We start from the raw sequence: 50,812 nt of genomic DNA on the forward strand, positions 1-50,812 counted from the left end.
GAGTTAGTGAGAGGCCCATTTACTGCCCTATATTTCATTAATATAGAATGACTATATCAATAAAATCTATGTTGCAAATGAACCTCGGCTCTAACTCTGAGTTGTGCACAAACTTAGTGGGGTTGTTATCATTATTGAAATTGTAGCTTAATATAGTCAATCGCCTGACTGAAAATGCCACCTTCATTAATTTCCTGCAACGTCACCAAAGGATACTCAGCCACGGTTTCCCCGTCTAGTTCCAACGTCACGGTACCAACCACTTCACCTTTGCTCAACGGTGCTTCTAACTGGCGATCAAGGACGAAATTTGCTTCTATATTTTTGCGTTGCCCACGTGGAATGGTGATATTGGCATCGGTGATGATACCGAGGTCGACTTGTTCCTGGTCACCCATCCATACCCGGTTGGTGGCAAACGTTTCACCGGCTTTAAACGCGGTGTATGATTCGAAAAAACGGAATCCATAGTTAAGCAGCTTTTTGCTTTCTATTTTACGTGCCTGTTCGCTTTTTGCGCCCATCACGACAGAAATCAAACGCATATTGCCTTTGGTGGCTGATGTCACCAGGTTATAGCCCGCTTTTGAGTGGTGACCGGTTTTTAAACCATCCACATTCATACTCTTATCCCATAACAATGAGTTACGGTTGTACTGCTTAATATTGTTGTATGTGAAGGATTTCTGTTTATACAACGCATACTCTTCCGGCACATCACGGATCAGTGCAGCGGCCAGCGTTGCCATATCACGAGGCGTGGTATAGTGCTCGTTACCGCTCAAGCCGTGACTGTTCTGAAAGTTACTGCCAAGCATATTTAATTGTTGAGCGTGGGCATTCATCAAATCCGCAAATGCGCTCTCGCTGCCGGCGATATATTCCGCCATAGCAACACAGGCATCATTACCTGAGGCAACGATGATCCCTTGATTAAGCAAATCGACAGGTACTTCAGTGCCGACTTCGATAAACATTTTTGACGAATCCGGGAAGTTTTTTGCCCAGGCATTTTCACTGATAGGAACCTGATCGGTTTTTTTGATATTACCAGCTTCAATTTCCTTACCGATAATATAACTGGTCATCATTTTCGTTAAACTGGCGGGTTCCAACTGTACGTCTGCATTTCCTTCGCTGATGACTTTCCCTGTGTCGTAATCAAGTAAAATGTAACCTTCGGCATTAATTTTTGGTGCATCGGGAATAATAGTGGCAGCAGTGGCTGTCATTGACGACATTGCCAGGACTATGCCACCAATAAATGATGTCAATTTTTGAGCAGACTTAGTCATTGTTTTCCTGTGATTTTTTTATGTGATGCCCACAGACAGCGCGCTGCAGGCTAATTATTAGCGCGAAATTTGCCCTACAGTATATCAGTTTCGAGGCAAAGGTATAGAGGCACAGAGGCTGTTTTGACAACAATTGTGGCTGTAATTTCCCAAAGGTGAAACAATGCCTGACCCGAAATCCAAAACTGACACCGTATGCCGTTATTTAAGCACTGCAGTAGGGTAGGCCTCAGGGTAGCCTTGCTGGTGGAGGTTACTTAATAGGCTATCTACTTCAGAACGCTTACTAATTGGTCCTATCTGAACCCGATAAAGTTCATTTTTTTCGGTTAAATTTACCGGTACCTGTAATAGGAACTTCAATCCTTTGGCGGTATTTTGCGCCAGCGCTTTTTCACGCGTGACTAACACATGGATGTATTGGTTTATCACCGCGGCCGCTGACTTGCTGGTAACCGGTGCCAAAGGCACGGGCTGACGGGCAATTTGTGTCGCCACAGGGCTCTGATTTTTTTGATATTGAGCAATGTTACTGGCGGTAATGGCTTCGACTTTTACCCGGGCGGTTCCTTGCTTGAGCATATCCAGTTTAAAGGCGGCACTGTAAGACAGATCAATAATACGGTTATGGTGGAAAGGTCCACGGTCATTGATTCGAACAATTACGGACTTGTTATTGGCCAGGTTTGTTACCTTTGCGTAGGTAGGCAATGGCAGAGTTTTATGGGCGGCGCTAAAACCGTACATATCATATATCTCACCATTGGAGGTCTTATGGCCATGAAACTTCTTACCGTACCAACTTGCCAAACCTTCTTTTACGTAATTATCAGCACTGGGTAATACCTGATAAGACTTGCCAAAAACTTTATAGTTCTTATTGCCACCGCGACTTTTCGCGACAACCTGAGGAGCAGGTTCAAGTAATTCATTTGCCGCTGGCGTTCGAGTCGGAATCGAATCGTGCTTTTGTTGATAACGGGTGCGCTGATATTCATCACCGCCTGTTGGCTTAGGTGCAGAAGAACAGGCCGTCAATATACTGAACACGGCTAAAATTATGATGGTTTGAGAGTGCTTCATAGTCTTTATCATTGTTATTATTGCCGCTGCTTTACTGGTTATGCAAAATTCTACGACGTTATTTAACTGTAAATTTTATCGTCGAATCTGGCAAGCCTAAATGGGCGTTAGTTTAAGAGATTAGCCGGCGATGGGTACTGATCCCCATTAATACGCCAAATGCCATCATTAAGGTCACCATCGACGTACCGCCATAGCTGATTAACGGCAATGGCACGCCTACCACGGGTAAAATCCCGGATACCATGCCGATGTTGACGAATACATAGACGAAAAAGGTTAATGTGATACTGCCAGCCAATAATTTTGTAAATGCATCCTGAGCCATCACGGCTATCCATAGGCCCCGCATCACAATCAATAGATACAAGGCAAGTAATGCTATAACACCAATCAATCCGAATTCTTCGCTAAATACCGCAAAAATAAAATCCGTATGGCGTTCCGGTAAAAATTCCAGTTGTGATTGTGTTCCCTGCAACCAGCCTTTGCCGGTGAGACCACCGGAACCGATAGCAATCTTAGACTGAATAATATGATAGCCAGCGCCAAGAGGATCCTGCTCGGGATCAAGAAACGTCAAAACCCGTTGCTTTTGATAGTCCCGCATCAGGTAGAACCACAAAATGGGTAAAAATGCCAGGACACCGGCAAGACATATACCGATGAGACGCCAACTGGCACCAGCGAGAAATATCACAAATATACCGGAACAGGCGATCAGTAACGATGTGCCTAAATCCGGTTGTTTGGCGATCAATAACGTCGGGACAATTACCAAGGCAAAGGCTAGTAAAATATGGCGAATTTTTACCGGCAGATTATATTGACTGATGAACCAGGCGACGGTCATCGGTACCACCAGTTTCATGATTTCTGAAGGTTGAAATTTTATCACACCAAGATCGAGCCAACGTTGCGCTCCTTTGCCCACATGACCTACCAGCAACACCGCTACCAGCATCGCTAGGCCAAAGACAAACACAACCACCGCCCAGCGCTGAAATACCACGGGTGGGATTTGCGCGACGATAAACATCGCCACCAGAGCGATACCTAAGCGGGTGACCTGGCGGATCACCAGACCCGAGTCCTGGCCTCCGGCACTGTATATCACAGCCAGGCCCACAGCCATTAATACCAGTAGCAGTGCCAGTAATGGAAAATCGATATGAATTCGCTCAAAAAACGATTTCTTTTTAGGTTCGTCGGTTACCGCATGCATAATAACTGGTGATGATCTCTTCGTATGTCTTATGACGTTATTGTTTAGTTTCGGTGATCAGTTTACGGTTCGAAAAATACTGATCCATGATCTGTCTTGCTACTGGGCCGGCATTGGAACCACCGCCGCCGGTGGCTACGTTTTCGATGGCAACAGCGACCACAATTTCCGGACTCTTATAAGGCGCAAATGCGATAAACATAGCGTTATCTCGCCGGTCTTCGGCAATCTTGCTGGCGTCGTATTTCACATCTTCACCTAAACCGACAATCTCACCCGTACCGGATTTACCCGCCGCATCATAATCGGTATTTAAAAAGGCATTGTAACCAGTACCGATAGGTTTTTGTACGGTATCGCGCATGGATTTAAGAATCGTGTCCCAATGCTCAGGATTGGCAAGCTCAATCGGAGGCTTTTCATTGACCTCAAAGGGGATCAGTAATTGTGCCTGCTCACTATTTCCTTCAAGGTCTTGGTCGTCTTCAAGCAGTATTTCAGCCGCTGCGGTGACATTTGGTGCTGATAATTGGGTGGCAGCCAGCAAGTGGGGTTCTTTTACCAAGCCTTTGTTAACCAAAATCGATGTTGCCTGCGCCAATTGTAATGGTGTTACCGTCCAAAAGCCCTGGCCAATTCCAATATTAACCGTATCGCCGTGATACCAAGGCTGATTATATCGGGCTCGTTTCCAGCCCCTGCTGGGTAAAATCGCCTGGCTTTCTTCATGAATATCTAATCCACTACTTTCACCGAATCCAAATTTGGCCATGGTATCGGAAATCCGATCAATCCCGAGTTTATAGGCCAAATCATAGAAGAAGGTATTACAAGAGCGCATAATCGCTTCGTCGAGCGTTACCCAACCATGGCCCCAACGCAAATGATCGCGATATTTGCGGGTACCATTTTTCAGTTGATAAAAACCGGGATCCCAAATTTTTGAGCCGGTATGGATAAGGTTTGCATCCAGCCCTAATAGCCCCAGAAAAGGTTTGATTGTCGATGCTGGGGGGTAGGTGCCTTTGGTCGCTCGGTTAATTAGCGGGCGATTGCGATTTTGCAGTTTTTTGTAATCTTTACTGGAGATACCGTGAACAAACAAATTACCGTCATAACTGGGGTTAGAATACAGCGCCAGAACACCGCCATCACGCGGATCAATCGCTACCACAGCACCGCGTTTACCATCCAGGGCGCGTTTGGCGATCATCTGTAGTTCGATATCCAGAGTCAGATGTAAATCGTTTCCAGGCACCGGCGGTGTATAATTTAAGGTTCTTAGGATGCGCCCTTGGTTGTTTACTTCGACTTCCTGGTGGCCTATTGTGCCATGCAACTGATCTTCATAGAATTTTTCAAGACCAAGTTTGCCGATATCCCGTGTCGCTTTGTAGTTTTCACCTTTGCCTTCTAACTCGAGATTGGTTAAATCCTTACGGTTAATGCGTGCAACATAGCCCAGGCTATGGGTGGTTAGATCGGCAAATGGATAATATCGTTTAAGACGGGCATCGACGATAACCCCGGGAAATAAATGCTGGTTTACTGACAGTTTTGCCACGTCGACTTCATCAAGGCGGGAGATAAGTTCAACCGGTTTAAATCGACGGTTTGAGCGAATACTTTCTCGAAATTTTTCCAGTTGCTCGTCGCTGATGTCGATCAATTTGGCAAGTTCCGTGAGGGTATATTCCATATCTTCGACTTGCTCGGGGATCAGCGATAATGAAAAAACCGGAACATTTTCCGCTAACAATACCCCGTTTCTGTCGTAAATCAGGCCGCGATTCGGCGCTACAGGCATTAGCTTAATTCGGTTCTCATTAGAACGTGTCTTATATTGTTGGTAGGCATTTATTTCCAGTTGATAGACATTGCTTAACAACACCATCAATAGCGCAATAACCCCGATAAATGTGATCAAGGCACGGCGCGCAAAGAGATTTGCCTCGGCCGTATGATTTCGGATCGTTACGCGCTTTCTAACCACATCTTACTCCCGGTGATATGGATGATTATTGTTTATGCTCCAGGCTCGATAGAGGCTTTCTGCGATCATGATGCGAACCATTGGGTGCGGTAGCGTTAATGGCGATAACGACCACTTTTGCTCTGACGCCTGAATGCACTGAGGTGCAAGTCCTTCGGGGCCACCAACCAGCAGGGCGACATCTCTGCCATCCATTTGCCAACGTTCAAGTTGCTGGGCAAGCTGTGGCGTTGTCCATGGTTTACCCTCGACTTCCAATGTTACAATACGACTGCCTTTGGGCACCGCCGCCATCGTTTGCTCGCCTTCTTTTTCTAAAATTCGAGCAATGTCAGCGTTTTTACCACGCTTGCCTGGGGTGATCTCAATCAAGTCAAAACTGAGATCCCGTGGAAATCGTCTGGCGTATTCGCTAAAACCCTGGGCAATCCAGGCTGGCATTTTATTGCCAACGGCAATCAGGGTAATTCGCATGCTGAGTTACTCGACAGCCCACAGTTTTTCGAGTTGATACAAGTCTCGGATTTCGTCGGTCATTACGTGGACAACAACATCGCTAATATCAATTAGCGCCCATTCCCCAATATCAGTGCCCTCAATCCCCAGAACACTAATTTCTTTCTTTTTGATTTCCAAACCCAGATGATCGGCGATGGATTTCACATGGCGAGTCGAGTTACCGGAGCAGATCACCATATAATCGGTAAAGCTGGCTTTGCCGCGCACATCCAGGGTAACAATATCTCGGGCTTTGATGTCTTCAAGTTGTTCAATCACGAAAGGAAGGAGTTGTTCTGTTTGCAAAAGTCTATTCCTGTAAAAAACGTTGCCTCAATTCTAACGTGAACCGCAACTAAGATACAGGCTATTGGTAAAGTTTTTCTTGGTAGATATAGTCAGCAACAGGGGCAGGTAACAATGAATGAATTGTCTGTTTGCGTTTAAGCCGCTGGCGAATATCAGTAGACGAAATATCTAATTGATTTGTATCAAAAATTAATATCTTGCCAGTATCTTCGAGCGGCGCTTTGCTAGGATTCTCTATGATGCGACTGGCAAAGGGAGCGGTGGTTTGGACATCGAATTCAAACCCAGGTCGACGGGTAACAACAAAGTGACAGTACTGAAATAACTGCTCGTAGCCATACCAGGTGCTCAGGTTGTTCAACGAATCCATACCAATAAAAAAGTAAATCCTTTGTCCGGGGTGCTGGCTTGCCAGCTCTTTTAAGGTCAATAATGAATAGGACTTTTCAACACGGTTGATTTCCCGTTTATCGACACGAAATAGCGGATCGAGTTGGCATACCCGTTCCAACATATTAAGGCGCTGTTCGCTGCTGGCGCTGGCATCGGCTTTATGGACGGGCGCCCGGTTTGGGATCAACAGTATGTGGGTCAGGTGCAATTTTGCAGCCGCTTCCTGAACAGGGCGTAAGTGCCCCCAATGTACAGGGTCAAAGGTTCCGCCAAAAACCCCTAAGGCAGGCATGGTATCCATTAGCTTGCGTTAGCACCTTCGACAATGTCTAACGGGAACTTGTCCATGGTTTCACCATGATAGATTGCCATGCAGACATCGGCGAGTAACAGATATGGATCGAGTTGAGTATCGGTTTTAGTCAGTAAATCGACTTTGGCCAGGCGACCTTTGGCCATTTGTATTTGTTCAAGTGACGACGCGTGCAGGGCTTTTTGATACAAAGGCTTCTTTTTATCCCAGACTTTATAGTGCTTGAAAACGTCGCCAATCTCTTGCCCTTGCTGGAGGCGAACATACATGCCTTCAAGTTGCGAGAGTTCTTTGTGAAGTATCCAAACCAGTTGGCCGGCGGCGAGACCTTCATGCTTCATCTGCGTAAGGATGTGCATGGCTTGCTTTAAATCACCAGATAACAGGGTGTCAGTCAATTGAAACGGTGTGAATTTGGCCTGATCTATCAACAGTAATTCGAGCTCAGACAAGGTGACCGCACCACCTGGGTAGAGTATCGCCAGCTTTTGTAATTCCTGATACAGACTGGGAAGATTGCCGGCATAACAATCGCTGATCATTGACATGCCTTGAGCATCAAGGCGCACGCCAAGTGCTTTGCATTGCTGATTTAACCAAATACTTAGCCCCCGACCTTCTAATTCGTAGACAGGAACATAACAGCCTTTGCTATCCAGCGCTTTGAACCATTTCTTGCGGGGAATTGCAGCATCGAGCTTGTTACCATGCAGGATCAGTAACACATCGGAGTGATCGGTATTGGCGATGTCGAGAATAACCTTACTCGCTTTGTCATCGAGCTTGCCATTGCCAACATCGATTTCAATAATTCGTTGGCTGGCGAACAAAGACAGGGACTGATATTCCTCCATCACCTGCAGCCAGTCAAAGTTTTCTTCGACACTAAAGCGGATCACTTCGCTGAACCCTTGTTGCGTTGCCACTGACTTTATTTGATCCAGAGCATCGTTTTTCTGCCAGGGTTCATCACCAAATACCAGATAAAAGTGAACCAGAGGTTTACTTAATTGTTGGCTAAGTTGGCTGTGATAAATACGCATCTATAAAGTAATGGAAGCCATGTTACGCAAGATCCTATCGGCCGCTTCAATACGCATTTCTTTGCGCAGCAAAGTCAGCTCCCGGCTTTTTGCCAGGGCCTGATCCGGGTTGTCTTGATAATTGCGATAGATTTCGAATGTGAAATCCTGGTTTTCTTTGCCCTGCATCCGAATTTCATAGCGAACCGTATAGGTAAGCTCGTACTCGGCAACCTGGCCATTTTCAAACAAAGACAGGGTTCGGCGATCCAGACTATCGTTAAGAATACGTAATTCCGGGGTATCATTGCGCTGCTGCTTTAACACTTCAACATTATTCACCTGCAGGTTTTGTTTAACCAGACGGGTTAACTCACCGTGAGTATCGGTGGAGCTCAGGTATAAGGTTTGTAACTCCTGTGGCAATAAATAATTGCCACGGAGTTGAAAGCCACAGGCGCTAAGCAGCGTTGTGGCAATCAAGACGAGTGTTAATAGTGAACGATGAGCTTTGTTTTTATTCATTAATTAGCAACGATGTTTAACAGTTTGCCCGGTATATAAATTATTTTACGTACCGTTTTACCGTCAGTGAACTTAACTACATTCTCTTGTGAAAACGCGAGTTTTTCAACATCTTCTTGCGAGGCATCCGCAGCAACGGTAATTTTACAGCGTAATTTACCATTAACCTGCACGATAACCAGCTTTTCATCTTCGACTAAAGCGGCGTTATCAACTTGCGGCCATTGTGCGTCTTCAACGGCATTACCATCGCCAACGCGTTGCCATAAATGATGACCAAGGTGCGGCGTAATTGGCGTTAACATAACGACAATCGATTGCACCGCTTCTTTCATGACGGCGATGTCTTCTGCACTTTCCATTTTCGCTTTCGCTAATGTATTCATCAACTCCATAATCGCTGCAATGGCAGTATTAAAGGTATTACGACGACCAATGTCATCCGTTACCTTAGCAATGGTTTTGTGTAAATCACGGCGCAGGTTTTTATGCACACTGGTGAAGTTTAGTTCGCTACTGGCTGCTTGAGTTGCAGAAGCTTGCTGGTAATCAAAGACCAATTTCCAGACCCGTTTTAAGAAACGATGCGCACCTTCAACCCCGGCATCTGACCATTCCAGCGTTTGCTCCGGTGGTGCGGTAAACATAATAAACAAACGCACTGTATCCGCGCCGTACAAATCGATTACCGACTGCGGATCAATACCATTGTTTTTCGATTTTGACATCTTGCTCATGCCCGCCGACAACACTTCCTGACCATCGGTCTTGCAAAGCGCTTTGGTGACTTGGCCTTTTTCATTGCGTTCGACATCGACATCGCTCGGCGAATACCAGTGTTTCGCACCGTTTTCTTCTTCGCGATAGAAGGTATCTGCCAGAACCATGCCTTGGCATAATAGGCTTTTGAATGGTTCGTCCGAATCAACTAAGCCGACATCACGTAACAATTTGTGGAAAAAGCGAGAGTACAATAAATGTAAAATAGCATGCTCGATACCACCGATATATTGATCAACCGGTAACCAGTAGTTGGCTTTTTCAGGGTCCAGCATCGCGTGTTCATTTTTTGGATCCGCATAGCGGGCGTAATACCAGGAAGACTCCATAAACGTATCGAAGGTATCGGTTTCGCGAAATGCGGTCTGACCCTGGTAGGTGGTTTTTGCCCATTCAGGATCGGCTTTTATTGGTGAGGTTACACCATCCATTACCACGTCTTCCGGAAGTTCCACCGGCAGTTGATCTGCAGGCACAGGTACGGACTCGCCGTTTTCCAGGTTTAACATGGGAATTGGGGTACCCCAATAGCGCTGACGGGAAACACCCCAGTCACGCAGACGATAGTTTACAGTTACCTTGCCTTTGCCGGCAGCGGTTAGTGTATCGGCAATGGCTTTGAAGGCTTGCTCAAAATCTAAACCATCAAAGTCACCAGAATTAATCAATGACCCTTTTTCGGTTATGGCCGCCTCGTCAATGTTGATTTCATCACTGGCAATAACCTGTTTTATCGGCAGGTCGTATTTTTTCGCAAATTCCCAGTCACGTTGATCATGACCCGGTACCGACATAACCGCACCTGAACCGTAATCCATTAATACGAAATTCGCTGCCCAGACGCTAACCAGTTCACCGGTTAATGGGTGAATGGCTTTTAAGCCGGTATCAACCCCGGATTTTTCCATCGTTGCCATATCCGCTTCGGCAACTTTGTTATTTTTACATTCGTTGATAAACGCCTGTAACTGTGCATTGTTTTTTGCCGCTTCCAGGGCTAATGGATGCTGTGCAGCCAGAGCAACATAGGTGACACCCATTAGGGTGTCTGGACGGGTAGTGTAGATATCAAAACTGGCATCGCTGTCGGCGACCTGGAAAGTCATCTCAACACCTTCAGAGCGACCAATCCAGTTACGCTGCATGGTTTTTACCTGCTCCGGCCAGTCTTCAAGCTGATCCAGATCATTCAATAATTCTTCCGCATAATCGGTGATTTTGATAAACCATTGGGGAATTTCTTTACGCTCCACCAAAGCACCGGAGCGCCAGCCGCGACCATCGATTACCTGCTCATTCGCCAGTACGGTCTGATCGACAGGGTCCCAGTTTACGGTTGCGTTTTTCTTATATACCAGGCCTTTTTCGTGAAGTTTCGTGAAGAACCATTGCTCCCAGCGATAATATTCTTTGCGACAGGTGGCAAATTCACGATCCCAATCATAACCAAAACCCAGGGATTTAAGTTGATCACGCATGTAATCGATATTTTCATAGGTCCACTTTGCCGGGGCAGTCTTGTTTTTAATTGCCGCATTTTCCGCAGGCAAACCAAACGCATCCCAACCCATAGGTTGCAATACATTTTTACCCTGCAAACGCTGGTAACGACTGATCACATCACCCAGGGTGTAGTTTCGTACGTGCCCCATATGCAAACGACCGCTTGGGTAAGGGAACATGGACAGACAATAAAACTTTTCCTGACCGGGCTTTTCTTTGGCGCCAAAGGTGTTGTTATCAGTCCAATACTTCTGGGTATCTTGCTCAATAGCTTGGGGATTGTATGTGGATTCCATCAATGATTCTCAAACATCTGTGTGACAGTAATTTTAGACCTTTAAGCCGAACCATCAGGATTATTCTGATGTCGTTTTTTTGCTTCGGTGCAGACTACTTTCAATATTAAAAATTTGCGCCATAGAATACCTCATTAGGCCAAGGTTCAACAAGCATCCATTAGTGTTAACTATACTTTTATAATTACCAGTACCGATTTGATCCAATTTGCACGGCTCAGACCGAGCAAAACAGACAATATGGGAGTAGTCAATGAGCGAAAAACATCCTGAATATCAAAGTTTTTACGAACGTATGTCGAAATGGTTGCACGAGCTTCGTGAAGACGAGGGGAAAACCTTTAAAAACCTGGTTGAAAAAGGCGAGGAGTATTTGCAGGCGGCGGAAGATTTGTCCGTCAATGAATATCAGTTATCCGTACAGGGTTTTAAAAACGATCTTCGGCAGTTTTATCAGGAATACAAGCAGCAGGCAGAGCAATCCCCATATTTGAAAAATCTGCGGGAAGGCGTCTGGATGCAACTGGCTAAAATGACCGATAAATCCCAGGTGGAATGGAGTGAACTGGAAGATGATCTTGAACACAAAGGTATTTATCACAGTGGTGAACTGATTGGCTTTGGCCAGTTACGCTGTATAAATTGTGATCATACCGTGGTTATTGTCCACCCATCGAAAATCATTCCATGCGTAAAATGTAATGCACAGGAGTTTGAGCGTCAGCCCTTGTCCCCGTAACCGGTTTGTATTAAATTCGCCGGAAAATCATTGTGTTCGAGGCCTTGCTGGGTTTACACTGGATTTGAATAAATTATTTTAATTTCTGTCTGTATCAGGTACCCAGCATTTCATGACCATAAATATCGAATCTTTAAAAGTTCCCGCCAATGCACTTTGTGCGCAATTTTCTTCTTCTCTATTTTCTCAAAGTCAGGTCGACCAGCAACAGACCCAGTCATTTATTGGTCATGACCGAGCAAAAGAAGCGCTGGAGTTTGGTTTGTCCATGCCATCTAGCGGTTTTAATGTGTATGCCAAAGGCGAGCATGGGACAGGTCGAAAGACATTGATTCAGCAAATGCTGGAACGTTATGCGTCTGAACACGGACCTGCAGATGAATGGTGCTACGTTAACAATTTTGACGATATACAGGCTCCGAAAAAACTCTACTTAAACCCCGGTGAAGGCAAAGTTCTTCTCGATAAGATGTCTTCGCTGATTGATGACTTACTCAGTCTTTTCCCGGAAATTTTTGATAACCCGGGTTATCAAAGGCAAAAGGCGGCGATTGATCGGGCATTTAACGAAAAATATGACAGTGCCATTGAAGAAGTCGAAACGTTTGCATTAAGCAAAAACGTGTCTGTCTATGAAGAAAAAGGGGAAATTGGTTTTGCTCCTCTTGTCGACGGTAAACCCCTAAATGACAAGGAGTTTGCTAGCCTATCTGAAACCGATCGAACCTCGTTTTATCAATTGCTGGCGGAGCTTGAGACTCTACTCAGCGAAACCTTGCTGGAACTGCCACTATGGAAGCGTGAATCCAGTGTGCAGATGCGAAAGCTCAAATATGATACCGCTGAGCAGTCGATTCGTCCGCTACTTAAAGAACTGGAGCGTGAATTTGCCAGTAATCTGGGCATTTTAAAATACCTCAAAGATGTCCAGGGACATCTAACCGAAGCCGTATTGGATATCCTGGTAGAAGAGGGCAGTGAAGGGCGTGATGATAAAGCCAGCCGCAAATTGATGGTTGAGCGATTTATGCCGAACCTGTTGGTGGCCAGAAAACCGGATCAGGGTGCGCCGGTGGTGTATGAACAAAACCCGACGTTCCAGAATTTATTTGGCAGTATTGATTACACGGCTGTCCAAGGTGCCGTATATACCAACTATCGTCTGTTACGGGCTGGTGCTTTGCATCGGGCCAATGGCGGCTATTTACTCTTAGATGTGGAAAAATTGCTGGCTCAGCCCCTGATTTGGTCACATTTAAAGTTAGCGTTAAAAACCGGTGAACTGTCGATAGAACATCCCTATGCCGAGTTATCGCATGGCAGCAGCATTACCTTGGCACCGGAAAAAATCCCCTTAAAAGTCAAGGTGATTTTATTGGGTAACGCCGAGTTATATTACACCTTACAAGAATATGATCAGGAATTTACCGAACTGTTTCGGGTGCTTGCTGATTTCGATCGTCACGTTGTCAATAACAATGACAATCTGGCCGCTTATGGCACCTTAATACGTCAGCATGCAGAAAAAATGCAATACCCAGACGTCAGCGATGATGCTATCGCTTATCTGGTGCGCTATTCATTGCGCCGGGCGGAACATCAATTAAAGCTGTCAGCCAATATCGTGCAAATCAACGATTTGCTCGACGAAGCGCATTTTCTTTACCAAAAGCAAGGCAAAACCGGCAGCATTGAAGAGTCGGATGTACACCAGGCGCTGCAGGCGAAAGCGCGCCGAACGGGTCAGTTAAGCGAAAACTGGTTACAGGAAATTAAAGAAGAACAAGTGCTGATATCCACCGAAGGTCAGGCCATTGGAAAGATTAATGGCCTGACCGTTTTGGAAATCGGAGATTCGGTGTTTGGCACACCTGCGAGAATATCCGCCACCGTTTATGCAGGCTCTCAGGGCGTAACCGATATTGAACGTGAAGCGGAGCTTGGCAAATCCATTCATTCCAAAGGGGTGTTATTGCTTATCGGTTATCTGGGCCATAAATACGGGCAAAGCTTTCCGCTGTCGATTTCTGCCAATATTGCCATAGAACAGTCTTATGGTCACATCGATGGCGACAGTGCATCGATGGCTGAGCTATGCGCGCTGATTTCGGCGATCACTAAATTGCCAGTACGTCAGGATATTGCGGTTACCGGGTCGATTAACCAACACGGTGAAGTTCAGTCAATTGGTGGCGTAAATGAAAAAATCGAAGGCTTCTATCGCTTGTGCTTTGACAAAGGACTAACGGGTGAGCAAGGCGTGATTATCCCGAAAACCAATACCATTAACCTGATGCTCAATGAGGAGGTTATGACGGCGGTTGAACAGGGCAAGTTTCATATCTATGCTGTAGATAGTATCGATCAGGCGTTAGAAGTTTTGCTTGGCGTTGAGGCCGGAAAACGTCGTCGCAACGGCGGTTATCTGAAAAAGACCGTGCATGGACAAGCGCTGGTAAAACTTGCCAAGTTGTCACAAATGATCAACGGGGATGACGAAGACTAGCCCTGTCGCCTAGCGAGATGAAGATCTTAGCTCAGACCTTAATTCAGACCTTAATTATCGAATGGGTTAAGGTCTGTAACAATTGCAATTCTGGTTAACTAACAACCTATCATCATGATTGACGTCAAACCGAATAGCCTCAGTTTATCGTCAATAAAAAATCGCAACCGTTAATAACAATAGATAAATAAGGAATATATGGATTTATTTCTCGCGAATATGATTGTTATCGTGTTCGTTGCGGTATTCATTAGCATCGTTGAAAAATGCGAAATTATCTCGGCGAAAAACTCCTGGATACAAGCGATTGTTGTTGTCCTTATCGTTCTGATTACGTGGTTAGCGTCAAGCTTCTTATTCGCGCTTTTGATCGGTTGGCTACTTCCCGATTTTTACCCCAAGGTATTCTTTTACAAAGCGATATTTGTTACTTTGTTTTTATTCATGTACTGGCCTTATAAAATGTTTAAGGCGCAAATAAAAATGACACTAACTGAAAAATGATAGCTTTTAGCGGTCGTGAGGCATGCAGATAGTCTATATGTAAAATTCCCCCGACCCAGAATTACTAAAAATTCTCAGCAATATCTGCGAAAAATTGGCACATTGGTGCTTCATGGTTTTTAACTAATTGATATTTAGGTTCTTTCTGGTAGTTTATGGGGAACAAAGTAGACAGGGATTTCTGAGCCGTCTACATAATAAGTTGTTAGCTTGATTTTTAGGGTGAGGTGTACATGAAGTATATTTTTTTAGCTTTCCTTTTTATTAGTACATTCGCGAATGCCCGAAGTGAAGTAATCGCATATAAAAATGGATTTATGTTTTATACAGATGATAATTCAGAGATAAAAAAATATCCTATTGATAAACTTCATAAAGGACTCCTTGACCCCGACGTATATTTTTGGGGAGACACAAGAGATGCTTGGCATGCATATTATCCGGATTTCATAAGGAATATATTACTTCGTAAAAAACAAGAATATATTATTGGAATAAAGATGCTAAATCAGCAGGTCATAGAGTCTGAAGTTACACATCACACTAAGTTTGAATGGTATGAAGAAGTATTAGTGGCAACCATATTATCCGATACCGAATATGTCTTTGAAATATTGGCTGAATTTGAAAAGTGTGAAGCTCTTGATATCTTTACAAATATAAAAACAATACCTTCCTTTTCGGACTTTGCTGGGTACCCAGATGCAGTCTTTGGATTTTTAGTTAAAATAGGGCATTACAAAGTTGAAGATCAAGCTGAGTATTATGAACACTTAGTAGAAAATTTAAAAAAAGAGTATATATGTAATCAAAGCTAACAAGAGGTCGAATGTAAATGTCGAGTTGGAATTTACCCGTATCGACGCCAACGTTAATGCTTTGATTTGTTTTTGTATTCATATAAGCTAACTCTTGCTTGCAAAATGCGGGCTCGAGGCCCAGTAGACTATTCGAGTGTGATGCTTGGAGTCTTTTGTCGCGTTCTTTCTTGTTATCGGTCTCTCAACAGAGGAGCCATCACTCAACCGAACTACGACAAAAGAGGGCTTTAGTTGCAGCTAAAGCCTGGGTCTCACCTTACCCGAAAACGTTTTAAAAGAATTAAAAAAGATGGGTTTATTATCCATACAAGTCGTTTAAAAAGGACAAAAACAGTTGGCTTTTGCTCCTTCGTCGCTTATTTTAGCCAACTATTTTATGTCTCTTTACGAGGCGTTAGGCCAAGATGAAAAGCAGTAGGGTTGTTGCTTTTTCTTCCACCGAAAATTGCTCCTCGATAACTGCTCCCGCGTTATTTTAACTACATACTTCCATGTAGTAGTGCATTTTAGGCATACCTGCGAAACCCTGGCCATAACCTCATAGCTTCCATCAGCGAAGTTTACCTCACTAGGAACAGCGTGTCCCCGGAGCTGATGACATCAGCGTACTCGAAGCGACGTTTTTGGTCGCGTACCCGGAGTATCGCTCGCGATACGTACTGCTCTTACCCACCCAATGCGTTTTGCGCATTATCCCTCCATTACGATATATCGTAATCTCCACCCAAAGAAACGTGTTTCTTTCTCCACCTTAAGGAAATTCCAAATCAAATTTGGAATGACGTAAGATTATTTTGCTTTTTCTTCCATTTACCACCTCCCACCTTCGATCTCCAACGCATACTTCTCGCCCCTAACTTGTTGCTTTTCCGATTTTTTGTCTATTCTTTAAGCAATAACAATTAATCGACCGATTTCCTTATCCGGACATTGGTCAAGATAGTTTGTCGCCTATGCTGTTTTATCGGGTTTGGTTGTCTATCGTTAATGGTGAGACCCGGCGTGACAACAGAAAACGTACTGGCAACAAACATCGATCAAATCTGGCCAATCGCCAGCTACTTCGCAATTCTCGTTGGATTATTGCTAGGGATGCTCGCGCTCGCCATGTTTTTGGGGCCGAAAACTCAGCGGCGCCACACCCACACCCCTTATGAATCAGGCATCATTGCCGTTGATGCCCCTAAAACCCGATTTACCAATCACTTTTTTCTTTACGCGATCTTCTTTGTCATTTTTGATTTGGAAACCATTTTCTTATTTGCCTGGGTTATTGCATTTGATGAGAGCGGGATGGCGGGGTTTATTGAGGCCAGTATTTTTATCACAATTTTACTCGCCGCACTGATTTATATATGGCGAATCGGTGCATTGGAGTTAGTTCGTAAACATCGGCCCGCCAGAATGAGGCAATAACATATGGAATGGTCCTTAACCAAAGCGGAACTGGACAAACAAATGTCAGCAGCCAAGCAAGTTGCCGAAGAAGATCTGAAACGTTCGGTACTATTTGCCAAACTTGATGACATGGTTAACTGGGGCCGGAAAAATTCTATCTGGCCTTTTAACTTTGGCCTGTCCTGTTGTTATGTGGAAATGGCCACCAGTTTCACCTCCCGCCATGATATTGCTCGATTTGGAGCGGAAGTTATTCGGGCGACGCCGCGACAAGCTGACCTGATGGTTATCTCAGGCACCTGTTTTCGTAAAATGGCACCGGTGATTCGACACTTATACGATCAATTGCTGGAACCTCGCTGGATCATTTCCATGGGCTCATGCGCCAATTCCGGTGGTATGTATGACATCTATTCTGTTGTGCAGGGGGTAGATAAATTTATCCCTGTCGATGTCTATGTACCGGGCTGTCCACCGCGACCGGAAGCATTAATGGAAGGATTATTATTACTGCAGCAAAAAATAGCTCACCAACCCAGACCGTTAAGCTATGTCGTCCAAGAGCAAACGGTTCAGGAGATTGCTAAACCTTCCCTGCGTGATATCAAGCATGAACACAGAATTCATGTTAAAAACCTGCCGGAGCCTGATCAGATATGAATCAGAGCAATGAGGTTAACAATATAAGCGAATGGCATCCGGGGGATGACTATACGCTGCGTGACGAAATTGCCCATATAAACTCTGACCTTGGTTTACAGGAACAGCAAGTCCAGGATCAAATTGAAACCTATTGGCTGGAAAAGTCGCAGTTGCTGAGTTTGATGCAATTGTTAAAACAACAAATCCCCAATGGTTTTGATATGTGTTTTGATCTGTTTGCCGTTGATGAACGGGTCCGGGAGAATAAACTGGCCAGTAGTTGTGAAGATTTCACGCTGGTCTATCATCTACGTTCAATGAAACGCAATCAGGATATTCGTATCAAGGTTGCACTGTCTGAACCTGATAAAACCATCGAAAGTGTTTGTGGTATATGGGCAAACGCTAACTGGTACGAACGAGAAGTTTGGGACATGTTTGGTATCCGATTTACCAATCATCCTCATCTGGCTCGGATCCTGATGCCGCCTACCTGGGTCGGTCATCCATTGCTCAAAGATCATCCCGCCAGAGCGACGGAAATGGAACCGTTTACCCTGACCGATAAACAACAAGACATTGAGCAGCAGGCTTTGAAGTTTCGCCCGGAAGACTGGGGCATGAAGCGCCAAAGTGCCGATGCCGATTTCACCTTTTTAAACCTCGGACCCAATCATCCTTCCGTTCATGGGGCGTTTCGTATTGTTCTGCAAATGGAAGGTGAAGAAATTGTCGATTGCGTGCCCGACATTGGTTATCACCACCGCGGCGCTGAAAAAATGGGCGAGCGTCAATCCTGGCATAGCTACATACCCTATACCGACCGCATCGATTATCTCGGGGGAGTGATGAATAACTTCCCCTACGTTATGGCCGTTGAAAAACTGGCCGGAATCGAGGTCCCGGAACGCGCGAAAATGATCCGCATTATGACGGCGGAAATGTTCCGAATTCTGAGCCATCTGTTGTTTTATGGCACCTTTGCCCAGGATGTCGGGGCACTGTCACCAATATTTTATATGTTTATCGATCGTGAAAAGCTGTTTGCCATCGTCGAAGCCATTACCGGGGCGCGTATGCACCCAAGCTATTTTCGCATTGGTGGAGTGGCTATGGATTTGCCAAAAGGCTGGGATACCCTGGTTCGTGAATACGTCAACTATCTGCCAAAACGCCTTGATGAATATGAAAAAATGGTTATGCAAAACCGTTTGCTTAAGGCTAGAACCGTCAATGTCGGCGCGTATACCACCGAGGAAGCCATCGAATATGGCGTTACTGGTCCGGGTTTGCGTGCCACGGGATACTCCTGGGATCTTCGTAAGCAACGCCCGTATAGCGGTTACGACCAGTTTGAGTTTGATGTACCGATTGGCCACAACGGCGATAGTTATGATCGGTGCCGGGTTCGGGTCGAAGAAATGCGTCAAAGCATCCGTATCATAGAACAATGCCTGAACAATATGCCTGCAGGCCCCTATAAAGCGCAACATCCGCAAACAACGCCGCCGGACAAGCGTTACACCATGCAAGATATTGACACTTTGATACCGCATTTCGTCAACGTGTCATGGGGACCCGTGATCCCTGCCGGCGAGGTAAGCGTGAGTGTCGAAGCTACCAAAGGCATCATGGCTTACCATCTGGTTAGCGATGGTTCAACCATCAGTTATCGGACCCGAATTCGTACTCCGTCTTTTGCCCATTTACAAATGCTGCCATTGATATCCAAAGGGCAAATGGTTGCCGATTTGATCGCGACGCTCGGCAGTATTGATTACGTCATGGCCGATGTCGACAGATAAGGAAAATCATTGCAATGAAGCGAAATCACATAAGGAAATCTCAGTGTCACTAGCAACACAATTACCCCGTGTCGGGGAAGGCAATATTGATATTCATTACCTGAATTATCGGGACTATCTGAGCGTGGAAGAAATCGAGGCGATTGAGCATGAAGTTACGATCATGGGCCGACGCCATGCCGCCGGCATCGAGGCGCTAAAGCTGGTCCAGAAAAATCGCGGCTGGATATCCGATGAAAGCCTGTATGCAATTGCCGATTTATTGCAAATGAGCGCCAGTCAACTCGAGGGCATCGCTACCTTCTACAACCTGATTTATCGGCAACCGGTTGGGCGTTACGTCATCCATATTTGTGATTCGATCAGTTGCTACCTTACCGGTTATCAGGCGGTCAGCAATGCGATAAAAGACCACTTAGGCATCGATTATGGGCAAACGACTGACGATGGCATGTTTACCCTGCTAACCAATGCGTGTCTGGGCAGTTGCGATAAAGCACCTGCGATGAAGATTGGTGAAGATCACTTCGAACAGTTAACCCCGCAATCTGCATGTGAAATTCTGCAACAACTGCAGCAGGAGTTACCAAAAGATACGCCAAACCCAAGAGAATAAACGAGGCACTGATGACCACAGACAAGCCACTAACACAACACATTAACCTGGTACAGCCACTGGCGATGGCGGATTATGTTGAGGTTGGGGGTTATCAAAGTGTTAACAAAGCCTTACAACACATGTCGGCTCAGGACGTGATGGCGGTGGTAAAATCATCCGGTTTAAAAGGGCGTGGCGGCGCGGGGTTTCCCACGGCGATGAAATGGAGTTTTGTGCCGGACTTTGAACCCGATGACCCCCGATACTCTCAAGATAAATATTTAATTTGTAATGCCGATGAAATGGAGCCCGGAACCTTTAAGGATCGTTGGCTGCTCGAAGGTGTACCGCATCAATTAATCGAATCGATGATCATTGCCAGTTATGCCATCGGTGCCAACAAAGCTTTTATTTTTCTACGCGGCGAATATCACTTAGCGGCAAGGCGTTTGCAACACGCCATTGATGAGGCCTACAAGCATGGCTTCCTTGGTAGCAATATTGTGCAAAGTGGTTACCATTTGGATATTTATCTGCATACCAGTGCCGGCCGATATATTTGTGGCGAAGAAACCGCATTAATTAATGCCCTGGAAGGCCAAAGAGCCAATCCCAGAGCTAAACCACCATTTCCACAAGTCAGTGGTTTGTTTGGCAAGCCTACCATAGTAAACAATGTCGAAACCTTATCGAACCTACCGCACATTATTAATCAGGGCGCCGACTGGTTTAAAGAACTTTCCAATAACCAGGATGCGGGTACCAAAATCTATGGCGCTAGTGGCCGGGTGCAACGACCGGGCTTGTGGGAGTTACCAATGGGGATCACGGTACGTGAACTGCTCTATGATCATGCGGGTGGTTTGCAATCGGGCCTTAACCTTAAAGGGTTTCTACCCGGTGGCGCATCAACGGATTTTCTAACGGCAGAACATTTGGATCTGGTGATGGGGTATGACGAAGTCAGTCAGGCAGGCAGTCGCCTGGGGACCGGTGGGATCATTGTTCTTGATGACCGTAATTGCCCGGTAGGTATGGTGCTCAATCTTCTGAAATTTTTTGCTCAGGAATCTTGCGGCTTTTGCACCCCTTGTCGTGACGGTACGGCCTGGGTGGTGGAAACCTTAACGCGGATTGAGCAAGGTCAGGGTAACAAGCAAGACCTCGATAGTTTACACAAGCTGTGTGATTTTATGTGGCTTGGAAAAACTCATTGTGCGCTGGCGCCCGGGGCCGTAGAGCCCTTGCAAAGCGCATTAAAATACTTCCACGATGATTTCGAACAGCATATAGACAAGCATTGCTGTCCTTATCATGGCCATCATTAACGGGAAATTTATAGAATGGATAAATTTCAACCAGATACATCGGCACAGCAATCAAAAAGCCCGGAATTAGTGACCGTACACCTTGATGGCCAGGCGTTGCAATTACCAAAAGGCGAAAATCTGTTGGCAGCGATTTTGTCGCAAAAATTCAATTTACCTTATTTCTGCTGGCACCCGTCAATGGGCTCCATCGGTGCCTGCCGTCAATGTGCACTTACCCTGTTTACGGATGAAACACAGCAACGGGGTAAAACCATTATGGCATGCATGACTCCCGTCGCCGATGGCATGTACGTTGGGTTAGAGCATGCTCCCGCCGCTGAATTTCGCGAGCAGGTGATTGCAGCAATGATGACCAATCATCCCCATGATTGTCCTGTGTGTGGTGAGGGGGGAGCCTGTCATTTGCAAGATATGACGGTAATGACGGGGCATTCACAGCGTCAGTATCAAGGGCTTAAACGCACCTTTACCAATCAATATTTAGGACCTCTGGTCAATCATGAAATGAATCGCTGTATCACCTGCTATCGCTGTGAACGCTTTTATAAAGATTATGCCGGCGGGAAAGATTTCGCCGCTTGCGGATCGAAAAATCAGGTGTATTTTGGTCGTCAACAAGATGGCGTGCTGGAAAGTGAGTTTGCGGGAAATCTCGTGGAAGTTTGCCCGACAGGCGTGTTTACCGACAAACCTTTTGCGTCCCACTACACCCGAAAGTGGGATTTGCAATCGGCTCCATCCATTTGTCAGGGCTGTTCAGTTGGCTGCAATATCAGCGTTGGTGAGCGCTACGGCAGCGTTCGCCGCGTGATTAATCGCTACCACCATGATATCAACGGTTATTTCATCTGCGATAAAGGCAGGTTTGGTTTTTCCTATGTTAACAGTGAATCCAGGATCACCAGCCTATCCGGAATTGATGTAGGTAATGATGCTCAGCCTCATGATTTTTCTATTGCTGTGGCCAGACACAAAAGCAAAGCATGTCTGGGAATTGGTTCTGCCAGAGCGAGTCTGGAAAGTAATGCGGCATTAAAGCAACTGGTTGGCCGCGACAATTTTTGCAGCGGCCTGACGGCACATCAGCAGGCATGTATTCGTGCCTGCCAGTCTTTGATGCAGCACAAGCAACAGGCAAGTATTCAGGATATTGAACAAAGCGATTGCATTATTGTTTTTGATGAAGATATTACCCAAACCTCTGCCCGTATCGCGCTTGCCGTGCGTCAGGCAACGCGCAATGCTGCGTTTGATAAAGCTCAGACGTTGGGTATTCCACGCTGGCAGGACGATGCGGTTCGTACTGCCGCACAGGATTTGCGCTCTGACCTTTTTTTATTGCAAAGCAAAAGCAGTAAACTTGATGATGTTGCAACGTTTAGTACACCACTGCCGCAAGAAACCATCACAGATCTTGCACATTCATTAGTGAAATATGGGTTGAATGCGACAAGTGCTGAAGCGCCAATGGTCGCAGCGGAAGATGCACTGTTATCCCGTATTTTAACCGCATTACAACGGGCGAAACGGCCGTTAATTATTGGCGGTTGCAGTCATTGGCACCTGGAACTACTACAAACCATCGAGCGCCTTGCTGGTGCTGCGCCGAATCACTGGCAGTTTGCATTATTGCCCGATGCCGTCAATGCTCTGGGTCTGGCCAGCTTAATGGATGAACATACATTAAGCCTGGAGCAGTTGCAGGCCAAAGAGCTGAGTTCAGCTGCGCTGATTGTTATGGAAAACTCATTGTCCGCCTTGTCCGTTGATCAAAAACAGCAATTGGTTGAGCAATGCGAAACCCTGATAGTCATTGATCATACTCACCATGATTTATCGATCCGGGCCGACATTGTGCTTCCATCTACGGCATTTACCGAAAGTGATGGCGTGGTGGTGAACTATCAGGGATTAGCACAGGCATTCTTTCGCGTAAAACCGCCAACGATGCCGTTGCGCAGTGCCTGGCAATGGTGTCAGATGCTTGATGATGTGTTTGGTCAGGGCAACTTAAACGGTTTGCAAAAACTGTCACAATTACGCGCCCACTTTCAGCAAACGCTTGCTGGCTATCCGGATATGAGTGCGCTGTTCGCTGAGCAGTTATTGTTTAAATCGGCGCGGCAATCGATGCGTTATTCGGGGCGCACGGCGATGATTGCCAACCAAACCGTCCATGAACCTAAGAATCCGGTAGATCCCGATTCCCCGTTTAGCTTTTCTATGGAAGGACCCGGAAAATTAGATGCTCAGGGGCATGCCTTACCACAGCCGTTTTCCTGGGCTCCGGGCTGGAATTCCAATCAATCGGTGAGTAAATATCAGGTTAGCGTTGGCGGTGTGATCAACAATCGAGCGAACCACGTGTACCTTGGCAACGACCAAATAGACAAATTAGATAATTCAGATAATACAGCAGGTTATGGCGCAAGTGGCGACGCCAGTGCGGATGCCAGACAGCAAGAGCGGCCAGCAACCGAAGCCATAATAGTCGGTAACACAATGTCGCCTATGGTCAGTGGATTAACGTTCAGGAAATTACCGCATCTGTTTGCAAATGATGAATTTGCCCGCACCATTGCTGAATTCGCCTTGATGGCACCGCCGCCATGTTTGCTTATCAATACGGCGGATATGGACAAATTGTCAGCGGCTGATCTAACCAATAAAACAGAGTGCAAAATCAGCCATGTACGTGTCGAACTTGCTGATCAATCATCGCTTATTTTGCAATTGTTCCCTTGTAGCGATGTTGCCAAAGGGGTGGCATATCTGCATCACCCTAGAGTAAATCACGAGCCCCTGCTTAGTCTGTTGTCGTCAATATCTGTAGCCACAGCTAATGATATTGAAGCTCATCAGCAGCAACTAAACGACGAGTTACAGCAAATCCTGGAACAAAAAAATCGTAACCTTGCCCGGCTTCAGAAAACCGATCAGATGATCCCGATTCAGTTTGTCGGGGAGGGACGCTGATGGGCTTTATCGAACCTTTATTTCCATTTATTGAAATGACCATTATCATTCTGGCATTGATCCTTATTGCCGCTTTTTTGGTCTGGGTGGAGCGGCGCATGATTGGTATTTGGCAGGACCGCTTGGGCCCCAATCGCGTTGGTCCCGGTGGCGTATTGCAATCGGTTGCCGATCTTCTGAAAATACTCGGTAAAGACGAATTTACCCCTAAGTTTGCCGACAGGTTTACATTCCTGCTTGCGCCATTTATTGGCGCGATAACGGTGCTGATGAGCTTTGCGGTAATACCGTTTTCTGAATCGATAGGCGTTAGCGATTTAAATATCGGCTTATTGTTCTTTCTCGCGATGACGTCACTGGCCGTGTATGGCGTGGTATTGGCGGGATGGTCGTCCCGAAATAAATACGCGCTATTGGGTGGCATGCGCGCTGCAGCGCAAACCATCAGTTATGAAGTGTTTATGGGCCTGTCGATGATGGGCGTAGTGCTTTTGGCCGGCAGTTTCAGCTTGCGTGATATTGTTGAAGCGCAACAACAGAGCTGGTTTATTACCAGTCAGTGGCTTGGTTGTCTGGTGTTTCTGGTTGCCGGTATTGCTGAGAGTCACCGCTTACCTTTCGATTTACCAGAGGCCGAAACCGAACTGACGGCAGGGTTTCATACCGAATATTCCGGATTTAAATTCGCATTATTTTTCCTCGGTGAATATTTGGGTGTCACCTTGATTTCGGCGATGACGGTTATTTTGTTCTTTGGGGGGTATCTGCCACCTGGGTTTCTTGCTGATACGGCGCTGGCCAATATTCCGGGGATCGTTTGGTTTACGGTTAAAGTCGTTTTCTTCATTATGTTTTTTATCCTTCTTCGCACTTCCTTGCCGCGTCCAAGGTTCGATCAATTACTCGCCTTTGGCTGGAAAGTCATGTTGCCCTTATCGCTAATCAATTTGCTGTTAACCGCCGTTCTAAGACTAACCGGTGTACTCGGAGGTGCTCATGTTTAGCCAGTTTCGAACCATGTGGCTGGTGCTTAAGCACACGTTCACAAAAGCGGATACGGTCGAATATCCAGAACAAAAGCCGTATCTGGCGCCTCGATACCGTGGCCGTATTGTGCTTACCCGAGACCCTTCTGGTGAAGAACGTTGTGTCGCCTGTAATTTATGCGCGGTTGCCTGTCCGGTCGATTGTATTTCGTTGCAGCAAACCACGGATGCTGATGGACGCAAACGGCCGGAATTTTTCCGCATAAATTTTTCCCGCTGCATTCTGTGCGGATTTTGCGAAGAAGCTTGTCCTACCTATGCAATACAGCTCACCCCGGATGTTGAATTAGCCGAATATGAACGGTCAAATTTAGTGTACGAAAAAGAGCACTTACTCATTGATGGTCCCGGAAAATATCCAGATTACAGTTTTTATCAACATAGCGGCATCGCCATAAAGTCAAAAGCGAAAGGCGAAGCTCAAGGGGAGAAACCCCCGGTCGATGTCAGGGGATTGATGCCATGATACGTATACAGGAAATGAACACATGAATCTGGAATGGATCTTTTATTTCGCCGCAGCCATCGCCTTTATCGCCAGTATCAAAGTCGTAACCGGGGAGAATGCGATCCATGCATTGCTGTATTTGGTGGTGTCTTTGCTCGCCGTTGCTTTGTGCTTCTATCTACTTGGTGCTCCCTTTGCCGCAGGTCTTGAAGTTATCGTATACGCTGGTGCTATTTTAGTGCTATTTGTGTTTGCAGTGATGATGTTTGATTTACAGGGCGACCGACCACCGGCATTGTTTCAGCAATCCTGGTTTTCAACCTGGTTTGGACCGCTAGTGCTTACCCTGACACTCGCCATTATGCTGGCATTCATCTTATTTACCGGATCTGTGGATAAAGAAATTGAAGCTGGAATTGTTAGTGCCAAGCAAGTGGGAATTGCCTTATATGGACCCTATTTATTAGCGGTTGAAATCGCATCATTTTTACTACTGGCCGGGCTCATTGCGGGTTATCACTTTGCCAAATACAGCAGTCAGGGAGAGCATCTATGATCGATATCCCGATTACCCATGTGTTCTTGATCAGTGCGTTATTATTCTGTGTTGGTTTTATCGGCGTACTGGCGCGGCGCAATACCTTATTTATGCTAATGAGCCTGGAAGTCATGCTTAATGCGGTTGGTCTGGCATTTGTTGGTGCAGGTTCGTTATGGCAACAGGCTGATGGTCAAATTATGTTTATTTTGATTCTGACTCTGGCTGCTGCCGAAGTTGCAATCGGTTTGGCGCTTTTAATCCGGATGCAACATCAGCGACATAATATTGATGTCGATGGTTTGTCGCAAATGAGGGGATGATGATGACAGCATTGACGCTATTACCGTTTTTTCCAATGTTAAGTTTCTTATTGCTGATCGCCTTTTCAAAACGCCTGAACTGGCACTTGGCCACCATGATTGCGTTAACCGGGGTTGGTTTGAGTTTTCTGGCCAGCGTTGTCGTGATCCATGAGTTGCAGCAAGCGGTTAATGGCGGCAGTGATGGCGTCGGCTTAACTCACTATCTGTGGACCTGGTTTATGCTCGGTGAGCACGAGGTACGTTTTGCCTTTTACGTGGATCAGTTAACAGGGGTGATGATCGCAGTCGTGACCGGCGTTGGTTTCTTAATCCATGGTTTTGCGGCCGCGTATATGCGCGATGATGGCAATTACAGTCGCTTTATGGCCTATATGAACCTGTTTATCTGCGCCATGTTACTGCTGGTGCTGGCGGAAAATCTGGTGTTGTTGTATCTGGGATGGGAAGGCGTCGGTTTGTGTAGCTTCTTGCTCATTGGGTTTTGGTATAAAGATCCGGGTAATGCAATGGCCGCACGAAAAGCATTTATTGTCACCCGCATCGGCGATACGTTATTGGCATTAGGGTTGTTTTACCTGTTTATGGAAACCAATACCCTCAATATTCAGGAGATTTTGGCACAACAGCAAGACTCGCCATTATCGGCTCAGGCTGCCTGGTGGATCGCCTTATTATTGCTTGGTGGTGCCGTTGGCAAATCAGCACAATTACCTCTTCATACCTGGCTACCTGATGCGATGGCCGGACCAACACCAGTGAGTGCTTTGATCCATGCAGCAACCATGGTCACCGCTGGTGTGTATTTGATTGCCCGTATGCAAGGGGTGTATATACTGGCTCCAGAAATACTCAATCTGGTGGCCTGGGTTGGAAGTTTGACCTTATTGCTGGCAGGTATAGCAGCCTTGGCTCAAGAGGATATTAAGCGGGTACTTGCTTATTCAACGATGAGCCAAATTGGTTATATGATGTTGGGTTTAGGCGCTGGCGCTAATGTCGCCGCAGTGACCCATTTAATGACTCATGCGTTTTTCAAAGCGCTGTTGTTCCTGGGGGCCGGTGCAATCATTCTCGCGGTTCATCATCAACAAAACATCTTTAAAATGGGTGGTCTGCTAAAACGAATGCCGCTGATATCAATATTATTCTTAATCGGTATCGCCGCGCTTATCGCCTTTCCCGGGACTTCCGGGTTTGTTTCCAAAGAAGCCATTATTGGTCAGTTATGGCAATCGCCAACCGCAGGCCCCGTATTTTGGTGGATAGCAGTGATCGGCGCATTTATCACCAGTGTCTACAGTTTCAGGTTGGTTTTTATCACCTTTTTTGGACAATACCACTCAGAGCATACCTTACAGGAACAACGCCATGGATTAATCGTTGTGCCGTTAATGGCACTGGCACTGCTTGCTCTGATTGGCGGTTATATACCAACAGGGTTAGAGCAGGTGTTTAATCAAGTGCCACAAGCTGGGGCAGAGCAGGGACCTGCATGGTTGCATACCGTGGCGATTATTGCGCCATTGCTAGGGGTAGGCGTTGCCTATCTGTTATTTTTTCCTAAAACCGATGGACCCCAACCTCAACCTGGCACCAGCAGCACCTATCGGTTTAGTCGCAATGGCCTTGGGTTTGATGCGACCTATGACACCTTGCTTGTAAAGCCCTTTGTCTGGCTGGCCAGGATTAATCGTAACGATGTCGTTGATTCGCTGGTTCAGTTGATTAGCTGGAATGCGTTTACCTGGCATAGTGCGATGAAAGCGGTGCAAAGTGGCCGCTTGCGTTGGTATGCGGCAACCCTGGGCATCGGTACCGGTTTATTGCTATTGGGAGTCATTCTATGATCTTTACCAATATCATCATTATTTTAATGTTCACCGCTTTAGTTGCGCTGTTGGTGGGGAAAAAGTTTGCGCGTAGCTTACCTTATGTGGCGTCCGCCGGCGTTTTAACCAGTTTTGTGATGCTGGCTCAGTTTGCCAATCATCACCAGGATTTATTTCATCAGGCAATGCCTTTGGTGTCGGTGCCCTGGATTTCCAGTCTGGGTATCGAATACGCCACCTTTATCGATAGCTTAAGTTTTATCCTAGTGGCCCTTACCTTAATATTGGCACTGGTGTGTATTCTGGTTTCCGTAACCGAGATCAAACAACATTTAAACTTCTACTATTTTAATTTGCTTGCCGCGTTAGCTGGCATCATTGGTGTGTTTGCTGCCGCCGATTTGTTTCTGTTCTTTTTCTTCTGGGAAGTCATGTTACTGCCGATGACTGCGTTGATCGCAATATGGGGTCATGAAAACAGGCGCTATGCAGCCATTAAGTTTTTTATCTTTACTCAGGTTTCCAGTTTATTGATGTTAGTCGCCATCATCGTTATGGCGTTTATTTATCAGCAGCAATTTGGTCAGTTCAGCTTTAACTATTTTGAATGGCAACAATTGGATATAGCCATGCCATTGCAGACTTGGCTAATGTTTGGATTCTTCGTCGCCTTTGCGGTGAAACTGCCGTCTTTTCCATTTCACACCTGGCTACCCGATGCTCATACTCAGGCACCTACCGCCGGCTCCGTATTACTTGCAGGCGTATTGTTAAAAACCGGTGCCTACGGGTTAATGCGATTCGTCTTGCCGCTATTTGAACAGGCCAGTATTCAATTCGCGCCCATTGCAATCACCCTTGGTGTGATCTCAATTATCTACGGTGCAGTGATGGCATTTGCGCAAACAGACTTCAAACGCCTGGTGGCATACTCTTCCATCAGTCATATGGGATTCGTTACTCTGGCGCTATTCTCATTTTCCCCTATTGCTTATCATGGCGCGATAGTTACATTAGTTGCTCACGGGTTAAGCAGTGCTGCGCTGTTTGCTATGGCTGGTATGCTCTATCAAAGGTTGCATACCCGAGACCTGAATAAAATGGGCGGCCTGTTTGCCAGCGCACCGCGTATGGGAGGAATGCTACTGGCCTTCGTCGCCGGAGCCTTTGGGATGCCGGGGTTGCTTAATTTTGTTGGTGAATTTATGACGTTAACCGGCACATTTGCAAACCATCCCGTAGCAACGGCTTTAGCCGCCACGGCAATGATAGGTTCGGCAATTTATGGCATGTATCTGTTCCAACAAAGTTTTCAGGGAAAGCCAGTAACACATTCTGCCGTTGAAGATTTGCGTGGCCATGAATGGTTGTTATGCAGCATCTTATTTGGCTTGCTGCTCTATCTCGGATTATTCCCACAATCGTTGTTAATGCATTTTGATGCCATTTATCCTACGGTCGCTGACGCCCAATTGATTGGAGGTAAGCTATGATCCTCGAACAATTTATTGCTATTGCTCCACAACTGATCCTGTCGCTTGCTATTGTCATGCAGCTATTGCTGATAGCATTTAAACGCTCACAACATAGCATTGCCTTTTTTACCGCCAGTGCCATTTTACTGGGGTTAATGGCGCACTATCCGGCTATCGCCCAGGTTAACCTGCCAGTTACCCCTTTGTTGTATTTAGATGTTTTCTCATTAACGATTAATGTATTGATTTTATCCTGTAGTCTGGTCGCTGTCTGGGTGAGCTATGGTTATTTGCGCTCTGCCGTGGAGTTTCACGACGAATACTATGTGCTATTGCTACTTGCCGTGCTTGGCGCCAATATTTTAGTCTTAGCCAATCATTTTGCCGCGATATTTTTAGGCTTCGAGTTACTGTCTTTATCCTTGGTGGGAATGATAGGTTACCTGCACTTGCGTCAGCATACCTTGGAGGCCGGTTTTAAATATCTTATTTTAAGCGCAACAGCCTCGTCAGTGATGCTGCTGGGTATGGCATTCGTCTATGGTGCGACTGGCGATATGAGCCTGGCGTACCAGGTCCCCGATCAGCAAAACCTGCAAATGCTTGGGCAAGCCGGTTTGGTTCTGATCATGGTGGGATTTTGTTTTAAGCTATCTTTGGTGCCATTTCATGCCTGGACCCCGGATGTTTATCAGGGCGCCCCTATGCCGGTTACGTTAATGCTGGCCACCGTGTCTAAAGCGGCAATGTTTGCCATCTTAGTGAAGTTTTGGTTGGTATCGGCGATTTTTAACAATGATTCGTTGCAATTTTTGCTCTTAAGTATTGCCATCGCGTCGATGCTAGTGGGGAATCTTCTCGCTCTGACTCAGAAGAATATCAAACGTCTGCTCGCGTATTCGTCCATTGCGCATATGGGCTATTTAATTATTGTGTTGGCGATTCAATCCCAACAATCTGTAGCCTGGGCGCTAAAATCCGGGGTGTTTTACATTCTGGTTTACATCATCGCTACGTTGGTGATCATGATTTATCTTTCCGCAAGCTCAAAAGCGCACGGGTATCGTGACAAAGATGACTGGCGCGAGTGGCAGGGAATGATTTGGCAGCGCCCTTTGCAGGCGTGCTGTTTAATTCTGGCGTTATTGTCTTTAGCGGGAATCCCGCTTACCGCAGGGTTTATTGGCAAATTTTACTTATTTACGGTTGCCATCGAAAACCAACTTTGGGGGGCGATATCGGCATTGATCGTCGGCAGCGGTATCGCACTGTATTATTACCTGAGTATTATCTTCTGCATATTGGCCAAACCGATTGCAAGTGACGTAACTATGTCGACGGAAAAAACGGGAAACTTTACCATTTCCCATGCTACCGTTATGGGAATGTTAACGGTGATTATAGTCGCGCTTGGTGTTTTCCCGGATATCCTGGCAAGCCAACTCATTTTTCAATCAGAACCGGTAACGGTGATCTTCAATGAAGCGAGCCAACGATTTTAGTTAGTCGTTTTGACGATATTTTTGTTAAAAATGTAACAAAATTAGATATCTCACTACTGATAAGGTAATCGGTAGTGAATTTTCTCACGCCCAAAACCTTAAAACTCAACAAATTCAACCGGTTACAAAATGTGGCTTAATAATTGAATATTCAATTACAAAGACAACCAATAGGGGAGAGCCAATCTGGCACTAAAATGTTCCCTTATTTTCAGTTACAGTATTTACAAATAAAAAATAGGTCCAGGGATATGAAATACAATACCATTGCTGCAGTTTTAACATCTTCGCTTTTATTATCCGGTTGTATCATTCACGTTGGTGCTGCATCGGCCGATGTGGAACTGAATGAACAGTTAGCCATGTCATCACAAGGCATTCGCCATTTAGATATTAGTGCTGGCGCCGGCACTCTAAACGTTGTTGGTCTTGAAGGTGCAACAGAAATTCAGGTGAGTGCACAAATTCATACCACAGAAGAAAAAAATTATACCTTAACATTGGAGCAAGACGGTGATACCGCTGTGTTGGTAGCCGAGCACGGTAATACCAGCGGCTTTTGGAGTGGTGACTCGCCACATATTAATGTTCAGGTTACCGTACCGAAAACAATGCAATTAACCGTGGACGATGGCAGTGGTGAAATGTCGATAACAGATATCCACGGCGATCTTGATATTGAAGATGGGTCTGGCTCTATGGATATTGCCCGGATACAGGGTAAAGTCGACGTGGATGATGGCTCAGGGTCGTTAACCATAACGGATGTGAGCGGTGATCTTAGCGTTGATGATGGCTCTGGTTCACTCACGTTGAGTAATGTTGGTGGTGATGTCAACGTGGATGATGGTTCCGGTGAATTATTGATTGAAGACGTGGTAGGTGAAGTTACCATTCATGATGGCTCTGGTGCTATCACCGTTCGAGGCGCTGGTGGATTAACGATCACCGAAGCCGGTTCCGGTGGCTTGAGTGTTACCGGCGTTAAAGGTGGCTTCAATATCGGCAGCTAACACCAATCACATTTAATTATTACTCACCTGTAGGGAGTTAGTGAGAGGCCCGTTTACGGCCCTATATTTCATTAATATAGAATGACTATATCAATGAAATCTATGTTGTAAGTGAACCTGAGCCTAACTCTGAGTTGTGCACAAACTTAATGTGATTGGTATAAAGTTTTGCACAAATGTAAATATGGCCCGGTAATGGGTGATTTTTGTCCGGTTTATCTTGCATTTATTAATTAACAAGGTATGATTCGCGCCTTGATTATCCTGCGCTCAATTGTATTGGGTTACGCCCGCTTTAGCGATTAAAGCATTGGCCAGGATTGGGATTGGGGTTTTTCCGCCAACTGACTTGCCGAGCATAAATCAACATATGCTCTTTTACGTGCCATAAGTCTTCCGGTGGTTTCCTCTTTTTTTATTGCAGGTTTACCTGCCTACTGAGAAGACAATTTAATGACTGATATAATCAATGCCGAAAACGGCTTTGAAGCCCTTGGCTTGCCCGAATTTATTCTAACTTCACTTAATAAACTTGGTTTTTCACAACCGACTCCGATTCAGGAGAAAACGATTGGCCCACTAATGGCGGGTAAAGACGTTTTAGGTGAAGCGCAGACCGGTACGGGTAAAACCGCCGCCTTTGGTTTGCCAGCACTTGCCAATATCGATGTAAATCAACGCAAACCGCAAATGTTAGTACTTGCTCCAACACGAGAGCTGGCGATTCAGGTTGCTGAAGCGTTAGAAGACTTTGCTGCGAATATGCGTGGATTGCGCATCGCAACCTTATATGGTGGTCAATCTTACGGCCCACAGTTATCACAGCTGGAAAAAGGTGCTCAGGTTGTTGTCGGTACGCCGGGTCGTTTAATGGACCATTTGCGTCGCAAGACTCTGAAACTTGGTGATATTTCATTTTGTGCGCTTGATGAAGCCGATGAAATGTTAAATATGGGCTTTTTGGAAGATATCGAGTGGATCCTTGATCACTTACCTAAAGAAACCCAAATGGCACTATTTTCCGCGACTATGCCATCAGCAATTCGTAAAGTTGCGAATCGCTTTTTGACGGATCCTGAGCATGTCAAAATTGCCGCGCAAAAGAAAGAAAAAGCCAACATTACCCAGTTAGCCTGGAAAGTTTCAGGCATCAACAAAAATACCGCAATTGAGCGAATTGTTGAAACGTATGACTATGATGCGTTATTGATTTTCGTTCGAACTCGTAACGATACCATTACCGTAGCAGAGCAACTGGAGCGTTTAGGCTATCCATGTGCAGCGCTAAATGGTGATATGAACCAGGCGCAACGTGAGCGCACGGTTGAGCAATTGAAAAATGGCAAAATCTCTATCATGATCGCAACCGACGTTGTTGCTCGTGGTCTAGATATTCCACGTATCGATTTAGTCCTAAACTACGATTTGCCGGGTGACAGCGAATCTTATGTTCACCGTATTGGTCGTACTGGCCGTGCAGGTCGTGAAGGTACGGCAATATCATTTGTTCGACCTCGTGAGATGTATAACTTGCGTCATTATGAGCGTGCTACATCAGGCACTATCAATACCTTTGAATTACCGAGTATTCAGGAAATTGGTCAGCGTCGAATCGAGCGTGCTCGTCAGGCATTAGCAGCAACCGTTGCAAATGTTGAGCTAGATAAAATGGCTGAGATCATGCAGAAAATGGCTGAAGAGTCAGAATTGACTGTTGAGCAGTTAGCGGCAGCGTTATTGTATAATGCGCAGCTTAAGCAGCCGTTCCAGCCAAAAGAAGATCCTAAGCCACGTCGTGACCGTGCGGATCGTGAGACTCGAGGCCGTGATCGTAACGATCGTGGTGAGCGTCGTGGTCGAGATCGCGGTGAGCGCAGTGAGCGTGGTGACCGCAATCGTGGTGAACGTCCGGAGCGTCGTCGCAGTCAAGCGGCTCGACCAGATGTTGATTGGCAGACATATCGTCTAGAAGTTGGTAAAGAGCATGGTGCAAAACCTGGTGATATCGTTGGCGCAATCGCAAATGAAATCTCTTTGGACAGCGCGTATATTGGTCAAATCAACTTACATGATCGCCATAGTTTAGTGCAACTGCCTAAAGGCATGCCAAAAGAAGCGTACAACCAATTACGCAAGGTTCGTGTACGTCGACAGACTCTGGACATTTCAGTATCTGATGCGCCAGTGGTTAATCAACAAAGCCGCCCACGCGCTAACCGCCAAAGCCGCTAATCCGGCCCAAGCCATATAAATAAAAAAGCCAGCCGAGACGCTGGCTTTTTTGTATCGCAAAAGACCCGTTATCAATTCAGCTATCACGACACCCATGCTTAACGATCGCAAGGTCCGTATGATCAGTTAGCAAGACACCCACATTATCTATCCGAATCACAACAGACATCCGAGCACAGGATTGAGGTAATACCAATCACATTAAGTTTGTGCACAACTCAGAGTTAGGGCCGAGGTTCAGTTACAACAAAGATTTCATTGATATAGTCATTCTATATTAATGAAATATAGGGCCGTAAATGGGCCTTAAGGTAAACTCCCTACGGGTGAGTTTTAAAGGCGTTTGAACTACGTTACTGATTTTGGCTCATTTTAAGAGCGGAATAACCATTCTCTGCAATCAAAGCCTTGTCTAAAAGCCTTTAAATTCTCACTGAGTGAGCAATAATTTAATGTGATTGGTATAGGTTGTTAGAAGGAGGAGGCAAGCGGTGATCCTGCTGGTGTTTTTGATTGCGGATTAATAGGGCATTTAACCAGCGCATAAATTTACAAAGAAAAAAGTTGAAGCGGTAATGGGGGAGGTTGCCTGGAAGCCGACTGCGTTGGCTGTCTTGTTCGTGAGTTGTTTAGGGTGGATGTCTAGTTAACGTGTCTTTGATTAGGGAGGGTGTCTAGTTAAGGAGTCTAGTAAACGTGACCTGAAAGGGGATTTTTTTAAGGACACCGGGGGATTATGTTCATCCATTATTTTGATTAATCATAGGCAACCTGGTCGGTGATATTTTGCTGTAACTAATTCCTTACAGCGTGCGGCCAGCCCCATATAATGCTGGCGACGTAGTGGTGTCTAGTTGATCAATTTGCTTGTAAAAATTGATTTACGATCCGCCCTCCTCTGCTGCCGTAGCGGCCTTTTTCCCAGACATGATTCGATTAATAATCAAGGTATCGCTTATTTTCGAGAAGAATTATGACAGACGTAAAAAACCCTATTGGTTTATGTGGTATCGAATTCACAGAATACGCCACACCAGATACAGACTTTATGGATAAAGTTTTTGAAGAATTTGGATTTTCAAAAGTACGCAAATTTAAAGGTAAAGATATCGTTTATTACAATCAGAACGATATTCATTTTTTAGTGAACAATGAGCGTAATGGGTTCTCTAGCGAATTTGCGAAATCTCATGGTCCGGCAATTTGTTCAATGGGCTGGCGAGTAAAAGACGCGCAGTTTGCGTTTGAAGAAGCTGTGCGACGCGGCGCGAAACCAGCTACACAAGCAACCAACAAAGATTTACCGTATCCCGCCATTTATGGTATCGGCGATAGCTTGATCTACTTTATCGATGTCTGGGGTGATAAAGGCACTATTTATCAAAATGATTTTGAATTACTGCCAGAAAATCAAAGAAAAATGGTCGAAGACAAGGGGTTTCTTGCTATCGATCACTTAACCAACAATGTGTATCAGGGCACGATGGAGAAGTGGGCAAATTTCTATAAAGACGTGTTCGGCTTCCAGGAAGTACGCTACTTTGACATTAAAGGGCAAAAAACGGCATTGGTCTCTTATGCGTTGCAATCACCTTGCGGCAACTTCAGCATTCCGATTAATGAAGGTAAAGGTTCGAAAAACAATCAAATTGACGAATATTTAGATGAATACAATGGCCCTGGCGTTCAACATCTGGCATTTATTACTAAAGATCTGGTCGGTTCATTGGATAAACTAGGTCGCGATAATATCGATACCTTGAATATTCTTCCTTCGTATTATGATGATGTTTTCGATCGAATTCCTTGGATCAAAGAAGATAAGAAGCGTGTTCAAGAACATCAAATTCTGGTGGATAGTCAAAAAGAAAATACCTACTTATTGCAGATTTTCACTAAAAACATCTTCGGTCCAATCTTTATTGAGATGATCCAACGTGAAGGTGATTTTGGCTTTGGCGAAGGTAACTTTCAGGCCTTATTTGAATCCATTGAGCTAAACCAAATGGAGCGTGGTACGCTTTAACTCTAAGCAGCTTATGGGTTAACGCCCTAAAACGTGTTCCCAACCAAAAAGCACCAAAGATTGTAGTCTTGGTGCTTTTTTCTTGTTTCAAAATGGCAATACATATTATTGTTTTGATTATTTTTGACCAGATTACGCCAACCCGAAAGCAATTTTGATAGCTTTATTTAACTCAAAAGCCATGCCAGACCCAATATCAGCTATACCTAATTCAGGCGAAGAAACTCTTTAGCCTTTCGAGGTTTATCTTTCTTCGACGTTTTAATTCAAACAACGAATTTAGGTTGATGTCTATGTTTTTACGTGGTTTTAAATCCATTACCCAGATAGCTCTGGTCACTTCATTTTTAGCATTTTCCGCCTCGGTTTTTTCTTTCGAGGAAGAACCATTACCGCAGACCTTAATTAAAAACGTCAAGGTTTGGGATGGTACTTCTAAAAAGTTAAGTAGTCCTCAGGATGTATTAATAGAAGGCGAATTGATTAAATCGATTGGCAAAGACCTTAATGCAAATAATGATGCTACGGTAATCGATGGCAATGAAATGACCATGATCCCCGGATTAATTGATATGCATTCACATTTTTGTATTCAGGAAGGGATGCTTACTGGGCGTGATGATTACGACCAAATGACCATGGGCGCAAGGGCCTATGTATCCATGATGCAGTATCTCGATCAAGGTTTTACCACGGCGAGAAGTGCAGGTTGCAACGATTTAGGCATTGCTAAGGCAATCAACAATGGCTTGTTAAAGGGCCCGAGAATTTTTCCCTCTGGCGGCTTTTTAAGTCAAACCGGTGGCCATGCTGATACCGGCAGTTTTAATGATCAACCGGGTGCCATGGATGATTTAGAACGACATGGATTTGGTTATATCGTTGATGGTAAAACCGAGGTTCGCCGTGCCGCTCGGCAGAATTTTCGAGCCGGAGCCACGCAGATAAAACTGATGGCGGGTGGCGGTGTGGCCAGTGAATTCGACCCAATCCACGCTACGCAATTCTCTGTAGAAGAGTTCGAAGCGGCGGTTGAAGTTGCCAGAGATTATGGTTCATATGTCTTGGTTCATGCCTATCACGATCGTAGTGTAAACCGGGCTATTGATGCCGGTGTCAAAGTAATTGAACATAACTTTTTGGTTTCCGAAGAAACCATTGAGCGTATGGCCGATGAAGGTGTTGCCTTATCGGCTCAAGCGGTAATGTCGTTAGAAGCATTTGGCGATCCGGAATCCATCACCTTTTTTAATCCAGATCAAAAGGTCAAAGCTGCGGCGGTTAATAAAGGCGCTACGCAAATGTTTAAATGGGCATTGGAACATGATGTGTTAATTGTAACCGGTGGCGATATGTTCGGTCCGGCTTATAACACTCGTCAGGCAGATAATATGGTTTGGATGCAAAAGGTCGGCGCTACGCCTTATCAAATTATGAAAATGGGAACTTCGGATGCCGCTGAAGTTCTTAGTTGGTCTGGAGACATGAACCCCTATAAATATGGTGATTTAGGGGTGATAAAAGAGGGCGCTTATGCCGATTTGGTACTGGTTGATGGCAATCCGCTAGAACAACTGGAAGTGTTAAATGAGTACCAAACCAAATTTAAGTTAATTATGAAAAATGGTGACATTCATAAAAATATCATTGACTAAATTAGCCACCATTGCCCGATAAAAATGAAAAAAAAGTTCAGCGATCTAGCTGAACTTTTTGGTTATAGGCGCTTACTCAATACAATACATGGGTGCAATATGCCTAAACATGCAATATTTAGGGCGGTTAGCTACCGCTTACACTCACCTCAAGGTTTTTCAAAATACCATTGTGAATATCATAGATAAAACCGTGTACTGTAACCGGTTGACCGTCATTCCAGGCATTTTGAACCATAGTCGTATTGGCGACGTTTTTCACCTGTTCAATGACGTTGAGCTCACATAACCGGTTGAATCTTTCCTGCTCAGATAAGCTTTCTAATTCCTCTTGATTAAAACGCTGTACATCTTTGATATGACGTAACCAATTATCGATAAGGCCATGCTGAGCATCAGTCATTGATGCCGCAACTCCGCCACAGCCATAATGGCCGCATACAAAAATATGTTTTACTTTTAACACTTCAACGGCATATTGAATAACCGATAAGCAGTTCAAATCGGTATGCACAACAACATTAGCAATATTGCGATGAACAAAAATTTCACCGGGCAATAAACCTAACAACTGATTGGCTGGCACGCGCGAGTCCGAGCATCCTATCCATAAATATTCGGGCGTTTGCTGTTGAGAAAGCTGGTCAAAAAACTCCGGTTGTTCGTTGGTGATTTTTTCGGCCCATTGCTTATTTTGCTCAAATAGATGATTGATATCGTTCATGTGAATTCTCAGAGTCGGGTTTATTTTCGCTATTGTAGGAAAAACTCAGATCTAAGGGAAGTGAATAACTAATGGTCTAATCAGTTAATTTTTGTTTAATTGCTTATGTTTATGTTAGGCAAAACCCCGATCATTGATTAAAATTGAGTTACGAAAATTTAGTTGTGGAGAGTTGTAATGGCAACAGCTAGTGCCAGGCACATATTGGTGGAAGATAAATTTCTGGCGGATAAGTTGAAAAAACGTCTGGAACAAGGGGAAGATTTCGGTCAGCTTGCGAAAAAATATTCTACTTGTCCTTCAGGTAAGCGCGGTGGCGATTTAGGCGAATTTCGCAAGGGACAAATGGTTAAAGCATTTGATGATGTCGTATTTAAAAAGGAAGTCTTAAAAATTCACGGCCCGGTAAGAACCCAGTTTGGTTTTCATTTAATTCAGACTATTTATCGTAATTAACGCGGCAACAGGCTGCCCGCGCGCGGCTACATATTGAATTGTTACACGCTAATCGTCAAATCAGAGCATGAGAATACACTCAAAGTAGCAGGTGTCTTGTTATCAGCGACAAAACACCTGATTGACTACCAGGCTTGTTATAAAATAAAAGCACAGGTTACAAAAGGACTGTAGTGTCTGGCTAGCCTTTGACTAGTTTGACAATGAATAACAGTATTGCAGCACCTACAGTGGCGGTAATAATTGAACCAAGAATACCGCCAGCGGAAATACCCAGTAAACCGAATACATACCCACCAATCACGGCACCAATAATACCGACGATGATATTGCCGATAATTCCGAAACCACCGCCCTTCATTAGCAAGCCCGCGAGCCAGCCCGCAACACCACCAATAATGAGAAATATAATTAAGCTTTGTGTTTCCATGGATTACCTCTCTTCACCCAAACTGGAGAACAAACTATGTCTTTCATTTCTTGTTCAAGATCCGGAATTTTTAGCCAATCAAGCACGAAGAGTCAGACATAAGGTTGATTTAAGGATAGCTGAAAAAACAAAGAACTATGATGTTTGGCCATGATTCAATGGAATGGATGCGATAGGCTTAGCTTCAAAAATGCATGGTTGGCAGCATAACGTCGGGGCCAATGAAAGCTACTTGTTAAACGACAATAGAGCCGGCAATTGTTCGCTATAGGTTAGCAAACGGCAAGGTTTTGTGTAAAACAAACTGCTCACTGGTTAATGAAACACTCCTGCCTGGCATCTAAATTTGGCCGTTAATTACCAACAACACTATTTACATACGCCAGATTACTACTCGTTATCTCGTTCAGCTTGCTCTTGTTTATCTAACGCTTTATTACGCTGCGCAATACGCTGTTTTTGCTCTTCTGTGAGGTTGAATTTACGGGCAGATTTATAGATAAAATACACCCCACCAATAATAAACCCTAGTACGGCGAAGATGATCGCTACGGTGGTGATGTTCATTTATGCTCCGTTGTGTCTGTTTGCTAAGCGATAACCGGTCAGGAAAAAATCTGCTGTCCGGGTATCGCAATGCAGTTTCTCTAATTAGCGTACTCATCATACGATGAATAAAGCGAGACGGTTATTGTATCGTCGCTTGTTTTAAACGTTGCACGAATTGAGTCAGCTTTGCCAACATAGTATCAGGTTGGTGCAGGTTTTCCTCAATGATTTTAACTGTAGCACTGCCGCTAATGGCGCCTTTTGCGCCGCTGGCCAGCGCATCTTTGACGTGCTCAGCGGTTGAGATGCCAAACCCTAACACAGGCGCTGGCGCGCCGTACTTGGCGAGCCGACTCAATAGTTGATCCGACGGCATCGCCGCCGCAACTTCTGTACCGGTTACACCGGCACGGCTCAAGACATAGGTGTAGCCAGTGCTCAATTCGGCAACCTGCTGTAATGTTTTTTCATCGGCATTAGGCGGTGCGATGAAAATTTGCGCAATGCCATGTTGTTGTGCGGCCTCAACAAAAGGGGCGCTTTCGCGAATCGGTACATCGGCAAGCAATACAGAATCAACACCAATTTGCGCCAGTTTTTGATAAAACGCATCCAATCCGTAAGCAAATACCAGGTTGGCGTACAATAATAAGCCTATTGGCGTATGCGGGCTGTATTCTCTGACCTCGCTAAGGATCTCAAAACACGTTTCAGTATTGATGTTGGCACCCAAGGCACGGTTGCCTGCCATTTGAATGGTTAATCCGTCAGCACTCGGATCTGAGAAAGGGATCCCAAGCTCCAATGCATCGGCACCGGCATCAACCAAGGTTTTGATAATTGCCAGGGATTGTTGCCGATTTGGATCGCCTATGGTTACAAAAGGGATAAAGGCGCCTTCGTTGCGCTGCGCTAATTGTGCAAAGCACTGATTGTATCTAGACCCTGCCTGGTTCATGAATGGTTCTCCCGGTAGTTATCGCCTTGTAATATGTCATAAACGTGCTGTAAATCTTTGTCGCCGCGACCGGATAGATTCACCAATATCACGGTTTCTTCAGTGGCGCTGTCAGCAATTTTCAAAGCTTGCGCCAGGGCGTGGGAAGATTCCAGCGCCGGGATAATCCCTTCTTTTTGCGCTAATAGTTGAAACGCCGCTAATGCTTCATCATCGTTAATCGGCACATATTCAGCTCGCCCCGTTTCTTTTAAAAATGCATGTTGCGGGCCAACTCCTGGGTAATCGAGACCTGCAGATACCGAATAGGACTCTTCGATTTGTCCGAATTTATCCTGCATAATGTAGGTGTATGCACCATGCAACATGCCTTTGGTGCCCGCAACTAAGGTGGCGCCATGGCTGTCGGTTTCCACGCCTTTACCACCGGCTTCAACCCCAACCAGTTTTACCCCTTGTTCTTCGATAAAGTCGGTAAACATGCCAATGGCGTTAGAGCCACCACCAACACAGGCAACAACAACATCAGGTAGACGACCCTGTTCGGCAAGAACCTGTTGTTTGGCTTCAATGCCGATCATTTTCTGAAACTCCCGGACGATGGTCGGGAACGGGTGTGGACCGGCGGCCGTACCGAGCAGATAGTGTGCTTTATCGTAATTTGCCGACCAATCACGCAGAGCTTCATTGACCGCGTCTTTTAAGGTTCCACTGCCTGCGGTCACAGGAATAACTTCCGCCCCCATAAGTTTCATCCGAAACACATTGGGTTGTTGACGTTCACAATCCACTTTCCCCATGTAAACCCGGCATTTCAAACCCAGCAGTGCACAGGCTAGGGCAGTGGCAACACCGTGCTGTCCGGCGCCAGTTTCTGCGATGATTTCAGTTTTCCCCATACGTTTTGCAAGCAGAGCCTGACCCAGCACCTGATTGGTTTTGTGGGCTCCACCGTGCAATAGATCTTCGCGTTTCAAATATATCTTAGCTAAGGGATTTGCCACTAAATTCCGGCATAATGTCAGAGGAGTTGGACGACCCGCATAACTGTGCAGCAGTTTTTCGAATTCTTGTTTAAATTCTTCGTCTGTCTGTGAATCTTTAAATGCCTGGTCCAGCTGCTCAAGCGCTGGCACCAGTAACTCACTGACGTACATGCCACCAAACTGGCCAAAATACGCGTCATTGTATTGTGTTTCTGTTTTATTCATGGACCTGCCTTTTTTGTCCGTATTAAATTCCAATTACCTAATTTTGCTTATGCGGCTCTAAAGCGTTTCTAATGCGTCTCTAGAACGTCGCTAATCTGTTAATAGCGTCGGATTTTACTAAACGCTAACGCCACTTTTTCCGGGGACTTAACGCCTGCGAAAACCTCGAGTCCGGAGTTCATATCCAACCCGTAAAACTCCTGATTATCCAACAAGGTTAACGCCTTATCGAGGTTATCCGGGGCCAGACCGCCAGCGAGAAAACTGTGGTTAAACAGGGCATCACTGCCTTCAATCAATTGCCAGTCAAATGCCTTGCCGCTTCCGCCTTTATAGCTATCAAGTAAATATAAATCGTTGCCTAGTTCATCCAAATTTAGTTCTGGCACTGTATCGATAACTTTAACGGCCTTAATGATCTGACAGCCGGGTGGCAGTCCTGGTTTCAATTTATTGATATACGCTTGGTCTTCTGAGCCGTGCAGTTGCACCGCACTAAGCTTTAAATCGGTAGCCAGACGCTGAACCTGTTCAATATCATCGTCGGCAAATACACCAACAAAATTAAGTGCAAGACCCTTTGCAAATACCGCATCGATAATGGCCATAGCCTTCTCTGGTTCAACATAGCGCGGTGACTTTTCAACGAAAATTAGGCCACCGTATACTGCGCCTTTTAAGGCTGCGGTTATCGCATCTTCAACTTGAGTCAGGCCGCAGACTTTATGATTACCATAAATAAGTGTTCGACAGGCAAGGTCGATATCCGCTTGCGCCATAATCGAACTCCCCACCAAAAAACCATCAACAGCGGGAGCAATCTCGCGTACCTGATGATTGTGATAAATCCCAGACTCGCTGATTACTAGCCGATCTTTGGGGATCATCGGTGCCAGTTCTAAGGTACGGGTAATATCCGTACTAAGATCCCTTAGGTTGCGATTATTGATTCCGATTAGACGGGCATTTAAGCGAATTGCTCGTTGGGTCTCTTCTTCATTCGATACTTCGGTTAATACCCCAAGATTTAATGAATGAGCCAGTTCGCTTAAGCGGGTGTATTCTTCATCGTTCAACACGCTTAGCATTAACAATACGCCGTCTGCGCCGTAATAACGTGCCAGATAAATTTGATATTCGTCGACAAAGAAATCTTTGTTTAGCACTGGGCAATCGACTCGACTTGTCACTTGCTGCAAGTAGTCAAACGTGCCCTGAAAATATTTTTCATCGGTCAATACCGAGATTACGGCCGCATGCTTTTGGTAGATGTCGGCAATCTCACCGACATTAAAATCCTCGCGGATCAGTCCCTTGGAAGGCGACGCCTTTTTACATTCAAGAATAAAACCCGCATTTTCCTGGCTCAAAGCCGCATAAAAATCTTTGCGACTTGGCACTAGCGTGTTGATAAAATTAGATAAAGGGAACGCCTGTTTGCGCTCGGCAATTTCGATACGTTTATCCGCGACGATGGTTTCTAAAATATTAGCCACGACTGATCTCCACCATTGAATTCAACGTGTTCAAAGCCTCGCCGGACTCAAGCACGGACAACACCTGTTGTGCTGCGGCGGGTAGCTCGTCGGCTTTGCCGGCGAGGTAAAGTAATGCGGCAGTATTGATCACCACCGCGTCGCGATGTGCATCCTTGCCAGTGCCACTAAGGATCGCTTTGGTAAATTCGGCATTTTCTTCGGGTTCGCCACCGGTGATATCTGTCAGCGGATATTGGTTTAACCCAAACGATGCCGGAGACACGACTTTTTCTATCAGGGTGTCACCATTAATTTCAATGACCTGGGTTTCACCATGGATGGCCACTTCATCAAGACCACTGCCGTGCACAACCCAGGCTCTTTTCACACCTGTTTTTTGCAAGGCCTGCGCCATAGGTTGCAATAAATCAGGGCTATAGACACCAAGTAACATGATGCTTGGACTGGCGGGATTAACGAGCGGGCCGAGAATATTAAACAACGTCCTGACGCCCATCGCTTTGCGTACCGGTGCCGCGTGGCGAAACCCGCTGTGATACTGGGGCGCAAACAAGAAGCAAAGATTGGCTTGTTCGATGCATTTTGCCGCCGTTTCGGGCGACATTTGCAGATTGACGCCAAAGGCTTCCAGCAGGTCCGCAGACCCGGATTTGCTGGAGACACTACGGTTACCATGTTTAGCCACTTTTAGGCCGCAGGCGGCGGCAACGATGGCTGATGTTGTGGAAATATTGATGGTATGCGCGCCATCCCCGCCGGTGCCAACACAATCGATTAAATCATCTCGCGTCAACGGAAAATCGGTGGCGGCATTACGAATCGCGATGGCAGCACCTGCGATTTCACTGGCACTTTCCTGTTTCATTTTTAATGCAGTCAAAACGCTGGCAAGCAGTTCACCGGCCACTTCACCATTGACGACCTGACTGAAAAACTGCTGCGCCTGATCTATGCTAAGATCTTTGCCTGCTATTATTTGTTCGAGTAGTTGAGACATATACGTATCCTTGTTCCTTAACGATGAGTCTGCATTGAAGACACAGAGGAAGCGTTTTCACCATCAAGCAGATATTGAAAACTTTGTTCGAGTAGCTGGCTGCCCTTAGACGTTAACAATGATTCCGGATGGAATTGAAAACCTAAAACCTTGTCCTGAGAATGCTCGATTGCCATTGCCATCCCCTGATAGTCGGCGATAACCGTTAATGTGTCAGGCATATTCGTAGCAATCAATGAATGATAGCGAGCAACGGGTAGGGGACTTGGTAAATTCGCAAACGGGCCCTGTTGTTGGTGAGCGACCAAAGAGGCCTTGCCATGAACGATTTCTCCGGCTCGTTCGACGTTACCGCCATAATGCTCAACCAGTGCCTGATGACCCAGGCAGATACCAAGAATCGGAAATTTACCGCAGCAACGTTGCAGTAACTCCATCAGACAACCGGCCTGGGATGGAGAGCCGGGACCTGGTGAAATCACCAGAATCACCGGATCCTTTTCCGCGAGCATTGTCTGATAGATATAGTCAGCACTGACGGTGTTACGGTAAATCACTGGCGCAAAGCCAAGGGTTTTAAATTCATCGACCAGGTTGTAGGTAAACGAATCGAGATTATCTAACATGTATAATTTTACCGATTGCATTTACACCGTCTCCTTTGTGTTTAAATCTGCTTGCGCTAATTGAATGGCTTTAATAACCGCCTGAGCTTTTTGTCGTGTCTCATCGGCTTCAGCCTGGGGATCGGAATCATATACCACCCCGGCGCCAGCCTGAATGTAGGCCTTGTTATCCTGTACGAATGCCGAGCGGATGACGATACAGGTATCCATATCGCCGCTGGCGTTTAGATAACCGACCGCACCACCGTAGCTGCCGCGTCGCTGGCCTTCAAATTGGCGGATAAGTTCCGTTGCCCGAACTTTTGGTGCGCCGGATAAGGTGCCCATATTCATGCAGGCCTGATAGGCATGCAAGGCGTCCAGTTCATCTTGCAATGTGCCAACGACCCGGGACACTAGGTGCATGACGTGTGAATAGCGATCCACCTTCAACAATTCTGCGACATGACGAGTACCACCGACACTGACTCTGGCGATGTCATTGCGGGCAAGGTCGACCAGCATTAAATGTTCTGCTTTTTCTTTAATATCGTTGCGTAGCTCTAACTCAATACGACCATCGAGATCATCGCTGTAGCTGCCATCTCGGCGGAATCCACGGCCTCGGGTACCGGCAATCGGATAAAGTTCTACCTGACGATTGCTGGCGGTAAATTTCAGAGCCGATTCCGGCGATGCCCCGAATAACTCAAAACGATCGTCTTTAAGATAAAACATGTACGGGCTGGGGTTGGTTCGTTTTAACTGGCGGTAAGCCTGAACCGTATCTGGACAAGCGATAGAAAACGTTCTTGACGGCACTACCTGAAAAATATCACCGGCACGAATATGCTCTTTTAAGTCTTCTACCTGCTGACAAAACTCGGCATCACTGACGTTAACGTCCACCGGCAGACTCTCTGTGGTGATGTTTGCAGCGACTGAATTGATAGCTACATCGTCGCCTTCAGACGTCTTTTGTTGGGGAGGGTCCATCAATAGCCATTGCTCACATTGCTGATGCAATGCCGCCAGGTGCTGCTTCACTGGGGCATTTTCCCCAACGCTAAAGCTGTTGCTGATAAACTGCGTGGTTTGTTGCTGATGGTCAATTAACACCAATGTACGGGCAAGATAGAACACAAAATCCGGACATTGATTCACACTGTCACTAACCTTCGGCAATTGTTCACTGACGCTGATCAAATCAAAGGCAAATGCACCACCTAAAAAGGTGGCATAAGGACTGGTACTGTCTGGCGCCATGTTTTGTAAAACCCGCAATACTTCAAACGGGTTCAGTGCCAGTAAGCGTGACGCTTCGTCTAACTGAGCATCGGGTGTACTGAAAACGACATGACATTGACTCACCAATTGTTCGGGCACTTTCGCATTTTCGAATTTGTCGGCGGTGTCGGTAACTTGAAGGTCGCTGGCGAAGTGGTCGGCTGAAAAATAGTCTTTTAACTGCCGAAGCAGGGCATCGCCATCTGCCGTTAACGCATATAAATCGACGCGGTTGCCGTGACATTCAACCTTTACGCTGGAATCGATTAACAAAATACTTTTAAGCGCGCGCTTATCGCTGATTTCCGCAGACTCGAGCAATAAACAGTGCTGCTTGTTCGCCGTTAACTGGGCAAACAGGGACAAGGGATCTTGTTGATAGGCGCCATGGAGAATCTCTGTCTGTACCTGAGTCGAAAATGTGTGTTGAAAATGATTCATTATTATTGCCAAATTGTGAGTAAAACCGGGTTTAATTAATCCGTGTACTAGGGTTAATGCCATCTGCAGCATTGCTATCAGGCGTTGTTTTTAAACATTGCTTGTTACCAAGGCATGTCTACGTCAGTTAGCAATTAAAACGATGGGTAAACGTCCTTCGTAATTGGTATTAGTTATAACTATTTGTTTTTAATGCCTAAAAACGAAAAAACCCGCTCGTTAAGCGGGTTTAAGTCATTTTTCGCGAATACGCAAAGCCTCATAACCCACTATGTTGAGTTATGCCACCACCAAATAATCGTAGTAATTACTAGCTTTGCCTGTACCATTACGGCTTGTTTCCACGTAAAATGTAAATTCTTTGTATAGAAAACAGCAAAATACGCCGTAAGTCAACCTCTGGAGTAAAAACTCTTGCAAAAAAATGCAATGGCCAATCAAATCCCACAAAACCCGGTTTCGGGTCAGGGTGAATCACGGTTGATTTCTAACGGGGATGCAAACGTAAGCAGCGAGCACCTGCGGGTTGATCTCCATTCCCATACCCTGTGTTCCGATGGTCATTTAACGGTTGCAGAACTCATCGATCGGGCAACTAATTATCAAATCGATCAGCTGGCCATTACTGATCACGATACCGTAGCCGCGATACCTCTCGCCAAAGCTCACATTCAGGAAAATGCGTTACCGTTGAGATTGATTACCGGCATTGAAGTTTCCACCAGTTGGCAAGGGTTTGAAATCCATATTGTGGGTCTGAATTTTGATGAGCAACATCCGGCGATTACTGAAATCGTTTTAAAACAACAACAAACCCGTGAAGACCGGGCGCGACGGATTGGTGACAAACTGGCAAAAGCTGGGTTTATTAACGTCTATGACGAGGCAAAAAAACTGGCTGGGGAAGGCAGTATTACCCGCGCACATTTTGCTAAAGTATTATTAAATCAGGGGCATGTAAGTGCAATGCAAAAAGCCTTTGATAAGTATCTGGGCAAAGGTCAGCGAGCTTATGTAAAACCGGGTTGGGTTGAGATTGCCCAAGCGGTTGCTGCAATTCGTGCGGCAGGCGGTATATCGGTGATCGCCCATCCGATGAAATATGGCTTGTCGACGAAATGGTTGCGCCGGCTTATCCTTGATTTTAAAGCGGTCGATGGTCAGGCCATTGAAGTGGCGTCACCACAGATGAATCCGCAGCAGCAACAAATGTTATTCGGCTTTTGTCACGAGTATGAATTACTTGCTTCCGTGGGATCGGATTTTCACTATCCAACCCGTTGGAGCGATTTAGGGCGTAATTTGGCTGTACCAGAAGGCACCAATGTTGTCTGGCAACAATGGACCTAATTATGCCTAATGTAAGTTGCGGCTGGTTAAGCAAACGTAGAAGGAAGTGGTAATGAGTCAGTTTTTTTATATGCATCCGGATAATCCACAACCTCGATTAATCAAACAGGCCTGTGAGATGATCCACCAAGGTGCGGTGATCGTCTATCCTACCGATTCCGGCTATGCGTTAGGTTGCCATATCGGCGATAAACAGGCGTTAGAGCGAATTTGTCGCATCCGTGATATTGATAAACACCATAACTTTACACTGTTGTGCCGGGACTTATCGGAGTTGGCCACATACGCGCGGGTGGATAATGCCTATTTTCGTATCCTCAAAAACAATACCCCGGGCAAATACACGTTTATTTTTAAAGGGACCAAGGAAGTGCCGCGACGGTTATTGAATGATAAAAAGAAAACCATAGGTATCCGTATTCCCGAAAACCCGATTGCCATGGCGTTATTGGAAGCGTTGGGGGAGCCTTTAATGTCCACCAGTCTGATTTTGCCGGGCAATGACAGCACAGAATTTGATCCGGAACTGATCCGTGATAACTTAGAGAAACGCGTAGATTTAATCTTAAACGGCGGATATCTTGGGGAAAAGCCAACAACCGTGGTGGATTTAACCGATGATTATCCACAGATCCTTCGCCATGGCGAAGGGCCTGTAGCACCGTTTGAGTAACAGGATTGGATTTGACAACCACAACGACAACAATCACAACCACCATCCGTGAACATTCCTTAGCGGAACCTCAGAGCGATATTGAGCAAGGTGTTATGCAACAGCAAGTCTTGCCTCTGGCCCTGGTTCATGGTGAAGCGGTGGTGGAAAAGCCTCAGGATTTATTTATTCCGCCCGATGCCCTGGAAATCATTCTGGAAGCCTTTGAAGGGCCTTTGGACTTATTGCTGTATCTAATCCGCAAGCAAAAGTTTGATATTGTCGAATTACCGATTGCTGAAATTACCCACCAATATATGGAATACGTGGATGTAATGAAGTCATTGAAGCTTGAACTGGCCGCCGAATATCTGGTGATGGCGGCGATTCTTGCCGAGATCAAATCTCGTTTGCTGCTGCCAAAAACCACGGTTGAGGATGAAGAAGAAGATCCCCGTGCTGAGCTTATCCGTCGTTTGCAGGAATATGAAGTCATTAAACAAGCGGCTGAAGATATGGATGAGTTACCGAGACTGGAGCGCGATGTTCATCTGGCCAATGTAGATTTACCTCAAAGTTATCAACCGCGAGTCGTAGAAACTCAGGTCGATCTTCAGGATCTGGTATTGGCCATGCAAGGCGTGTTGAAACGCGCCGAAGCTTTTGAACATCACCATATTCAGCGGGAAAACCTGTCGACACGTGAGCGCATGAGCCAAATCTTAGCAAAATTAAAACCGGGACAGTTTGTTGAATTTAGCGATTTGTTTCAGGTTCAGGAAGGTCGGGCTGGTGTAGTGGTAACTTTTCTGGCGATTCTGGAGTTAATTAAGGAATCTCTGGTAGAATGCGTGCAATCACAGGTGTTTGGCCATATTCAGGTAAAATCCGTTTGACATGGAACAACCTTTGTTAAGCAATAACGCCGGGTTTATACCAATCACACTAAGTTTGTGCACAACTCAGAGTTAGGGCAGAGGTTCAGTTACAACATAGATTTTATTGATA

At 45.6% G+C, this 50,812-nt stretch carries 44 protein-coding genes; 25 read left to right on the forward strand and 19 right to left on the reverse strand.

Annotated features, from left to right (window positions below; translation table 11 throughout):
• Positions 1-131: 131 nt before the first annotated feature.
• From ACHUFQ_RS10725 to leuS, 10 genes are all read right to left on the reverse strand, one after another.
• The gene (locus ACHUFQ_RS10725; RefSeq protein WP_394175442.1) at positions 132-1,295 is read right to left on the reverse strand and encodes a serine hydrolase; all 1,164 of its coding nucleotides are present in this window, start codon (positions 1,293-1,295) and stop codon (positions 132-134) included.
• Positions 1,296-1,496: 201 nt separating this feature from the next.
• Positions 1,497-2,378 (reverse strand): septal ring lytic transglycosylase RlpA family protein, encoded by an 882-nt coding sequence (locus ACHUFQ_RS10730; RefSeq protein WP_394175444.1) that lies wholly within the window; start codon positions 2,376-2,378, stop codon positions 1,497-1,499.
• Positions 2,379-2,490: 112 nt separating this feature from the next.
• Complete coding sequence (gene rodA / locus ACHUFQ_RS10735; protein ID WP_394175446.1) at positions 2,491-3,603, reverse strand: rod shape-determining protein RodA; 1,113 nt, start codon at positions 3,601-3,603, stop codon at positions 2,491-2,493.
• A 37-nt stretch (positions 3,604-3,640) separates the two neighbouring features.
• Positions 3,641-5,596 (reverse strand): penicillin-binding protein 2, encoded by a 1,956-nt coding sequence (gene mrdA, locus ACHUFQ_RS10740; protein WP_394175447.1) that lies wholly within the window; start codon positions 5,594-5,596, stop codon positions 3,641-3,643.
• A gap of 3 nt (positions 5,597-5,599) precedes the next feature.
• Entirely contained in the window at positions 5,600-6,070 is a 471-nt protein-coding gene (gene rlmH, locus ACHUFQ_RS10745; RefSeq protein ID WP_394175449.1) for a 23S rRNA (pseudouridine(1915)-N(3))-methyltransferase RlmH, read from the reverse strand.
• A 6-nt stretch (positions 6,071-6,076) separates the two neighbouring features.
• Positions 6,077-6,400, reverse strand: a complete 324-nt coding sequence (rsfS, locus tag ACHUFQ_RS10750) for a ribosome silencing factor (protein ID WP_394175451.1) — start codon at positions 6,398-6,400, stop codon at positions 6,077-6,079.
• 61 nt (positions 6,401-6,461) lie between these two features.
• Positions 6,462-7,097, reverse strand: coding sequence for a nicotinate-nucleotide adenylyltransferase (gene nadD / locus ACHUFQ_RS10755; RefSeq protein ID WP_394175453.1), 636 nt, complete (start codon positions 7,095-7,097; stop codon positions 6,462-6,464).
• Positions 7,097-8,152 carry a DNA polymerase III subunit delta gene (gene holA, locus ACHUFQ_RS10760; protein WP_394175455.1) on the reverse strand — a complete coding sequence of 352 codons (1,056 nt, stop codon included), beginning with the start codon at positions 8,150-8,152 and terminating at the stop codon, positions 7,097-7,099. Before holA ends, nadD begins: the two co-directional genes overlap by 1 nt.
• Entirely contained in the window at positions 8,153-8,656 is a 504-nt protein-coding gene (locus tag ACHUFQ_RS10765) for an LPS-assembly lipoprotein LptE (RefSeq protein WP_394175456.1), read from the reverse strand. It abuts the gene before it with no gap.
• The gene (gene leuS / locus ACHUFQ_RS10770; protein WP_394175458.1) at positions 8,656-11,235 is read right to left on the reverse strand and encodes a leucine--tRNA ligase; all 2,580 of its coding nucleotides are present in this window, start codon (positions 11,233-11,235) and stop codon (positions 8,656-8,658) included. The genes ACHUFQ_RS10765 and leuS overlap by 1 nt, the downstream gene beginning before the upstream one ends.
• Before the next feature lie 253 nt (positions 11,236-11,488).
• Between leuS and ACHUFQ_RS10775 the strand changes: the two genes are divergently transcribed.
• The 21 genes from ACHUFQ_RS10775 to ACHUFQ_RS10875 all read left to right on the forward strand — a co-directional run bounded on the left by ACHUFQ_RS10775 (position 11,489) and on the right by ACHUFQ_RS10875 (position 38,645).
• Positions 11,489-11,974: a zinc ribbon-containing protein gene (locus tag ACHUFQ_RS10775; RefSeq protein ID WP_394175460.1), complete on the forward strand. Its 486-nt coding sequence runs from the start codon at positions 11,489-11,491 to the stop codon at positions 11,972-11,974.
• Between the two features lie 112 nt (positions 11,975-12,086).
• Positions 12,087-14,480 (forward strand): Lon protease family protein, encoded by a 2,394-nt coding sequence (locus ACHUFQ_RS10780; RefSeq protein WP_394175461.1) that lies wholly within the window; start codon positions 12,087-12,089, stop codon positions 14,478-14,480.
• Between the two features lie 198 nt (positions 14,481-14,678).
• Complete coding sequence (locus ACHUFQ_RS10785; RefSeq protein WP_394175462.1) at positions 14,679-14,984, forward strand: hypothetical protein; 306 nt, start codon at positions 14,679-14,681, stop codon at positions 14,982-14,984.
• Between the two features lie 233 nt (positions 14,985-15,217).
• Positions 15,218-15,802: a hypothetical protein gene (locus ACHUFQ_RS10790; protein ID WP_394175508.1), complete on the forward strand. Its 585-nt coding sequence runs from the start codon at positions 15,218-15,220 to the stop codon at positions 15,800-15,802.
• Between the two features lie 1,005 nt (positions 15,803-16,807).
• Positions 16,808-17,221 carry an NADH-quinone oxidoreductase subunit A gene (gene ndhC, locus ACHUFQ_RS10795; protein WP_394175464.1) on the forward strand — a complete coding sequence of 138 codons (414 nt, stop codon included), beginning with the start codon at positions 16,808-16,810 and terminating at the stop codon, positions 17,219-17,221.
• Between the two features lie 3 nt (positions 17,222-17,224).
• Entirely contained in the window at positions 17,225-17,863 is a 639-nt protein-coding gene (locus ACHUFQ_RS10800) for a NuoB/complex I 20 kDa subunit family protein (protein ID WP_394175465.1), read from the forward strand.
• The gene (nuoC, locus tag ACHUFQ_RS10805) at positions 17,860-19,650 is read left to right on the forward strand and encodes an NADH-quinone oxidoreductase subunit C/D (protein ID WP_394175467.1); all 1,791 of its coding nucleotides are present in this window, start codon (positions 17,860-17,862) and stop codon (positions 19,648-19,650) included. Before ACHUFQ_RS10800 ends, nuoC begins: the two co-directional genes overlap by 4 nt.
• A gap of 43 nt (positions 19,651-19,693) precedes the next feature.
• Entirely contained in the window at positions 19,694-20,266 is a 573-nt protein-coding gene (gene nuoE / locus ACHUFQ_RS10810) for an NADH-quinone oxidoreductase subunit NuoE (protein ID WP_455342389.1), read from the forward strand.
• Between the two features lie 11 nt (positions 20,267-20,277).
• The gene (nuoF, locus tag ACHUFQ_RS10815; protein ID WP_394175468.1) at positions 20,278-21,576 is read left to right on the forward strand and encodes an NADH-quinone oxidoreductase subunit NuoF; all 1,299 of its coding nucleotides are present in this window, start codon (positions 20,278-20,280) and stop codon (positions 21,574-21,576) included.
• Between the two features lie 15 nt (positions 21,577-21,591).
• Positions 21,592-24,555, forward strand: a complete 2,964-nt coding sequence (nuoG, locus tag ACHUFQ_RS10820) for an NADH-quinone oxidoreductase subunit NuoG (protein WP_394175469.1) — start codon at positions 21,592-21,594, stop codon at positions 24,553-24,555.
• On the forward strand, positions 24,555-25,559 hold the full coding sequence (nuoH, locus tag ACHUFQ_RS10825) for an NADH-quinone oxidoreductase subunit NuoH (RefSeq protein ID WP_394175470.1): 1,005 nt from the start codon (positions 24,555-24,557) through the stop codon (positions 25,557-25,559). The genes nuoG and nuoH overlap by 1 nt, the downstream gene beginning before the upstream one ends.
• On the forward strand, positions 25,552-26,067 hold the full coding sequence (nuoI, locus tag ACHUFQ_RS10830; protein ID WP_394175471.1) for an NADH-quinone oxidoreductase subunit NuoI: 516 nt from the start codon (positions 25,552-25,554) through the stop codon (positions 26,065-26,067). The genes nuoH and nuoI overlap by 8 nt, the downstream gene beginning before the upstream one ends.
• Positions 26,068-26,089: 22 nt before the next feature.
• On the forward strand, positions 26,090-26,605 hold the full coding sequence (gene nuoJ, locus ACHUFQ_RS10835) for an NADH-quinone oxidoreductase subunit J (RefSeq protein ID WP_455342390.1): 516 nt from the start codon (positions 26,090-26,092) through the stop codon (positions 26,603-26,605).
• Positions 26,602-26,910, forward strand: coding sequence for an NADH-quinone oxidoreductase subunit NuoK (nuoK, locus tag ACHUFQ_RS10840; RefSeq protein WP_394175472.1), 309 nt, complete (start codon positions 26,602-26,604; stop codon positions 26,908-26,910). The genes nuoJ and nuoK overlap by 4 nt, the downstream gene beginning before the upstream one ends.
• Positions 26,911-26,912: 2 nt before the next feature.
• Positions 26,913-28,760, forward strand: coding sequence for an NADH-quinone oxidoreductase subunit L (gene nuoL, locus ACHUFQ_RS10845; protein WP_394175473.1), 1,848 nt, complete (start codon positions 26,913-26,915; stop codon positions 28,758-28,760).
• Positions 28,757-30,235, forward strand: coding sequence for a complex I subunit 4 family protein (locus ACHUFQ_RS10850; protein ID WP_394175474.1), 1,479 nt, complete (start codon positions 28,757-28,759; stop codon positions 30,233-30,235). The genes nuoL and ACHUFQ_RS10850 overlap by 4 nt, the downstream gene beginning before the upstream one ends.
• Complete coding sequence (locus tag ACHUFQ_RS10855; RefSeq protein WP_394175475.1) at positions 30,232-31,719, forward strand: NADH-quinone oxidoreductase subunit N; 1,488 nt, start codon at positions 30,232-30,234, stop codon at positions 31,717-31,719. Before ACHUFQ_RS10850 ends, ACHUFQ_RS10855 begins: the two co-directional genes overlap by 4 nt.
• A gap of 251 nt (positions 31,720-31,970) precedes the next feature.
• Positions 31,971-32,732 (forward strand): DUF4097 family beta strand repeat-containing protein, encoded by a 762-nt coding sequence (locus ACHUFQ_RS10860; protein ID WP_394175476.1) that lies wholly within the window; start codon positions 31,971-31,973, stop codon positions 32,730-32,732.
• A gap of 453 nt (positions 32,733-33,185) precedes the next feature.
• Positions 33,186-34,964 (forward strand): DEAD/DEAH box helicase, encoded by a 1,779-nt coding sequence (locus ACHUFQ_RS10865; RefSeq protein ID WP_394175478.1) that lies wholly within the window; start codon positions 33,186-33,188, stop codon positions 34,962-34,964.
• 973 nt (positions 34,965-35,937) lie between these two features.
• Positions 35,938-36,990, forward strand: coding sequence for a 4-hydroxyphenylpyruvate dioxygenase (gene hppD, locus ACHUFQ_RS10870; RefSeq protein ID WP_394175480.1), 1,053 nt, complete (start codon positions 35,938-35,940; stop codon positions 36,988-36,990).
• 287 nt (positions 36,991-37,277) lie between these two features.
• Positions 37,278-38,645, forward strand: a complete 1,368-nt coding sequence (locus ACHUFQ_RS10875; RefSeq protein WP_394175482.1) for a metal-dependent hydrolase family protein — start codon at positions 37,278-37,280, stop codon at positions 38,643-38,645.
• A 127-nt stretch (positions 38,646-38,772) separates the two neighbouring features.
• Here ACHUFQ_RS10875 and can read toward each other — a convergent pair whose 3' ends face one another.
• Positions 38,773-39,369: a carbonate dehydratase gene (gene can / locus ACHUFQ_RS10880; protein ID WP_394175484.1), complete on the reverse strand. Its 597-nt coding sequence runs from the start codon at positions 39,367-39,369 to the stop codon at positions 38,773-38,775.
• Positions 39,370-39,546: 177 nt separating this feature from the next.
• On the opposite strand from can, the gene ACHUFQ_RS10885 reads away from it, so the two are divergent.
• On the forward strand, positions 39,547-39,825 hold the full coding sequence (locus tag ACHUFQ_RS10885) for a peptidylprolyl isomerase (protein WP_394175486.1): 279 nt from the start codon (positions 39,547-39,549) through the stop codon (positions 39,823-39,825).
• A gap of 181 nt (positions 39,826-40,006) precedes the next feature.
• Here ACHUFQ_RS10885 and ACHUFQ_RS10890 read toward each other — a convergent pair whose 3' ends face one another.
• The 8 genes from ACHUFQ_RS10890 to ACHUFQ_RS10925 form a co-directional block, all read right to left on the reverse strand.
• On the reverse strand, positions 40,007-40,255 hold the full coding sequence (locus tag ACHUFQ_RS10890; RefSeq protein ID WP_394175487.1) for a GlsB/YeaQ/YmgE family stress response membrane protein: 249 nt from the start codon (positions 40,253-40,255) through the stop codon (positions 40,007-40,009).
• A gap of 390 nt (positions 40,256-40,645) precedes the next feature.
• Complete coding sequence (locus ACHUFQ_RS10895; RefSeq protein ID WP_394175489.1) at positions 40,646-40,822, reverse strand: DUF2897 family protein; 177 nt, start codon at positions 40,820-40,822, stop codon at positions 40,646-40,648.
• A 121-nt stretch (positions 40,823-40,943) separates the two neighbouring features.
• A complete protein-coding gene (gene trpA, locus ACHUFQ_RS10900) occupies positions 40,944-41,762 on the reverse strand; it encodes a tryptophan synthase subunit alpha (protein WP_394175491.1) in 819 nt (272 codons plus the stop codon).
• A complete protein-coding gene (gene trpB, locus ACHUFQ_RS10905; RefSeq protein WP_394175492.1) occupies positions 41,759-42,973 on the reverse strand; it encodes a tryptophan synthase subunit beta in 1,215 nt (404 codons plus the stop codon). The genes trpA and trpB overlap by 4 nt, the downstream gene beginning before the upstream one ends.
• 98 nt (positions 42,974-43,071) lie before the next feature.
• Positions 43,072-44,469: a bifunctional indole-3-glycerol-phosphate synthase TrpC/phosphoribosylanthranilate isomerase TrpF gene (trpCF, locus tag ACHUFQ_RS10910; protein ID WP_394175494.1), complete on the reverse strand. Its 1,398-nt coding sequence runs from the start codon at positions 44,467-44,469 to the stop codon at positions 43,072-43,074.
• The gene (gene trpD / locus ACHUFQ_RS10915; protein ID WP_394175496.1) at positions 44,462-45,469 is read right to left on the reverse strand and encodes an anthranilate phosphoribosyltransferase; all 1,008 of its coding nucleotides are present in this window, start codon (positions 45,467-45,469) and stop codon (positions 44,462-44,464) included. The genes trpCF and trpD overlap by 8 nt, the downstream gene beginning before the upstream one ends.
• A 17-nt stretch (positions 45,470-45,486) precedes the next feature.
• Positions 45,487-46,116: an aminodeoxychorismate/anthranilate synthase component II gene (locus ACHUFQ_RS10920; RefSeq protein ID WP_394175498.1), complete on the reverse strand. Its 630-nt coding sequence runs from the start codon at positions 46,114-46,116 to the stop codon at positions 45,487-45,489.
• Positions 46,117-47,802 (reverse strand): anthranilate synthase component 1, encoded by a 1,686-nt coding sequence (locus tag ACHUFQ_RS10925; RefSeq protein ID WP_394175500.1) that lies wholly within the window; start codon positions 47,800-47,802, stop codon positions 46,117-46,119.
• 414 nt (positions 47,803-48,216) lie between these two features.
• Between ACHUFQ_RS10925 and ACHUFQ_RS10930 the strand changes: the two genes are divergently transcribed.
• The 3 genes from ACHUFQ_RS10930 to ACHUFQ_RS10940 all read left to right on the forward strand — a co-directional run bounded on the left by ACHUFQ_RS10930 (position 48,217) and on the right by ACHUFQ_RS10940 (position 50,700).
• Positions 48,217-49,152: a PHP domain-containing protein gene (locus ACHUFQ_RS10930; protein ID WP_394175502.1), complete on the forward strand. Its 936-nt coding sequence runs from the start codon at positions 48,217-48,219 to the stop codon at positions 49,150-49,152.
• 52 nt (positions 49,153-49,204) lie between these two features.
• Positions 49,205-49,825 carry an L-threonylcarbamoyladenylate synthase gene (locus ACHUFQ_RS10935; protein WP_394175503.1) on the forward strand — a complete coding sequence of 207 codons (621 nt, stop codon included), beginning with the start codon at positions 49,205-49,207 and terminating at the stop codon, positions 49,823-49,825.
• A 95-nt stretch (positions 49,826-49,920) separates the two neighbouring features.
• Positions 49,921-50,700 carry a segregation and condensation protein A gene (locus tag ACHUFQ_RS10940; RefSeq protein WP_394175507.1) on the forward strand — a complete coding sequence of 260 codons (780 nt, stop codon included), beginning with the start codon at positions 49,921-49,923 and terminating at the stop codon, positions 50,698-50,700.
• The last annotated feature ends 112 nt before the right edge of the window (positions 50,701-50,812 follow it).

The sequence above is a fragment of the Thalassotalea litorea genome (genome assembly GCF_043642205.1).
Classification (GTDB): Bacteria; Pseudomonadota; Gammaproteobacteria; order Enterobacterales; family Alteromonadaceae; genus Thalassotalea_A; species Thalassotalea_A litorea.

Coding starts and splice junctions, on each gene's coding strand:
- ACHUFQ_RS10725 (WP_394175442.1), bottom strand. CDS start 1,295: ATGACTAAGTCTGCTCAAAAATTGACATCATTTATTGGTGGCATAGTC.
- ACHUFQ_RS10730 (WP_394175444.1), bottom strand. CDS start 2,378: ATGAAGCACTCTCAAACCATCATAATTTTAGCCGTGTTCAGTATATTG.
- rodA (WP_394175446.1), bottom strand. CDS start 3,603: ATGCATGCGGTAACCGACGAACCTAAAAAGAAATCGTTTTTTGAGCGA.
- rlmH (WP_394175449.1), bottom strand. CDS start 6,070: ATGCGAATTACCCTGATTGCCGTTGGCAATAAAATGCCAGCCTGGATT.
- nadD (WP_394175453.1), bottom strand. CDS start 7,097: ATGGATACCATGCCTGCCTTAGGGGTTTTTGGCGGAACCTTTGACCCT.
- holA (WP_394175455.1), bottom strand. CDS start 8,152: ATGCGTATTTATCACAGCCAACTTAGCCAACAATTAAGTAAACCTCTG.
- ACHUFQ_RS10765 (WP_394175456.1), bottom strand. CDS start 8,656: ATGAATAAAAACAAAGCTCATCGTTCACTATTAACACTCGTCTTGATT.
- leuS (WP_394175458.1), bottom strand. CDS start 11,235: ATGGAATCCACATACAATCCCCAAGCTATTGAGCAAGATACCCAGAAG.
- ACHUFQ_RS10775 (WP_394175460.1), top strand. CDS start 11,489: ATGAGCGAAAAACATCCTGAATATCAAAGTTTTTACGAACGTATGTCG.
- ACHUFQ_RS10780 (WP_394175461.1), top strand. CDS start 12,087: ATGACCATAAATATCGAATCTTTAAAAGTTCCCGCCAATGCACTTTGT.
- ACHUFQ_RS10785 (WP_394175462.1), top strand. CDS start 14,679: ATGGATTTATTTCTCGCGAATATGATTGTTATCGTGTTCGTTGCGGTA.
- ACHUFQ_RS10790 (WP_394175508.1), top strand. CDS start 15,218: ATGAAGTATATTTTTTTAGCTTTCCTTTTTATTAGTACATTCGCGAAT.
- ACHUFQ_RS10800 (WP_394175465.1), top strand. CDS start 17,225: ATGGAATGGTCCTTAACCAAAGCGGAACTGGACAAACAAATGTCAGCA.
- nuoC (WP_394175467.1), top strand. CDS start 17,860: ATGAATCAGAGCAATGAGGTTAACAATATAAGCGAATGGCATCCGGGG.
- nuoF (WP_394175468.1), top strand. CDS start 20,278: ATGACCACAGACAAGCCACTAACACAACACATTAACCTGGTACAGCCA.
- nuoG (WP_394175469.1), top strand. CDS start 21,592: ATGGATAAATTTCAACCAGATACATCGGCACAGCAATCAAAAAGCCCG.
- nuoH (WP_394175470.1), top strand. CDS start 24,555: ATGGGCTTTATCGAACCTTTATTTCCATTTATTGAAATGACCATTATC.
- nuoI (WP_394175471.1), top strand. CDS start 25,552: ATGTTTAGCCAGTTTCGAACCATGTGGCTGGTGCTTAAGCACACGTTC.
- nuoJ (WP_455342390.1), top strand. CDS start 26,090: ATGAATCTGGAATGGATCTTTTATTTCGCCGCAGCCATCGCCTTTATC.
- nuoK (WP_394175472.1), top strand. CDS start 26,602: ATGATCGATATCCCGATTACCCATGTGTTCTTGATCAGTGCGTTATTA.
- nuoL (WP_394175473.1), top strand. CDS start 26,913: ATGACAGCATTGACGCTATTACCGTTTTTTCCAATGTTAAGTTTCTTA.
- ACHUFQ_RS10850 (WP_394175474.1), top strand. CDS start 28,757: ATGATCTTTACCAATATCATCATTATTTTAATGTTCACCGCTTTAGTT.
- ACHUFQ_RS10855 (WP_394175475.1), top strand. CDS start 30,232: ATGATCCTCGAACAATTTATTGCTATTGCTCCACAACTGATCCTGTCG.
- ACHUFQ_RS10860 (WP_394175476.1), top strand. CDS start 31,971: ATGAAATACAATACCATTGCTGCAGTTTTAACATCTTCGCTTTTATTA.
- ACHUFQ_RS10865 (WP_394175478.1), top strand. CDS start 33,186: ATGACTGATATAATCAATGCCGAAAACGGCTTTGAAGCCCTTGGCTTG.
- hppD (WP_394175480.1), top strand. CDS start 35,938: ATGACAGACGTAAAAAACCCTATTGGTTTATGTGGTATCGAATTCACA.
- ACHUFQ_RS10875 (WP_394175482.1), top strand. CDS start 37,278: ATGTCTATGTTTTTACGTGGTTTTAAATCCATTACCCAGATAGCTCTG.
- can (WP_394175484.1), bottom strand. CDS start 39,369: ATGAACGATATCAATCATCTATTTGAGCAAAATAAGCAATGGGCCGAA.
- ACHUFQ_RS10885 (WP_394175486.1), top strand. CDS start 39,547: ATGGCAACAGCTAGTGCCAGGCACATATTGGTGGAAGATAAATTTCTG.
- ACHUFQ_RS10890 (WP_394175487.1), bottom strand. CDS start 40,255: ATGGAAACACAAAGCTTAATTATATTTCTCATTATTGGTGGTGTTGCG.
- ACHUFQ_RS10895 (WP_394175489.1), bottom strand. CDS start 40,822: ATGAACATCACCACCGTAGCGATCATCTTCGCCGTACTAGGGTTTATT.
- trpA (WP_394175491.1), bottom strand. CDS start 41,762: ATGAACCAGGCAGGGTCTAGATACAATCAGTGCTTTGCACAATTAGCG.
- trpB (WP_394175492.1), bottom strand. CDS start 42,973: ATGAATAAAACAGAAACACAATACAATGACGCGTATTTTGGCCAGTTT.
- trpD (WP_394175496.1), bottom strand. CDS start 45,469: ATGTCTCAACTACTCGAACAAATAATAGCAGGCAAAGATCTTAGCATA.
- ACHUFQ_RS10920 (WP_394175498.1), bottom strand. CDS start 46,116: ATGCAATCGGTAAAATTATACATGTTAGATAATCTCGATTCGTTTACC.
- ACHUFQ_RS10925 (WP_394175500.1), bottom strand. CDS start 47,802: ATGAATCATTTTCAACACACATTTTCGACTCAGGTACAGACAGAGATT.
- ACHUFQ_RS10935 (WP_394175503.1), top strand. CDS start 49,205: ATGAGTCAGTTTTTTTATATGCATCCGGATAATCCACAACCTCGATTA.
- ACHUFQ_RS10940 (WP_394175507.1), top strand. CDS start 49,921: ATGCAACAGCAAGTCTTGCCTCTGGCCCTGGTTCATGGTGAAGCGGTG.